Origin of the sequence: Bradyrhizobium jicamae, assembly GCF_018130695.1 — a bacterium.
GTDB classification, from domain to species: domain Bacteria; phylum Pseudomonadota; class Alphaproteobacteria; order Rhizobiales; family Xanthobacteraceae; genus Bradyrhizobium; species Bradyrhizobium jicamae_B.
Map to the genome: position 1 here is coordinate 169,625 of NZ_JAFCJX010000007.1, position 57,357 is coordinate 226,981.

A 57,357-nucleotide genomic window follows, 5' to 3' on the forward strand; every position below is an offset into this window, starting at 1 on the left:
TGCATCCCCGCCGGCTGCTCAGGCCCAGCCTGCGCCGAAGCCGGCCGCCGAGGCCGCGCCCCAGGCCGTCCCCGGCTTCTGGGATCCGCGGCGCCGGCCGGACCGGCCGGATTTGTCGCGCATCACGGTGATCCGCTTCCTGACCGAGACCGACTACCCGCCGTTCAACTTCACCGGGCCCGACGGCAACCCGGCCGGCTTCAATGTCGATCTGGCGCGCGCGCTGTGCGACGAGATCAAGGTCACCTGCACCGTGCAGATGCGCCGCTTCGAGACGCTGGTGGATGCGCTCTCGACCAATCGCGGCGACGCCATCATCGCCTCGCTGGCGGTGACGCCGCAGATGCGCGCCAAGGTCGATTTCACCGATCCCTATTACCGCGCGCCCGCCCGCTTCGTGTCGCGCCGCGACGCCGTGATGCCGGAGGTGCGCCCCGAATATCTCGAGGGCAAGAAGGTCGGCGTGATCGGCGGCACCTCGCATGAGGCGTACCTGAAGGCGATGTTCACCGACGCCGAGATCAAGTCCTACGCCAATGACGATGCGCTGCGTACAGCGCTCCGCCGCGGCGAGGTCGACTTCATCTTCGGCGACGCGATCTCGCTGGCGTTCTGGATCAACGGCACCGATTCCGGCGAATGCTGCGCCTTCTCCGGCGGTGCCTTCGTCGAGAGTCGCTATTTCGGCGAGGGCGTCGGCATCGCCGTGCGCAAGGGCAACGATCTGCTGCGGCAGTCGCTGAACTGGGCGCTGTTCCGCATCTGGGAAAAAGGCCGCTTCACCGACCTGTGGCTGCGCTATTTTTCGATCAGCCCGTTCTAGCGGCTGGCGCGAATGCGGAGTCCGTAGGGTGGGCAAAGCGAAGCGTGCCCACCATCACGAGCACGCCGGGAATGGTGGGCACGGCGCAAGGGCGCCTTAGCCCACCCTACGAATCCAGGAGTCCTCTGGCTCCGTCATTTTGCATTTCGCCACGGAAACGCTAGTTTCCGCGGCCCTGGGAAGAGAGCTAAGAACATGACTGATCCTGCCTTCAGCCCGAGCGACCTGCGTGCGCTCGCCGAACAATCCAACGCCTGGCCGTTCGAGCAGGCGAAGGCGATTGTCGCGCGGCTGAAGAAAAGCCCGAAGGACGAGGTGCTGTTCGAGACCGGCTACGGTCCGTCGGGCCTGCCGCATATCGGCACCTTCGGCGAGGTCGCGCGCACCTCGATGGTGCGGCATGCCTTCCGCGTGCTGACCGAGGACAAGATCAAGACGCGGCTGCTCGCCTTCTCCGACGACATGGACGGCCTGCGCAAGGTGCCGGACAACGTGCCCAATCGCGACATGATGGCGGCGCATCTCGGCAAGCCGCTGACGCGCGTGCCGGACCCGTTCTCGAACGAGCATCCGTCGTTCGGTGCCGCCAACAATGCGCGGCTGCGCGCGTTCCTCGATCATTTCGGCTTCGATTACGAGTTTGCGAGCTCGACCGACTACTACACCTCGGGCCGCTTCGACGCGACGCTGCTCAAGATGCTCGCCGCCTACGACAAGGTGATGGCGATCATCCTGCCGACGCTCGGGCCCGACCGGCGCGCGACCTATTCGCCCTTCCTGCCGATCAGCAAGACCACCGGCGTCGTGCTGCAGGTGCCGATGATCCGTCGCGACGTCGCGGCTGGCACCGTCACCTATGTCGATCCCGACAGCGGCGAGGAAGTCGAAACGCCGGTCACCGGCGGCAACGTCAAGTGTCAGTGGAAGGCCGACTGGGCGATGCGCTGGGTCGCGCTCGGCGTCGACTATGAAATGGCCGGCAAGGACCTGATCGACTCGGTGAAGCTGTCGGGCCAGATCGCCAAGGCGCTCGGCGGCACACCGCCGGAGGGCTTCAACTACGAGCTCTTCCTCGACGAGAAGGGCCAGAAGATCTCGAAGTCCAAGGGCAATGGCCTGACCATCGACGAGTGGCTGCGCTACGCCTCGCCGGAATCGCTGTCCCTGTTCATGTATCGCGAGCCGAAGGCGGCCAAGCGGCTGTTCTTCGACGTCATTCCGCGCAACGTCGACGACTACCAGCAATTCCTCGACGGCTTTGCACGTCAGGACGGCAAGCAGCAGCTGCAGAATCCGGTCTGGCATATCCACTCCGGCACGCCGCCGCAGGCCGACATGCCCGTCACGTTCAACCTCTTGCTGACGCTGGTGTCGTCGTCGAATGCGGAGAATGCCGAGACGCTGTGGGGCTTCATTGGCCGCTACCGTCCGGGCGTGACGCCGCAGACGCATCCGAAGCTCGACGCGATGGTCGGCTACGCCATCAACTATTATCGCGACTTCGTCGCACCGACGAAGCAGTTCCGCCAGCCGACCGAGAGCGAGCGCGTCGCACTCCAGGATCTGCGCGATGCGCTGGTGCAATTGCCCGCGAATGCAACGGCGGAAGACATCCAGAACGTCGTCTACGAGATCGGCCGCCGCGAGCCGTTCCTCGATCAGGTCAAGAAGGGCAAGGACGGCCGCCCCGGTGTCTCGCTCGACTGGTTCAACATGCTCTACCAGGTCCTGCTCGGCCAGGAGAAGGGCCCGCGCTTCGGCTCGTTCGTTGCGGTCTACGGTGTGCAGAACGCGGTCAATATGATCGACGGCGCGCTGGGAAGGTCGGCGTGATTTAGAGACTGCGTAGCCCGGATGGAGCGTAGCGAAATCCGGGGCCTTTCTCGCTCGCGGCCTCGTCTGCCCCGGATTACGCTTCGCTTCATCCGGGCTACAGGTGCTACCGCTGCGGCACTGAGCCGCAAAATCCGGATGGCTGCTCCCCGGCAATTTCAGCCAAGCTTGCGCGCAATTGCGCTACACTCGCGCCCATAACAACAAGGCGGCCCATGAGAGGCCGGTAACATTGGGAGCACGCGCATGCAGTTCAGGGTTTCGCCGAAGTCGCTGCAAGAGACCAGCAGCGCCGAGGAATGGCAGGCGCGGGTCGATCTCGCCGCCGCCCACCGGCTCGCTTTCAACCACGGCTTCTCCGAAGGCATCTTCAACCATCTCACTTTGGTGGTGCCCGGGCGTAACGATTGTTATTACCAGATCCCCTTCGGCATGCACTGGTCGGAGGTGACGGCGTCGTCCTTCATGGAGGTCGGCATCGACGACGGCAAGGTGAAGCGCGGCGAGGGGGAGGTCGAGCGCTCCTGCTATTGCATCCATGCGCCGATCCACAAGGCGCTGCCGCAGGCCAAGGCCGTGTTCCACACGCATATGCCGTTTGCGAGCGCGCTGACGCGGCTGGAAGACCCGCGCATCAAGGAGATCGGCCAGACCGAGGTCGGGCTGTCGGAAGCGATCGCCTATGACGACATCTACACCGGTCCGGCGCTCGATCCCGCTGAAGGCGCGCGTTTGGCAAAAGTGATCGGCGACAAGAAGGTGCTGTTCATGGCCAATCACGGCATCTCGACGGTCGGGGCGAGCGTCGCCGAGGCCTATGACATGCTCTATTATGTCGAGCGCGCCGCCCAGGTGCAGATCTACGCGATGTGGACGCAGCAGCCGCTGAAGCAATTGCCGGCCGCGGTGGTCGAGAAAACCAAGCGCGATTTTCGCGACGATCACCTCTACAAGGGCCCGTCACCGGCGCAGCGGCATTTCGATGCGCTGAAGCGGATGCTGGATCGCAAGGAGCCGGACTACGCGACGTAAGGTGAGGTCGCACGGCATTCTGTAGGGTGGGCAAAGGAGCGTAGCGACGTGCCCACCATTCGCGGCGTGCTCGTGATGGTGGGCACGCTTCGCTTTGCCCACCCTACGCATTGTGTTTGCACCTACTGACTCACCCACACGATCCGCGCGATCCACGCGACCTCTTCCGCATCGAGCATGCGCTCGGCATCGTCGGCATTGAGCGCGGCCAGCTCCAGCGTCTTCGCGGAGCGGCGCTTCAGCTCCTTCACCATCAGCTCGCCGGCGACCGTCTTCACCACCACTCGGTCGCCGCGGCGGATCGCGGTGGCTGGCGACACCACGATGATGTCGCCCTCGCGATAGATCGGCCGCAGCGCATCGCCCTCGATCTCCAGCGCATAGGCGTGCTCGTCATGGGTCGACGGTAGCGCAACCTCGTCCCAGCCCTTGCCGGTCGGATAGCCGCTGTCGTCGAAAGCACCGGCGGCGGCGGCGAGCGACAGGGCGAGCAGCGGCACCGACTGGGTGGTGCGGCCGCTGTCGCCGACCAGCTGCACGAAGGTGTCGATCGAGGCATTGCTGGCGGCGAGCGCTTTCGAGACCGATTCGGTGGAGGGCCAGCGCTCGCGGCCGTCGCCGGTGATGCGCTTGGACTTGTTGAAGGTGGTCGGGTCGAGCCCGGCGCGCTTGGCGAGGCCGGAGGGGGAGAGGCCGGCGCGTTCGGCCAGGCGGTCCAGCGCGATCCAGACCTGGGCGTGGGTCAGCGGGCGGGCGGCTTTGGGTGGCTTGGCCATGGCTGATATCCGCTTTCCGGATCTAGGAATTATTGCCTCAAACGGGCGTTTTGTGCAATTCAGCCGCCAAACGGCTCTAGATCACATGCGCCGCTTGAGTTGTGGCGCCGCCGCCGATACGGTCCTGCGCTGACCCGGACCAGTTCGGGAAACCCCTGGAAATCCAGAAGAAAAACCTCAAGCAAGTCAACGACAAGCAGGGACTGCCGTAACGTGCCGACGATCTACAAAATCACCCCCGCCTCGGCGTGGCGCGAGGCCGAACGGGCCGGCGTATACCGGGGTAGTGCGGACGACGCGCGCGACGGCTTCATCCACTTCTCCACGGCCTCCCAGGTCGCCGAGACCGTGCGCAAGCACTATCACGGCCAGACCGGCCTGTTCCTGATCGCTGTCGATGCCGAGGCGCTGGGTGATGCGCTGCGCTGGGAGGTCTCGCGCAACGACGAGCTGTTCCCGCATCTCTATGGCGAGCTCGACCTCGGCGCGGTGATCGAGATCCTCGATTTGCGCGCGCGCTCCGACGGCGGTCACGACGTTCCGGAGCTGAAGCCGTGATCCGTGCCTTCGACGCCTTCTCGTTGCCGCTGCTGCGCTGGTTCGATCCTGAAGACGCCCACCGGATGGCGATCCAGGGCTTGCGGCTGTTGCCGCCGGTGCGGCTGCGGCCGGACGATCCAAAGCTCGCGGTGCGCGCCTTCGGCCTCAACTTCCCGAACCCGATCGGCATGGCCGCCGGCTTCGACAAGAACGCGGAGGTGCCGGATGCGCTGCTGCGGCTCGGCTTCGGCTTCGTCGAGATCGGCTCGGTGACGCCGAAGCCGCAAGCCGGCAATCCGCGGCCGCGGCTGTTTCGCCTCGAGCGCGACGAGGGCGTGATCAACCGCCTCGGTTTCAACAATGACGGTGCGGAGGCGGTGTTGCGGCGGCTGGCCGGCCGCGCCAATCAGGGCGGCATCGTCGGCGTCAATGTCGGGGCGAACAAGGATTCGCCGGACCGTACCGCCGATTACGTCAAGCTGATCGAGACCTTCGCGCCGGTCGCGAGCTATTTCACCGTCAACGTCTCGTCGCCGAACACGCCGGGTCTGCGCAATTTGCAGCAATCGGCCGCGCTCGACGATCTGCTGGCGCGGGTCATCGACACCCGCGAGCGCGTCCGCAAGAACGCCGGCGACTCGCCGGTGCTGCTCAAGATCGCACCCGATCTCAGCCTCGAGGAGCTCGACGACGTCGTGCACATCGCGCGCTCGCGCCGCGTCGATGGCATGATCGTCGCCAACACCACGCTGGCGCGCCCCTCCACCTTGCGCGAGGAAAATCGCGCGAAGGAGCAGGGCGGCCTGTCCGGCCGGCCGCTGTTCCGCCTGTCCACGCGCATGGTGGCCGAGACCTATGTGCGCGTCGAGGGCGCCTTCCCGCTGATCGGCGTCGGCGGCATCGATAGCGGCGGCGCCGCGCTGACCAAAATCCGCGCCGGCGCCAGCCTGATCCAGCTCTATTCGTCGCTGGTCTACAAGGGCCTTGGCCTGGTCGAGGACATCAAGCGCGATCTGTCCTCGACCTTGCTGCGGACGGGACGCGAGTCGCTCTCCGAAATCGTCGGCGCCGATGCGGCGACGATCACCGCCGAGGACTGGCCGGTGCGGTAGCAAATCTCTCGTGCCCCGGATGCAGCGCAGCGCGCCGCCCTTGCGGCGTGGTGCGCTGCTGAGCCGGGGCCCATCGTCGAGATAGGTCCCGGCTCTGCGGTGCGTCGCTTCGCGCCGCACCGCGTCCGGGACACGAGGGTTTTCCTGGGCTACGCGCTTCCGAACGACTTCCTGAGCAACGCCGGATAACGCGCGCCCTGCAAGGCGCCGCGCGCGATGTAGAAGCCGATCAGGGCGATCCACAGCCCGGTATTGCCGTAGCCCTGCAGCGCCCACCAGGTGCCCAGGAAGATCGCCAGCGACAGCAGCATCAGATTGCGCATTTCGTGCGCCCAGGTGGCGCCGACATAGATGCCGTCGAAGCCGAAGGCGAACACGCCGGGCAGCGGCGCCATGATGACGAAGACGAGGAAGTCGCGCGCGGTGCGGCGGACGGCGTCGCTGGTCGTCATCAGGTCGATCAAGGCGGGGCCGAACAGCGCGAATAGCAGCGAGACGGCCAGCGCAAAGCCGATGCCCCAGGACAGCACCAGCTTGGTCGAGTCGGCAAAGCCGCGCGCATCGCGGGCGCCGAAGGCGCGGCCGCAGAGCTGTTGCGCGGCATTGGCGAAGCCGTCAAGGAAGAAGGCCGAGACCAGCAGGAAATTGTTGAGCACGGAATTCGCCGCGAGCGTCACGTCGCCGGCCCGTGCGCCCTTGGCCGTGAAGAACAGGAACACCGCGATCAGCGCCGCCGTGCGGATCATGATGTCGCGGTTGACCGAAAGCATGCGCAGCAGCTTGTCGCGATCCCACAGGATTGCGCGCGGCACCGACAGGCCGCCCGCCGCAAGGCGCCTTGCCGCGACAAGGCCGAGCACGAGCCCGGCCGCCTCGGCGAGCACAGCTGCGATCGCGGCACCCGCGATGCCGGTGTCGTAGACCAGCACCAGCAGCACGGTCGCGGCCATGTTGATCAGATTGACCACGATCTGCAGGATCAGCGCCACATTGGGACGGGCCTGTCCGACCAGCCAGCCCAGGATCACGTAGTTGGCGAGTACCAGCGGCGACGACCAGATCCGGATCATGAAATAGGTCTTGGCCGCACGCGTGACGCCTTCGCTGCCGCCCATCAGATCGAAGGTGAGGATCACCAGCGGCACCTGCAGCACGATCAGCGCAAGGCCGATCAGCGTGGCCAGGATGAAACCGCGCACCAGGATCGCGCTGAACTCGCGCGTTTCGCCGGCGCCGAGTGCCTGTGCGGTGAAGGCCAGCGTGCTCATGCGCAGGAAGCCGAACAGCCAGAACAGGCAGTCGAAGATGACGGAGGCCATTGCAACGCCGCCGAGCAGAGCAGCATCATCGAGGCGGCCGATCGCCGTGGTCGAGACGACGCCGATCATCGGCGTCGTCAAATTGGCGATCATGGCAGGGCCGGCGATGGCGAACACCTGCCGGCTGGTGATTCTGGGGTGAACGGGCGCGTGCATGGTCAGAACACGACCACCATGCCGTCTTCAGCCGGGGTGTAAGGCAGATCGTCGATCCGGCCGAGCATGTCGTCGCTCATATGCGTGAGCACGACGCGCCTGGCATTGATCTCGGGCAGATGTGCCTCGAGCGTTCTGAGGCTGAGATGGTTCTTGACGATCTTGTCGTAGTAATAGGCTTCCGCGATGAACAGGTCGGCGTCTTTCGCCGCCGGGATCAGCGTGTCCGTCCATTCGGTGTCGGCGCTGTAGGTAACGATTCGGCCTTCCGCCTCGATGCGGTAGGCGAGGAACGGTCCGCCGGATTCTCCGTGCACGACCGGGTAGGGTGTCACGCTCACCTCGCCAAAGCTGCGCGTCACTTCCGGCGCGAGCGGGATCACCGAAAGATCGAACCGTTGCTGCGTCTTCGAGGAATGCTCGAACAGCGCCTCCATCAGCGCCGGCAATTTCGTCTCGATGCCCTGCGGCCCCGCAATCGTCAGCGGCCGGGTGCGGCGTGAGAACTGGGCGTCGAGCAGGACAAACGGCAGGCCGGCAAAATGGTCGCCATGGAAATGCGTGATCAGGATCAGGTCGATCTCGTCGCGCGGAATCTCCAGACGCTTCAGCGCTGGCAGTGACGACGCGCCGCAATCGATCAGCAGATTGGTCTGCCGGCCCGTGAGGTGGAAGCAGGTGTTGGTGCGGCCACCGGAGCCGAGCGCATCGCCGCAGCCGACAAATCGCAATTGCATCGGCTGCGTGCGCTCCTCTTAAATCAGCGGCCGCGCGGCGTGCCGAACAGCCGCGACAGGAACCAGACCGGGATCACGATCACGGCGCCGAGCAGGAAGTAGCGCCAGGCCCAGTTGACCGCGTCGAAGCCGAGATCCCACAGCCGCTGGAACAGCATGCGGATGCTGTGCAGGATATTCCAGGGATCGAAGCCGATCGCCGACAGCACGACGCCGACCAGGATCGACAGCAGGATCAGCCGAAACGCCACCGCCGCCGGCGAACCGCCGAGAAAGCGGTACAGGCCGTCATTGGAGCCGGCCGGCAGGTCACGCACATCGTTTCGCATCTCAGTCTCCTGGCGGGAACGCCGCACATTATAAGTCACGGCGGGGCACATGGGGAACCGGTAAGTCGCCGTCAATGGCTGCCATGCACTGTGGGGACGTTAATTTGCCGTCACGTTCTTTAGCATCCGTTCAAGTGTCTCCAGCCTGTCAGCCTCGCGCGGTGGCTTGTCCCAGCGCAACCGGCTGATCCGCGGAAAGCGCATCGCGACGCCGGATTTGTGTCGCGGCGAGCGCTGCAACCCCTCGAAGGCGACTTCCAGCACCAGGCCCTGGTCCGGCTCGTGCACGACATGCCGGACGGGGCCGAATTTCTCGGTGGTGTTGCGGCGGACGAAGCGGTCGATCTGCAGCAGCTCCTCGTCGGTGAAGCCGAAATAGGCCTTGCCGACCGGCACCAGCTGCTCGCCGTCGTCGCCATTGGTCCAGACGCCGAACGTGTAGTCGGAGTAATAGGACGAGCGTTTGCCATGGCCGCGTTGCGCGTACATCAGCACGGCATCGATGATGTGCGGATCGCGCTTCCACTTCCACCACTGCCCCTTCGGCCGTCCCGGCAGATAGACGGCGTCGCGCCGCTTCAGCATCACGCCCTCGACGGCGTCGGCATCTTCACCGGCGCCCGCGCTTCGCGGATCGGCGCGAGCCGCGGTCAGTTGCTCCCAGCTTGTGAACGGAACCGTCGGCGACAGGTCGATGCGCGGATCGTTTAGCTTGGTGACGAATGCTTCCAGCCGCGCGCGGCGCTCGACGAACGGCAATTCGCGCAGATCGTTGTCGTCATCGCCGAGCAGGTCGTAGGCGCGCAGGTGAATCGGATAGTCCTTGATCAGCTTCGGCGAAACGATTTTTCTATTCAGCCGCTGCTGCAGCACATTAAACGTCTGCACACGGCCGTCGCGCAGCACCAGCAACTCGCCGTCAACAGCGCCGGGCAGATGCAGGGATGGCACCAGATCCGGAAAACTCCCGGTGATGTCCTCGCCGGTGCGCGAATAGAGCCGCACATGGATGTTGCCGCGGTCGTCGCGGCCGGAGACCGCCTGCACACGGATGCCGTCCCATTTCCACTCGGCGATGAAATCGGCGGCATCGAGATTGGCGAAATCCGCATCCTCGATCGCGTGCGCCAGCATCACCGGACGAAATGGCGTTGGATCGCGGTTCACCGGCTTGTGGCCGCGGCCCTCCAGCCAGGCGAACAGATCGAGATAGGGCGGCGACAGCCCCGGCCACATCAGCTCGATCTCGTGCGCGTCCTTGTCGCCGAGCGCAGCGGCCGCCGTTTTCGCCAGCCGCGCCGAAATCCCGATCCGCATCGCGCCGGTGACGAGCTTCAGCAGCGCCCAACGTCCGGTCTCGTCGAGCTCGTCCAGCCAGCGCGCGAGCTGCGCGGGGAGCTCGGTCTTGCCGAGGGTGCGGAGCGTGGTGACGACTTCGGTCAGTGTCGGAGGAGGTGGGTTGTTGTGGGTGCGTGGTCGTAGCTCCGTATCGAGACCGCCCGTGTGGTACCCCTCTCCCTGACCCTCCCCCACAAGGGGGGAGGGAACACTTCGGCTCGTGCGTCCCTCACGTTCGATATCGGTATCTCGGAGGAGCCGCGCTGCCTTGTCAGGTGAGCGCGCTGGTAGGGCTCCCTCCCCCCTTGTGGGGGAGGGTTGGGGAGAGGGGTGGCCCAGCAAAGACTCGCTGTTAGGCGCACTGACCGCCTTCGGCCACATCAGCGCGACCGTCTCGGAGAGATCGCCAACATAGTCGTAGGACAACCCAAACAGCACGGGATCGGCGCGTTCGGTGATGAGGTCGCGGATCAAACCGGGCTTCGCATGCTTGAACGACAGCGCGCCGGTCAGCGCAGCGAGTGCGTAGCCGCGATCGGGGTCGGCGGTCTCGCGGAAATAGGCGACCAGCAGCTTGATCTTGTTGTTGCGTCCGGGCTCGTAGGCGAGGCGGTCCAGCAGTTCGGCGAAGCGGTTCATGCCTCGGCCTCATCGGCGGTTTCACCGGCCGGCGCAGCTTCGCCTTCATCCTCATCGCCATAGCCGACCAAATCGAGCGGCTGCGCGGCGAGGCCCTTGGTCTTGCACCAATGCACCAGCGCATCTTCCTGGCCGTGGGTCACCCAGATCTCGCCGGCGCCGGTGGCCGCGATCGTCGCGGTCAGCCCACCCCAGTCGGCATGATCAGAAATCACCAGCGGCAGCTCGACGCCGCCCTGGCGAGCCCGAGCGCGCACCCGCATCCAGCCCGAGGCGAAGGCGGTGACGGGATCGGGAAAACGGCGAGTCCAGACGTCGGAGGTGGCGCTCGGCGGCGCCAGCGTGATGGTGCCGGCGAGCTCGGCCTTCTTCATGCCGCGTGCGGGTCGGAGCTCGCCGAGCGGAATGCCGCGCTCCTGATAGTAAGTGGTGATCTTCTCCATCGCGCCATGCAGGTAGATCGGCGCGTCGTAGCCGGCCTCGCGCAGCAGCGCGATCACGCGCTGCGCCTTGCCGAGCGAATAGGCGCCCACCAGATGCGCGCGCTCCGGAAATAGCCGCACCGATGCGAGCAGCTTCTGCACCTGGTCGGCGGCGTCGCCATGGCGAAACACGGGGAGGCCAAAGGTCGCCTCGGTGATGAAGACATCGCACGGCACCAGCTCGAACGGCGCGCAGGTCGGGTCGCGCGCGTCCTTGTAGTCGCCGGAGGCGACGATGCGCCTGTCCTTGCAGGTCACCGCGATCTGCGCCGAGCCCAGCACATGCCCTGCGGGATGGAAGGACGCGGTGACGTCGCCGAGCCTGATCTGCTCGCCATAGCCGATGACCTGCGTCGAGCGTGCGAAATCGTCGCCGTAGCGCAGCCGCATCATGTCGAGGGTCTCTTGGGTGGCCAGCACCGCGCCATGGCCGGGGCGGGCGTGGTCGGAATGGCCGTGGGTGATCAGCGCGCGCTCGACGGGCCGGACGGGGTCGATATGAAAGCCGCCGGGCCTGCAGCACAGGCCGGCGGCGACGGGCATCAGGATGTCTTGCGGGCGCATCTCAGCTATATAGGCGCCCTTGAGCTTCATTCGAGTCTGATCCCGGTTCCTCCATGCCCGCGCGCCTGTTCCTGTCCTCCGGCGATCTCGTTGCTGACCGCCGCTATGAATTCGCGCGTGACTTGCAATTGAAGGGCGACCTGCCAGCCGCGGCCGATTTGCTGGAGCAGGCGATCGAGCTGGCGCCCAAATTCGTCTCGGCCTGGTTCACGCTCGGCAAGATCCGCCAGGAGATCGGCGAACGGGATGCGGCGATTGCAGCCTTCCGTGTTGCGCGCGATCTCGATCCCGGCGACCAGCACGGCGCCAGCCTGCATCTGATGCAGCTCGGCGCCACGGAGCTTGCGGCCATGCCGTCCGCCTATGTCCAGACGCTGTTCGATCAATACGCGCCGCGCTTCGAGGCGGCGCTGGTCGGCGACCTCGACTATCGCGGCCCGGCGCTGTTGTTCAAGGCGGTGCTCTCGGTGCGGGCGGCGGCGAAGAAGCCGGCCTTCTTCAAGCGCGCGATCGATCTCGGCTGCGGCACCGGGCTTGCGGCGGGCGCGTTCGCGAAGAATGTCGACCGCTTCATCGGCATCGATTTGTCGCCGCGCATGATCGAGAAGGCCCGTGCGACCGGCCTCTATGCCGAGCTCGAGGTCGACGACGCGCTGAAGGGCCTGCAGACCAAGCCCGATGTCAGCGCCGAGCTGATCCTCGCTGCCGACGTGATGGTCTATGTCAAGGACATCGCGCCGCTGCTGCGCGAGGCGCAGCGCGTGCTGGTGCCAGGCGGCACGCTCGCCTTCACCACGGAGACCCACAGCGGCGAGGGCGTCATCATCGGCGCCGGCCTGCGCTACGCCCACAGCGCGCCGGATGTGCGGGCAGCCGTTGCAGCCGCGGGACTGAAGCTCGCGCAGCTGGAAGACCTCTGGGCCCGCAAGGAAGACAATATTCCGGCTCCCGGACTTGTGGTCGTCGCGATCAAGCCGTGACGCGTCTTGTAGGGTGGGCAAAGGCGCGCTTGCGCCGTGCCCACCTTCCACGGCGTGCTCGTGATGGTGGGCACGTCGCTACGCTCCTTTGCCCACCCTACAGGCGCCTTTCCTCTGTTGGAGAGAGTGCAGATCGACATGAAAACTTGAGTCTAGGCGCTACGCAGGCGTCGTATAGCGGCATTGCGTCGCAAAGAATTGCGATCACACTTGCCGTCAGAGGCGGAATGTTGATCATTGTTCCCACGAAGGGAGCAACAACAATGAAAAAGCACACACGACGCGAATTCGGCGCCACCGCATTGTCAGCCATTGCCGCCACCGTATTGCCCGCGCCCGCCATCTGGGCCGCCGAGAAGAAATACGATCCGGGCGCGAGCGACACCGAGATCAAGCTCGGCCAGACCGTGCCGCATTCCGGCCCCGGCTCGCTCTATGGCGTGCTCGGCCGCGTCGGCGAGGCCTATTTCCAGATGCTGAACGAGAAAGGCGGCATCAACGGGCGCAAGATCAAATTCCTCACCATGGACGACGCCTACAGCGCGCCGAAATGCGTCGAGGCGACGCGCCGGCTGGTCGAGCAGGACGAGGTGCTGGCGCTGTACGGCTCGCTCGGCACTGCGCCGCAGACCGCCGTGCACAAATATCTCAATTCCAAGGGCGTCCCTCAGTTGTTGTTGAACACCGGCGCATCGAAGTGGAATAACCCGAAGGAATTCAAATGGACCATGGCGGGCCTGCCGCTGTATCCGACGGAAGCGCGCATCCTCGCCAAGCACGTGGTCGGCGTGAAGCCGAACGCCAAGGTCGGCATCCTCTACCAGAACGACGATTTCGGCCGCGACTTCCTCGGTCCCTTCAAGAAGGTGCTGGCCGATGCCGGCGGCACCGCGCAGGTGATCATGGAGCAGACCTATGATCTCACCGACCCGACGATCGACTCGCAGCTGATCAATCTCTCGAAGTCGGGCGCCGACGTCTTCTACAACATCTCCACCGGCAAGGCCTCGTCGCAGTCGATCCGGAAAGTGGCCGAGCTCGGTTGGAAGCCGCTGCAACTCTTGTCGGCGGGCTCGACTGGCCGCTCGATCCTGAGCGCGGCCGGCTTCGAGAACGCCAAGGACATCGTCGCGATTCGCTACGCCAAGGAGGCGGGGCCGGGCCGCTGGGAAAAGGATCCCGACGCGCTGGCGTTCGAGGATTTGCGCAAGAAGTACCTGCCCAATGTCGACCCTGACAACACCATCGCCTTCGCCGGCTATGGCCAGGTGGCGACGATGGCCGAAATCCTGCGCCGCTGTGGCGACGAGCTGACCCGCGCCAACGTGCTGAAGCAGGCGTCGACCCTGGCGGGCTATCACTCGCCGTTCTTCCTCGACGGCGTCAATTACGCCTACACGCCCGACGACTACACGCCGATGAAAACGCTCTACATCTCGATCTTCAACGGCAAGGACTGGGATGTGTCGGACAAGCCGGTGACGGAGTAGGGGGCGGTCTATCGTCCCCCTCGCCCCGCTCTGCGCGGGGAGAGGGCGGGGTGAGGGGCTGTCTCCGCGCGTTGTGTGCGCAGTGAAACCTATACCCCCTCACCCGGATCGCATCTGACGATGCGATCCGACCTCTCCCCGCAAGCGGGGCGAGGTGAAGAGGTAGTGCCACCTGCCGCCACTCCCTCTCAACCCTCGACGAACCCGGCCCAACCGCTTACCTCTTGGGCGTGTCGACGCTCGATCTCTTCTCCGTTCCGCACTCGGATACGGCCGATCTGCTGCCGCGCCGGTTCCATGACTGGTTCGCCTCGCGCGGCTGGTCGCCGCGCGCGCACCAGCTCGCGCTGCTGGGCAAGGCGCGCGAGCAGCGCTCCGCGTTGCTGATCGCTCCGACCGGTGCCGGCAAGACGCTGGCGGGGTTCTTGCCGACGCTGGTGGAGCTGGCGGGGGAGATGCCCAAGGCTCCCTCGAGCGCGAAAGCGGTTGATGAACTGAGACAAAGCTTGGTCTCCACCGGCCGCTCCGTCCGCCGCACCGGCGGTCTCCACACGCTCTACATCTCGCCGCTCAAAGCCCTCGCGGTCGATATCGCGCGCAACCTCGAGACGCCGGTGGCCGAGATGGGGCTGCCGATCAGGATCGAGACCCGCACCGGCGATACGCCGGTGTCGCGGCGGCAGCGGCAGCGGCGCTATCCGCCGGATATCTTGCTGACCACGCCCGAGCAACTGGCGCTGCTGCTCGCCTCCGATGACGCGCCGTATCTGTTCGCCTCGCTGAAGCGCATCGTGCTCGACGAGTTGCATGCGCTGGTGACGTCGAAGCGCGGCGACCTGCTGTCGCTCGGGTTGGCGCGGCTGTGGCGGATCGCGCCGCAGGTTCGCGCCATCGGCCTCTCGGCGACGGTCGCCGAGCCCGAGCAGCTGGCGCGCTTCCTGGTGCCGCAGACGGATGGCAACAGCATCTCCGCCGACATCGTCACCGCCGGTGGTGCTGCGCCGCCCGTCGTCGAGATGCTCGACACCAGGGAGCGGCTGCCATGGTCCGGCCACAGCGCGCGCCACGCGCTGCCCGAGGTCTATGAGCTGATCAAACGCAACAAGACCACGCTGGTGTTCGTCAACACCCGCAGCCAGGCCGAGATGCTGTTCCAGGATCTCTGGCGCATGAACGACGATGCGCTGGCGATCGCGCTGCATCACGGCTCGCTCGATGTCGCGCAGCGCCGCAAGGTCGAGGATGCGATGGCGGCGGGAAAGTTGCGCGGCGTGGTCTGCACCTCCTCGCTCGATCTCGGTGTCGACTGGGGCGACGTCGATCTCGTCATCAATATCGGCGCGCCGAAGGGATCATCGCGCCTGATGCAAAGAATCGGCCGCGCCAATCACCGCTTTGACGAGGCCTCGCGCGCCGTGCTGGTGCCGGCCAACCGCTTCGAGGTGCTGGAGTGCCGGGTCGCGATCGACGCGATCGCCGAAAATGCCCAGGACACGCCGCCGCTGCGCACCGGCGCGCTCGACGTGCTGGCGCAGCACGTGCTCGGCTGCGCCTGCGGCGCGCCGTTTTTGTCAGACGATCTCTATGCGGAGGTGCTGACCTCGGCGCCCTATACGAATCTTGCGCGCACCGATTTCGACGATGTCGTCGACTTCGTCGCGACCGGCGGCTATGCGCTGAAAACCTACGAGCGCTTTGCGCGCATCAAGCAGGACAAGCAGGGCCGCTGGCGCGTCGCCAATCCCAAGGTCCGGCAGAGCTACCGGCTCAATGTCGGCACCATCGTCGAGGAGACCATGCTGAAGGTACGGCTGGTGCGCTCGCGCGCCGGCGGTTCCGGTTCGACCGGCGCGATCGCGCGCGGCGGCCGCATGTTAGGGGAAATCGAGGAGGCCTTCATCGAGGGCCTCGTGGTCGGCGACACCTTTGTGTTCGGCGGCGAAGTGGTGCGCTACGAGGCGCTGGTCGAAGACCAGGTCTACGTTTCCCGCGCCAACGACAAGGACGCCAAGGTGCCGTCCTATATGGGTGGCAAGTTTCCGCTCTCGACCTATCTCGCCGAGCGCGTCCGCAAATTGCTCGACAACCGCCGTGAATGGAACGCGCTGCCCGATCAGGTCCATGACTGGCTGTCGCTGCAGCGCCGCTTCTCCCTGGTGCCGGCGGTGCGCGAACTCCTCGTCGAAACCTTCCCGCGCGGTGGCAAGCACTATCTGGTCTGCTATCCCTTCGAGGGGCGGCTGGCGCACCAGACATTGGGTATGCTGATCACGCGCCGGCTCGAGCGCGCGCGTGCGCGCCCGCTCGGCTTCGTCGCCAATGAATACGCGGTGGCGATCTGGGGCGTTGGCGATCTCCCCTTGATGGTCCGTCAGGGCAAGCTCGATCTCAACGCGCTGTTCGACCCCGATATGCTTGGCGACGATCTCGAGGCGTGGCTCGCCGAATCGGCGTTGATGAAGCGCACCTTTCGGAACTGCGCCATCATCTCCGGCCTGATCGCGCGCCGCTTCACTGATGAAGAGAAGTCGCGCCGCCAGGTGCTGTTCTCGACCGACCTGATCTATGACGTCCTGCGCAAGCACCAGGCCGACCACGTGCTGCTGCGTGCCGCGCGGGCCGATGCCGCGACCGGCCTGCTCGATCTCAGGCGTCTCGGCGACATGCTGTCGCGCATCCATGGCCGAATCACCCACAAGGAACTCGACCACGTCTCGCCGCTCGCCGTCCCCGTGATGCTGGAAATCGGCCGCGAGTCAGTTTATGGCGAAGCATCCGACGAACTCCTGGCGGAAGCCGCCGAGGAGCTCGTGCGGGAGGCGACGACATAAACTTGGGAATGGGACGTGACGGCGAGCGCGCAGGCTTCGGGAGACAGTGACGACATGCGCGTGTCCAGGGTCGCGGTGGCGGATGTGCCGTTCCTGGCCGATTTCTCCGGCGCGCTGTTCTGGGAAGCGCAGCGCCTGCTCGTCGTCTCCGACCTGCATCTGGAAAAAGGTTCGAGCTTTGCCGCGCGCGGCGTGCTGCTGCCGCCTTACGACACGGTGGCGACGCTGAGCCGTCTGGCCGCGGTGATCGCGCGCCACGATCCGCGCCAGGTGATCGCGCTCGGCGACAGTTTTCATGATCGCGACGCCCATGCGCGGTTGTCGGAGGCGGACCGCGAGGCGCTCTCCGCGTTGCAGGTCCGCCGCAACTGGATCTGGATCTCGGGCAATCACGATCCGGCATTGCCGTCCGATCTCGGCGGTGTGGTCGCGAGCGAAGTCGCGATCGGCCCCCTCGTGTTCCGCCACGAGCCGACGGGGGCTGCCGGCGAGATCGCCGGTCATCTGCATCCCAAGGCCCGCGTGCCGACCCGCGGCCGCTCCATCGAACGCCGCTGCTTTGCTTCCGACGGCGAGCGCGCCGTGATGCCCGCGTTCGGCGCCTACACCGGCGGCCTCAGTGTGCGTGATGCGGCGTTTGCCAGGATTTTCGGCTCGCCCGGCTTCATGGCCCATGTGCTCGGCGACAACCGCGTGCACAGCTTCATCGCGTCGCGGTGTTATTGAGGCGAAGGCTCTCTCCTCACGTTGTCCTGGCGAAAGCCAGGACCCATTACCCCAAATGTAAATTGCAGCGCGACGTCGTGGCCACGATCCCTTCCACAACGACACTCGGTGGTAATGGATCCTGGCTTTCGCCAGGATGACGGCGGAGCTTGTGGTGCGTTTTAGGACCTACGCCGCCTTCGCCTGCACCGTATGGCAAAACTCCGCCAGCCGCTCCGCCAGCCGCAACGTCGCCGGGCTGGCATCGGGCGCGGCGACCAGCGCCACCTCCGTCTTGTCGATCGGAGCAAAACCCTCCTTCGCGGTCAGCACGCGGTGATCGGCCAGGATCGCGATCTCCGACAGGATGCTCAGGCCCATGCCGGCCGCGATCGCGGCCTGGATGCCGGAGAGGTTCGACGATGTGTAGGCCATGTGCCAGTTGCGCCCCGCGCTCTCCAGCGCATGGATCGCGCCGGCGCGGTAGAGGCAGCCCGAGGGGAAGCCGATCAGCGGCACCGAGCCGGTGGTCGTATTGCGCGGATGGGTCTTGCTGGTCACCCAGTGCACGCGCTCCGGCCACACCGCGATGCCGCCCTTCTCGCCGGCGGCGCGCTTGAACAGCGCAAGGTCGAGCTCGCCGCGCTCGAGGTCGCGCTTGAGGTTCATGCTCTGGTCGGCGCGGACGTCGAGCCGCAGATTGGGATGCGAGCGCGCGAACGCCGCGAGCAGCTTTGCCAGCCGATAGGCGGCGAAATCTTCGGGCACGCCGAGCCGGATCGCGCCCTCATTGTCCGGTCGCGAGACCACGTCGCGCGCCTCCTCGGCGAGCGACAGCAGGCGCCGCGCATAGGTCAGCAGCCGCTCGCCGGCCTCGGTCGGTATCACGTCCTTGCCGCTGCGGATCAACAGCGGCTGGCCGACGTCCTCCTCCAGCCGCTTGATCTGCTGGCTCACGGTCGATTGCGTGCGGTGGACGCGCTCGCCGGCGCGGGTGAAGCCGCCGGCATCGACCACCGAGACGAAACTGCGCAACAGCTCCAAATCGAGCATCTGCGCCTCCATTCATAAATCCACTGATGATCAGTTTATCATTTAATTTCCAAATGAGAAGCCGCAAGCCTAGATCAGAGGGCGAAGGAGACTTTCTTGCCAAGGAATCTTGCCATGTCACTTGCCCCGTCGGTCGCGATTCCCCGCAGCCGCTTCAATGCCTTACCCGTCCTGATCGGCCTGTTTTGCCTGCTCTGGAGCTACGCCTTTGTCGCCGGCAAGATCGGCGTCACCGATTGCCCGCCGCTGATCCTGCTCACCGCGCGGTTCTCGCTCGCCGGCATCCTGATCCTCGGCATTTCCGCGCTGCGCCGCGAGGCCTGGGATTTGACCTGGCGCGATGCGGCCGTATTCGCCGTGCTCGGTGTCGCCAACAACGCACTGTACCTCGGCCTCGGCTATACCGGGCTGAAGACGGTGTCCGCGGGCCTCGGCGGCCTGATCGTGTCAGCCAATCCGATCTTCACCGCGATGCTCGCCGCGCTGCTGCTCGGCGAGAGCCTGACCTGGCGCAAGGTGTCGGGCCTCGCGCTCGGCATCCTCGGCGTCGCCCTGATCGTCTGGCACCGGATGTCGGTCGGCTCCGATCACCCCGAGGGCATCCTGTTCACGCTGGCCTCGCTCGCCTCGATCGTCGCCGGCACCATCCTGTTCAAGCTGCTCGCGCCGAAGGGCTCGCTCTGGATCGGCAACGGCATCCAGAACATCGCCGGCGGTCTCGCGCTGATGCCATTCGCCTTCACCTTCTCCAGCGTGGGCGACATCGTGCCGAGCGCACGGCTTGCCGGTGCCTTCGCCTTCCTGGTGCTGGGCGGCTCGATCCTGGCCTATCTGCTGTGGTTTCATCTCCTGAAGGTGTGCGGCGCGACTGCCGCCAGCGCCTATCACTTCCTGATGCCGCCGCTCGGCATGCTGTTCGCCTATCTCGTGCTCGGCGAACACGTTGAACTGCGCGATCTCGCCGGGATCGTTCCGGTCGCGCTCGGCATCTACCTCGTGACCCGCCCGGCGCCGTCAGCGCCGCCCGCGCGGTGATCATCCCCTCGTCCCTCGATTGACATAGCGCATTGAGGGACGAGCCCGGCTCGGGCAGGTTTCACGGCAGGAACCGGAGGCCTCTCCGGTTCGTTGTCGCGACGGCTGGACCCGGGCATGACGCAGCACAAACCGATCACGCACCATCATCACGGCAAGCACGCGCAAGAGCCGCAGCGGCCGCGCGAACCGTTCAGCCTGCGCAATGTACTGAAGTCGCTCGGCCCCGGCCTGATCACCGGTGCCTCCGACGACGATCCCTCCGGGATCGGCACCTACAGCCAGGCCGGCGCGCAGCTCGGCTATGGCATCGGCTGGACCATGCTGCTGACCTTCCCGCTGATGTCGGCGATCCAGGAAATCTCGGCGCGTGTCGGCCGCGTCACCGGGCACGGCATCGCCGGCAATGTCTGCCGGAACTATCCCGCCTGGGTGCTGTCGGGCGTCGTCACGCTGCTGTTCATCGCCAACACCATCAACATCGCGGCTGATCTCGCCGCGATGGCCGATGCCGCAAAACTGCTGGTCGGCGGCCACACGATTCTCTACGTGCTGCTGTTCGGCGTCACCTCGGTCGTGGCGCAGATCTTCATGAACTACAAGCGCTATGTCGCTGTGCTGAAATGGCTGACGCTCAGCCTGTTCGCCTATGTCGCGGCGCTCGCTTTCGCAAAGGTTTCCTGGAATGAAGCGCTCGCCGGCGTGCTGGTGCCGCGCCTGACCTGGAGCGCGGATTATTTCACCACCATCGTCGCCATCCTCGGCACCACGATCTCGCCCTATCTGTTCTTCTGGCAGGCCTCGCAGGAGGCCGAGGAGCAGCGCGTCGACGTGACCAAGCGGCCGCTGATCGAGAAGCATTACGGCGCGCGGCGGGAATTTTCTCGCATCCGCGCCGACACCATCGTCGGCATGGCCTTCTCCAATCTGATCGCGCTCGCGATCATCATCACCGCGGCCGCGACGCTGCACGCGGCCGGAAAGACCGACATCCAGACCTCGGCGCAGGCCGCCGAGGCGCTGCGCCCGATCGCCGGGCCCTTTGCCGAGGTGATCTTCGCGCTCGGCATCGTCGGCACCGGCCTGCTGGCGATCCCGGTGCTGGCGGGCGCGACGGCGTATGCCGTCGGCGAGGGGCGACGATGGCCGGTTGGGCTGGCGCGCAAGCCGAAGGAGGCGGCCGCGTTCTATGCGGTGCTGGCACTGTCGGGCGGGATCGGCATCGCGCTCAACTTCACGCCGATCAATCCGATCTCGGCGCTGTACTGGAGCGCGGTCGTCAACGGCGTGCTCGCCGTTCCCGTCATGGTGCTGCTGATGCTGATGGCGCGCCATCGCGGCGTGATGGGCCGCTTCGTGGTCGGCGGCATGCTGTATTGGCTGGGCTGGCTGTCGACGGTTGCGATGGCGCTCAGCGTGGTGGCGATGGCGATTGGGTTTTTCTTCCAGACTAAATGAGAGCTCGTGTCCCGGGCGCGATGCAGCGCCCCTTGGCGGTGCATCGCAGAACCGGGACCCACGCTGCATGGGCCCCGGCTCTGCGGCGCACCACTTGCGTGCTGCGCCGCGTCCGGGGCACGGAGACCTTCTCTAATCCTTGCGGAACACGATCGACGCCATCCAGCCCGTCATCAGCGCCATGAAGGCGGTGACGAGGCCGTAGGCGAGGCCGTTGTGCCGCGCGGTGTTGGCGACGAACTGCTCGAAGCCGACCTTGACGATCTCGAACGCGGTGTCGGTCCTGGTCACCAGCGCGCCGTCGGCAAACAGCTTGATCTCGACATTGTAGGTGCCGATCGGCACCTCGGCCGGCAGCGGAATGCCGGTGCGGAACAGGGTCGGGGTCAGGAACGTCACCGCCGAGGGCGCCTCGCGGTAGAGTCCGTGCTCGGTGCGCAGGCGGACGAAGGCGCTGCGAAACGGGTCGTTCGGCACCACGTCGGCGAAATCGGGGCCGACGCGTTGCGTCAGCAGCACGTTGTTGAGCCCGAGCTGCTGGCGCCGCTGCACCTCGGGCGAGGCGATCTGGTCGAACGGGCGGTTGGCGAACAGCGCGAGATAGCCGGGCACCTGAATGAACTGCCGCGAGTCGGTGTTGATCCAGATGCCGAATCTGCGCTCCTTCCGCCGCGTCACCATGTCGGCGCGCGGGCCGGAGACGGTGACGACGAGATCGTAATTGTTGCGGCCCGCAGGCGTCTTGTCGTCCTTCTCGACCGAGCCGAACAGCACGAGCTCACCGCCCGAATAGTTCGGCGTCACCGTGACGCGATGGTTGGAGACCGAGACGATCAGCCGCTCGGCGCGCGCCGGCGCTGCCGCAAGCAGCGCGGCGAGGCCCGCGATCGCAAGCGGCAGGCCCCACCTCATGGCGTGCCTCCGGTCGCGCTCTCGCGGATGGTGAAGAGATCCTCGGGCCGGATCACGAGTTCAATCGCAAAGCGGATACCGACCGCGAGCACCAGCAGTCCGAGCAGCAGGCGCAGATGTTCGCCGCGGATCTTCTGGCCGGCACGCGCGCCGAACTGCGCGCCGGTGACGCCGCCGATCATCAGGATCAGCGCCAGCACTGCGTCGACCAGATGGTTGGTCACGGCATGCAGCAGGGTGGCGAACACCATGGTGACCAGGGTCAGCACCATCGAGGTGCCGATCACGGTCGAGGTCGGCACCCGCAGCAGATAGATCATCAGCGGCACCAGGATGAAGCCGCCGCCGATGCCCATCACAGCGCCGATGAAGCCGATCACGAGCCCGACCACCACCACCGGGATCACCGAGAGATAGATCTTCGAGCGCTTGAAGCGCAGCTTCAGCGGCAGGCCGTGGATCCAGACATGGCTGCCCGGCTTGCGCAGCGTCACCGCGCCGCCGCGGCGGACCCGCAGCATCGCGCGCAGACCTTCCCAGAACATCAGCCCGCCCACCGTGGTGAGCAGCACGACGTAGGACAGCGCGATCATCAGGTCGAGCTGGCCGAGCGTGCGCAGGAAGGTGAAGGTCCAGACGCCGAGTGCGGTGCCTATCGTGCCGCCTGTCAGCAGCACCAATGCGAGCAGCGGATCGATCGCGCGCCGTCGCCAATAGGAGATCGCGCCGGAGAAGGAGGACGCGGCGATGTGGCTCGCCACCGAGGCGACAGCGACCGCCGGCGTGATGCCCACGAAAATCAAAAGCGGCGTCATCAGGAAGCCGCCGCCAATCCCGAACATGCCGGAGACGAACCCAACCGCCGCGCCCATCGCCAGGATGAGGAAGACATTGACCGGAATGTCGGCGATCGGGAGGTAGAGTTGCACGCGCGGGTCGCTTCTTGTCGTTTTACCGCGAGGCCGGCCGATGGGCCGCATCCCGGCGTGGTGGTCGAGCCGGCAAGGCAATCCGGTTGGCGCGCGAGGTGGCTGGCGCGAACGCGGGTCGATTGCCGCGTCCCTGCATAACCGATATCGGCTGACAGAGGGACTAAAGAATCCGCATTGGCGGGCTTTTTTGCCGCACGCAGTTGTCGTGTGGTGAATGATTCAGATTAACGTGCGAGCCGGATTCTAACGCCGCCCGATCGGCGTCGTGATCAGGTTCATCGCCACGGCCTCCTTGGGAGAGAGCCAGCGGATATCAGCGGTTTGTGACATCGCTTCGACCACCGTGGAGGAAACGCCCATTTTGGTCATGTAGTGCAGCACCATGCCGGAGATCCGCTGGGCTTCTGCGATGGGGTCGGAGACCTGCGTTGTCGCGGTGAAGCGATGAACCCCGAGCAAGGAGTCCTCGACGCCGTAGCGGGTCTTGCCGCCGGCAAACACCAGCACGCAGGCGCTGGCGCAGCGGGCCGGGCTGACGCGCCCGGCGGCATCGGCGGTACCCACGGCGGTCGAGAGCCCGCGCGAGCGGATGATCTCGCCCATGATCGCGGCCTGGTTCAGCGAGCCGCCGCGCGACGACAGCAGCACGACATCACCGGGCGCAAGCTTGGCCTCGTCGAGCTTGTCGCGGAGCCAGTTGGCGCTGGCCGCACCGATCTCGCCGCTGATCGCGAGCGCCCTTCGGCCACGGCCGGTGCGCTCGATGTCGGCATCGGGAATCACCGTCGCCGTCATGCTGGCCGCGACATAGGTCTCGCGCCAGTAATCCCAGGCGCCGGGACGCGACAGGTCGCGATAGGCGCGGATGCCGACGCCGGACAGCAGCAAGGTGAAGATGACCACGGACCAGAACGACGGCTTGAACGCCCGCAGCGCCGTCAGCGGCGGATGATCCGGCGGGCGCGGTGCGTGTTGCGGTGGTGTTTGCCAGGGTGGCGCTTGCCATGGCGATGGTTGTCGCGGTGGCGCGACCCGGGGGCCCGTCGGCGACTTCAGATGAAAATTCTCATCCTGACCATCATCGACAGACAAGCGCGGTCCTCCGGCCGTTGGCGCGGTGTCTGTCTACACGGCCGGAGTGCGGAGGTACATGGCTGCGACGCCAGGTCTCTGCCCCTCTCCCGCTTGCGGGGGAGGCATAGGCGGCCTATGGCCGCCGTTGTTTAACGAACGCCGATGCGGAGCATCGGCTATTGGTGGGGGTGTCTCCGCATCGGGATTCCCTACGCGGAGAGAGCCCCCACCCGCCACGCTCTTCGAGCGCGTCGACCTCCCCCGCAAGCGGGAGAGGTGAAGCGAGCCTGCGGATCGACTGACCTAATGCTGGGCGGCAAGCACGGCGGCGCGCTTCGCGATCGGCTTGCCCTTGGCTGGGGCTGGGGTTGCCGCCGCCGGCTTCGCCGGTACGCCATCCCAGCCGCCGGCGGGGGCTGCGACATTGACGGCATCGTCGGGCTGCGGCTCGGGGGTAAAGGTCTGGATCGCGAGCTTGGCGGCCGCGAGCGACTGCGGATCGAGGCGTTTTGCCACATCGTCGCGCTTGTGGCCGGCGTCGGCGTCGCCCTGGGCGGCCGCGAGGCTGAACCACTTGAAGGATTCGGCGAGGTTCTGTTCGACGCCGATGCCGCGGGCATAGAGGATGCCGAGGTTGAACTGGCTGTCGGCGACGCCGCGATCGGCGGCCTTGCGGAACCACTGCGCCGCGCTCTTGTAGTTGGCGCCCTTGCCGCCGCCATCGGCGTCGAGCACGGCGAGGTTATGCATCGCCTTGGCATTGCCGCGCTCCGCGGCCTGCACGTAGTAGCGCCGCGCGACGTCGGCGTCGCGCTTCACGCTGAGGCCCTTCTCGTAGAAGGTGCCGAGCCGGAACACCGCCGGGATCACGCCGGCCTGCGCCGCGCGGTCATACCATTTTGCGGCTTCGTCGAGATTGGATTGAACGCCCTTGCCTTCGGCATAGCGCAGGCCGACCTCATAGGCCGCCGCCGGATCGCCTTTCAGCGCAGCTGTGCGCAGCGCCGGTCCGCCGATCGCATCAGGCAGCTTTTCGTTCGCAGGGATCTGGATCATCGAGAGCTTGCCGGGCACGCGCGGCTGGCTCGGAATCGTGCCGGTGACATCAGCGGCGGGCGCAGCCGGTGTTGCCGCGGGCGCTTCCTGCGGCGCGGGCATCGCCGCCGCAGCCTGGGGGATCGCGACCTGCGCGCTGTCGAGCGTGTTCGGCGCCGACGAGTTGTTGGACTGCTTGCCGAGCGGGGTCGGCGAGGTCATCGAGGGCGCGGGCGCAGCCGGAGGCGCGGCTGGCGCTGTTACAGCCGAGTTCTCCGCAGGGGTCTGCGGCTTCGGCGCCGGCGCGGAATTCTCCATCGGCGGCATCTGCGGCGGCTCGCCAGTGTCGAGCAGGCTCATCGCCATCTTGAAGGTGCCGAGCACGATCACAACGACGCTCGCGCCGACCAGCAGCGAACGGATCTTCGAGGTAATGGTCGAGGGCTCGCCGTCGGCCGGCGCCTTGATCGTGGCGGTTGCCTGCGCCTTGGCCTTGTCCGCCTTGTCGGCCTTGTCCTTGGCTTTCGCAGCGGCCTTGCTGGCGGCGCGCGTGGCCTTTTCGTTCACCGGCTGCGCGGCAGCGGCTTGCGCGGCGCGGCGCGCGGCGGCGATGAAGCTCGAGGTCGAGACCGGCTCCTTCTTGCCGGCGGGAATCTCGCTGATCGCATTCTCGGAGGCGGCGATCCGCTCCGAGGGCGACGCGTTGCGGCCCACGGGGCGCGTGCCCGGCTCCAGCGGATGATCCGGCGGCAGCTCGGGCGCGATCGACGCCCGCGGCGGCGGCGGCGCGGCGTGCGGCTCGAGGATTTCGCTGATCGCGCGCGGCGGCATCGGCGGCACCGGGGGCGGTGCCGGCATCGCGGGCGGCTGCGCGGCATGGAAATCGCGCGGCGCGGCGGCAAAGTGCTCCTGCGCCAGCGCCGGGTTCGGCAGTTCGGGCTTGAAAGGCTCAGGCCTGAAGGGCTCGGGCGCATAGGCCTGCGGCATCGGCGGCCGCGGCATTTCGACGTAAGCCTCGACCGGCGCATGCACGGGTGCGGGCGCGGGCGCTGCCGGCGGCGGCGCGGTGCGCACCGCGCGCAGATCGTTCTCGATCATCGCGAGGCGATCGACGACGTGACCGAGCGTGTTGTGCACCGTCTCCAGCGAATCCTGGGTGCGGCGATCGGTTTCCGACTGGGTGAAGCGCAGATCGGACAGCTCGCGCTTGACCATGTCGACGATGGTAGGATCCATCATCGGCTGCGGCGCCGGCGGGCTGTAATTGCGCGTGGCATCGGCCAGCGAGGCGATGTGGGCGTGCTGCGCCTCGAGATGGCGCATGATGTCATGCAGCCCCTCTTCGACGCGGCCGATATTCGGCGAACGCTGGTCGGACGAGGATTCGATCCGCTCGATCAGGTAGGCGACGCGCTGCTCGAGATGGGCGATCGCGGAGGCGCTGTCATTGCCGACCTGCAGGCGGTCGATCCGCTCGGACAGCGAGCGCACCGCGTTCTCGATGACTTCCGAATTGTCGTTGACGACGGGCCGTTCGCGATTTTCCACCGACGAGGCCAGCGCTGCGATGCGCTGCTCCAGCACCGCAAAAGCATCGCTGGTGGTGTCCGGGGCGCGCGACATCTGCGCCAGCTGCTCGACGCGGCCCGACAGCATCTGCACGTCGTCGGACAGCCGCACCAGCGCGTCGTTGGAGGCGACATTGGAGACGATCGCGCGCAGCGCTGAGATCGCGCCTTCGAGCTGATGCACCGTCGACGGATCGTCGTTGGCACGCAGGATCATGTCGAGCTTGGCGCCGAGATTGCGGATCGCCTCGTCGTAGCCGGTGAGCTGCTCGGCCGGGGTCAGCGAGCGCAACACCTCGCGGATCTCCGAGAGCGCGCGCTCGATGCCGTCGAGCGCCTGGCTGTCGGAGCCGGTCTGCTTGGTATCGTCGATCCGGCGGTGCAGCGAGCGGATTTCGTTCTCGATCGATTCGATCGCGCGGCGCGGCATCGCTTCCGTGATCGCCTGGCGGATCTCGGAGAGCTCGCTGCCGAACGCGGCGATCGATTGCTCGATGTGATCAGGACGCTGCAGCGCCTCGATCTGGCTGGTGATCTTGAGCAGGTGCTTTTCGAGCTGCGAGAAGTCCGGACCTGCCGGTGCCACCGGGGACGGCGGCGGAGGCGGCGGGGTGTAGGACGCCATGGGAGCAGCGGCAGGTGCCATCGGGGGCGCCATGGGCGGTGTCGGCTGGACATTGCGCAGCGGCATCCGTTGCGGCGGCGGTGCGTCGAGCTCGTTCTGGCGCGCGGCGATCTCCGCGATCGCGGAATCGAACGAGGCCGGGCTCAGTGGCGGCGAGGGACGATAGACTTGCGCTGCGGCGCGTTCAACCGCCTCGGCCTGGCGCTGCCGGTCGGGCATCGGCGGTGCCTGCATCGGCCGGTCCTGCATGGCCCGTTCCTGCATCGAGCGGTCCTGCATCGGCCGCTCTTGCGGCTGGCGCTCCTGCATTGGCCGCTCTTGGGCCGCCATCTGCGGCTCGCGAGCGGGTGCCGGCTTGGAAATCTGCGACAGCCGCGCATCGAGGCGCGAGATCGCGTCGTTGAGCTGGCGCGCCACGGTGGGCTGGCCGCGCGGCACATCGGCCCGCGGCGGCTCGAATCGCTGCGTCGGCCGGGACATCTGGTCGATCTGGCGGGTGATCGCGTCGAGCCGCTGATGGATGTCGGCGACATCACGGCTCTCGCGGCTCGGCATCGGCTGTGGCTGCGGTTGTTGCTGCGGCTGCTGTGAGGGCGCGCGGAAATCCGGCGGCGCGACGTCACCCATGGTGGACATCAACCAGTCGTTGAGCGACATGCCGGCACGACGCGCGGCTGCCTCGGCCCTTTCGCGGACGGAGGGATCGATGCCGTCAACACTCCACGATACGCGCGAATTCATGATACCGTCCGGTCCCAACTCCGGCGCCTCACCCTGCGCCTGCAGCCTCCCCGCGCGTCCCGGTTAAGAGACAAGCCAATTCTGCGCGGAGCGTCTGCCTCAGGTCCTGACTTTTTCCCGTCACGGTAAATAACGGGTTAAGGAATTTGGCCGGCAGGCCCTAAAGTTAGGGAACTCGGGAACTCGGTCTCAGCTGTTGCTTTCGCGCTTGTCGTCGAGCGGCAGCAAATTGCTGCGGCCGGAGATCGCCGACAGGGCCTCGAGCGCCTCCTCGCACCATTCCACCACCACGCGCTCATGGCGTAGCCCGATCCGCAGGCCGAGCATCTTGCCGAGATCGGCCGGCGAGGCGACGCCCTGGGGGAGGCGCTTGTTGATCAGCCGCTCGTAACGCTCGTACCGGTCGCGGTGATGCTCCAGCCGGGCCATCAGGTCGGCGCGGAGCGGTTCGATGTCGACGCTGTCGAGGGCGCAGAGCCGGACCAGGAGGTCGTCCTTGATCGACGGCGGGACGCTGGGCTTGGCCGCCCAATGCTTGAGCGCGGCGCGGCCTTCCGCTGTCAGGGTGTAGACCAGCTTGTTGGGCTTGCCGGTCTGGACCACCTCGGTCCCGACCACATGGCCCTTGTCGCGCAGGCGGGACAGCTCGCGGTAGATCTGCTGGTGGTCGGCCTTCCAGAAGAAGCCGATCGAGGCGTCGAACGTCTTGGCGAGCTCATAACCCGTCATCGGACGTTCGGTCAGGCAGGCCAGGATTGCGTCACCGAGTGCCAACGCCCACCTCCATCATCATCCGTCTCAAGTTCCCTTGACTTTATGCGTCATGGTGCATATGCGTCAATATGCATATGAGTTCCGGCGTGCCACCCGTCGTGGCCCCGGATCGGTGATCCAGGCTCTTTAACCCACCTCAGGAGACGTCCGATGACCAGACCGGGCCTCGACAAGTGGTACGCCTACATGAAGTCCCACGACACCACAGCCCTGTGGGACCTGCTGCACCCCGACGCGGTGTTCGAGAGTCCCGTGGTGCACACCCCGCAGCGCGGCCGCGACATCACCTTCAAATATCTCACCAGCGCCGCCAAGGTGCTGGGCGGTCCGACCTTCAAATATCTCGGCGAATGGACCAGCGACACCGGCGCCGTGCTCGAATTCGAGAACGTGATCGACGGCATCAAGCTCAACGGCGTCGACATCATCACCTTCGATCCTGACGGCCGCATCACGCACTTCAAGGTGATGGTGCGCCCGCTCAAGGCGATCAACCTGCTGCATCAGCTGATGGGCGAACAGCTCATGAAGCAGACTGGCGGCGCAACGTCGCAAGCACCTTCTCGATAGTCACTGCCGCGGACCTCCGGAACCGGATAAGGTCCGTCCCAACAAACCCAAGGAAAACCCAAGGATACGCTGACCGCAATCACCGCCCAACAACGGGCCGCCGTCAGCCGGGAGAACATCATGCCGACCTACAAAGCCCCCGTCGAAGACGTCAGCTTCCTGTTCAACGACGTCTTCCAGATCGACAAATACGACAACCTTCCGGGCTTCACCGATGCGTCGGCCGATGTGCGCGAAGCGATCCTCGGCGAAGCCGCCAAGCTAGCTGAGGAAGTGCTGCAGCCGCTCAATCGCGTCGGCGATCTCGAGGGCTGCAAGCGCGCCGATGACGGCAGCGTCACCACGCCGAAGGGTTTCAAGGACGCCTTCAAGCAGGTCGCCGAAGGCGGCTGGCTCGGGCTTTCCGCGCCGACGGAATATGGCGGGCAGGGCCTGCCGGTGACGCTCTCCCAAGCGGTCAACGAATTCCAGATCTCCGCCAACATGGCATTCTCGATGTATGGCGGCCTGACCATGGGCGCGACCGCGGCGCTGCTGGTGCACGGCACGCCGGAGCAGAAGAAGACCTACGTGCCCAAGATGGTGGCCGGCGAGTGGACCGGCACCATGAACCTGACCGAGCCGCATTGCGGCACCGATCTCGGTCTCTTGCGCACCAAGGCGGTGCGCCAGGCCGACGGCAGCTTCAAGATCACGGGCACCAAGATCTTCATCTCGGCCGGTGAGCATGACATGACCGAGAACATCATCCATCTCGTGCTCGCGCGCATCGAAGGCGCGCCGGCCGGCATCAAGGGCGTCTCGCTGTTCGTGGTGCCGAAGGTGCTGGTCAATGCCGACGGTTCGCTCGGGCAGCGTAACGGCGTCACCTGCGGCTCGATCGAGCACAAGATGGGCATCCACGGCAATTCCACCTGTGTGATGAACTACGACAACGCCACCGGCTGGCTGATCGGCGAAGAGAACAAGGGCATGCAGGGCATGTTCGTGATGATGAACGAGGCCCGCCTCGGCGTCGCCGTGCAGGGCCTCGCGCAGTCGGAAGTCGCCTATCAGAACGCGGTCGCCTATGCCCGCGAGCGCATCCAGGGCCGCGCGCTGACCGGGGTCAAGGCGCCGGACAAGCCGGCCGATCCGATCATCGTGCATCCCGACGTGCGCCGCACGCTGCTCACCATCCGCGCCTTCAACGAGGGTGCGCGCGCCATGGTGATCTGGACCGCGCTGAAGAGCGACGTTGCGCATCGCTCGGAAGATCCCAAGGACCGCCAGGCCGCCGACGACCACATGGGCCTGATGACACCGGTGCTGAAGGGCGTGCTGACCGATACCGGTTTCGCCAACACCGTGTCTGCCCAGCAGATGTTCGGCGGCCATGGCTACATCGCCGAGCAAGGCATGGAGCAGTTCGTGCGCGATGCCCGCATCGCGATGATCTATGAGGGCGCCAACGGCATCCAGGCGCTCGACCTGGTCGGCCGCAAGCTGCCGCGCGACGGCGGCCGCGCTGCGATGGCGTTCTTCGGCGAAGTCGGCGCCTTCGCCAAGGAGCATGGCGCAGACGAAGCGATGAAGCCGTTCATCACGCCGCTCTCGGCCGGGCTCGGTCATCTGCAGCAGGCGACCGGCTGGTTGATGCAGAACGCGCTGGCCAAGCCCGACAATGCCGGCGCCGCCGCGACCGACTACATGAAGCTGTTCGGCCTCGTCGCGCTCGCCTACATGTGGGCGAAGATGGCCAAGGTGGCGCAGGACAAGATCGCAGCCTTCGGCACGTCGCAGTATCTCTCGACCAAACTCGTCACCGGCCGCTTCTACATGGAGAAGCTCTTGCCGGAGACCGCGGTGCATCTCGCCCGCATCCAGAGCGGCAGCGCCACCACGATGGAATTGGCGGCCGAAGCGTTCTGAGGAAGCGTTCTAAAGCGTTTTCGAGCGAAGTGGATACCGGTTCGCGTGAAGAAAACGCGTCAAACAAAAGAGAGAATTCGCCGCCGCACCGCTCGCGGCGGCGCCCCGCTTAGCACTATATTATGATCCTCATATCAGGAGGGCGTCATGCCTGAGGCATATATCTACGATCACGTTCGCACCCCGCGCGGCCGCGGCAAGGCCGATGGCGCGCTGCATGAAGTCACCGCGCTGGCGCTCGCCACGGTGCCGCTGAAGGCGCTCAAGGAGCGCAACAATCTCGGCGTCGACACCGTCGATGACGTCGTGCTCGGCGTGGTCGATCCCGTCGGCGAAGCCGGTTCCGACATCGCACGCTTCGCGGCGCTGAACGCCGGCCTCGGCCAGACCGTGCCGGGCGTGCAGATCAGCCGCTTCTGCGCCTCCGGCCTCGATGCCGTGAATTTTGCGGCGGCCCAGATCATGGCCGGCCAGCACGAGCTCGTGATCGGCGGCGGCGCCGAATCGATGAGCCGCGTCGGCATCGGCGCCTCCGGTGGCGCCTGGCCGATGGATCCCTCGATGGCGGTGCCGGCCTATTTCATGCCGCAGGGCATCTCGGCCGACCTGATTGCCACCAAGTACGGCTTCTCGCGCGATGACGTCGATGCCTACGCTGTGCAGAGCCAGCAGCGCGCGGCAAAATCCTGGGAAGAGGGCCGCTTCAACAAGTCGATCGTGCCGGTGAAGGACCAGAACGGCATCACCATCCTCGCCAAGGATGAGCACATGCGCCCGACCACGACCATGCAGTCGCTGGCGCAGCTGCAGCCGTCATTCGCGGCGATGGCCGCGATGGCCGGCTTCGATGCGGTCGCGGTGCAGTCGCATCCCGAGGTCGAGAAGGTCAACTACGTGCATCACGCCGGCAATTCGTCGGGCATCGTCGATGGCGCAGGCGCCGTGCTGCTCGGCAGCAAGGAGGCGGGTGCGAAGCACGGCCTGAAGCCGCGCGCAAAGATCCGCGCGTTCGCCAATATCGGCTCGGAGCCCGCGATGATGCTGACCGGTCCGGTCGACGTCACCGAGAAGCTGTTCGAGCGCTCCGGCATGAAGAAATCGGACATCGACCTGTTCGAGCTCAACGAGGCCTTCGCCTCGGTGGTGCTGCGCTACATCCAGGCCTTCGACATCGACAACGCCAAGATCAACGTCAATGGCGGCGCGATCGCGCTCGGCCATCCGCTCGGCGCCACCGGCGCGATGATCTTAGGGACAGTGCTCGACGAGCTCGAGCGCACCAACAAGCAGACGGCGCTGGTCACGCTGTGCATCGGCGGCGGCATGGGCACCGCCACCATCATCGAGCGCGTGTAACGAACTGCCGTAGGGTGGGCAAAGGCGCGCTTGCGCCGTGCCCACCACAACTTGCTGAGCACTTGATGGTGGGCACGCTTCGCTTTGCCCACCCTACGATCCGAGACACAACCGCCGCGCCTGAGATGGCTGCCGGCACCGAGGAGCACCACATGGCCTACAAGAATTTCAAGCTCGAAACCGACGCCGACGGCATCGCGCTCGTCACCTGGGACATCCCGGGCCGTTCGATGAACGTGCTCGACGAGACCTCGATCAACGAGATCGAGGACATCGTCAAGACGACCACGGCGGATGCCGCGATCAAGGGCGTCGTGATCACCTCCAGCAAGGAGGCGTTTTGCGCCGGCGCAGACCTCTCGATGCTCGAGGGCATGAGCCGCACCTATGCGCAGCTCTTGAAGGAGAAGGGCGAGGAAGCTGCCAACACGGTGCTGTTCGAGCAGAGCCGCCGCTTCTCGCAGGTGTTCCGCTCCATCGAGACCTCCGGCAAGCCGTGGGCGGCCGCGATCAACGGTCTTGCGCTCGGCGGCGGTTTCGAGATCACGCTGTCCTGCCACTACCGCGTCGCAGCCGAGAACCCGAAGACCCGGCTCGGCCTGCCCGAGATCAAGGTCGGCCTGTTTCCCGGCGCCGGCGGCACCCAGCGCGTGCCGCGCATCGTGCCGCCGCAGGATGCGATGCAGCTGCTCTTGAAGGGCGAGGCGATCAATCTTGCCAAGGCCAAGCAACTCAACCTGATCCACGCCATCGTTCCCGCCGCCGACATGATCAAGGCCGCCAAGGACTGGATCAAGGGCGGCGGCAAGGCCGTTGCGCCCTGGGATGAGAAGGGCTTCAAGCTGCCCGGCGGCCCCGTCTTCTCCAAGATGGGCATGCAGATGTTCCCGGCCGGCAACGCGATCTACCGCCGCGAGACCTACGACAATTATCCGGCCGCGCGCGCGATCATGAGCTGCGTCTATGAGGGCCTGCAGCTGCCGATCGACGCCGCGCTCCGCGTCGAGTCGCGCTACTTCACGCAGATCCTGCGCTCGAACGAAGCGGCGGCAATGATCCGTTCGCTATTCCTGTCGATGCAGGAATTGAACAAGGGCGCGCGCCGTCCGGCCAACGTGCCGGCGACGAAGATCAAGAAGCTCGCCGTGATCGGCGCCGGCTTCATGGGCGCCAGCGTCGGTTACGTCTCGGCCCGCGCCGGCCTCGACGTCGTGCTTGTTGATCGCGACCAGGAGAGTGCCGACAAGGGCAAGGCCCACGCCAAGGGCGTGATCGACGGTCTCGTCGCCAAGGGCCGTGCCAAGCAGGCCGAGGCCGACGCGATCATGGGCCGCATCACGGCGACCGCCGACTATGCCGCGCTCGCAGAATGCGACCTCGTCATCGAGGCCGTGTTCGAGGATCGCAAGGTCAAGGCCGACACCTTCAGCAAGGCGCAGCAGTATCTGAAGCCCGGCGTGATCTTCGCCTCCAACACCTCGACCCTGCCGATCACCTCGCTGGCCGAATCCTTCCAGGATCAGGGCCGCTTCATCGGCATCCACTTCTTCTCGCCGGTCGAGAAGATGATGCTGGTCGAGATCATCATGGGCAAGCATACCGGCGATGCCGCGCTCGCGGCCGCGCTGGACTACGTGCGCACCATCGGCAAGACGCCGATCGTGGTGAACGACTCCCGAGGCTTCTACGCCAATCGCTGCGTCGGCCGCTACATCGGCGAAGGCAACGAGATGTTCCTCGAAGGCGTGCCGCCGGCGATGATCGAGAACTGCGCCAAGATGGCCGGCATGCCGGTCGGCCCGCTCTCGCTCTCGGATGAGGTCGCGCTCGATCTCGGCCTCAAGGTGATGAAGGCGACGGAAGCGGATCTCGGCCCCAACGCCGTCAATCCCGACCAGAAGAAGCTGATGGTCGAGATGGTCGAGAAGCAGGGCCGCCTCGGCCGCAAGAATTCCAAGGGCTTCTACGACTATCCCGAGAAGGGCAAGGGTCAGAAGAGCCTGTGGCCGGGTTTATCAGCGCTGCAGCCGAAGCAGCTCGACCCTGATACGCTCAGCGTCGAGGAGTTGAAGCAGCGCTTCCTGGTGGTGCAGGCGGTGGAAGCCGCGCGCACGGTCGAGGACAATGTCATCACTGACGTGCGCGAGGCTGATGTCGGCTCGATCCTCGGCTTCGGCTTCGCACCCTTCACCGGCGGCACGCTGTCCTATATCGACTTCATGGGCACGAAGAAGTTCGTTGAGCTCTGCCACAGCTTCGAGAAGAAATACGGCTCCCGCTTCACGCCGCCGAAGCTGCTGGAAGAGATGGCCGCCAAGGGCGAGACCTTCTACGGCCGCTTCCCGCCGAAGAAGCCGGTAGCGCAAGCCGCGGAGTAGTTAACCAACCTCCCCTTGTAAAGGGGAGGTCGCTTTGCTCGCGAGAGCAAAGCGGGTGGGGATCAAGTCTCTCACACGGACCGGTGGGCGTGGCTGACCCCCATCCCGACCTTCCCCCTTTCAGGGGGAAGGAGAAGAGAAAACAAAAAAGGGCCGGATCAATCGATCCGGCCCTTTCGCTATTCGCGCGGCAAAACCTCACGCGGCCTTCAGCAGGCCTTCCTTCTTCAGCGCTTCCTGCACCTTCGGCCGCGCGGCGACGCGGGCCTTGTAGGCGAGCAGGTTCGGCAGGCCGGAGAAGTCGAAGCCGAGGCGATCGGTGGCCCACATGATCATGGTGAAGAGGTAGCCGTCGGCGACGCTGAACTGCTTGCCCATCAGGTAGTCGCGGTCGCCGAGCTGGGTCTCCAGATACTTGAACTTGCCCATCGCGCGGTCCTTGAAGAACGCCTTGGCGTCGTCGGCGAGCACGGGCGCGAATTGCGGTCCGAGATTCTTGTGCAACTCGGTGGTGATGTAGTTCAGCCACTCCAGCAGCTTGTAGCGCTCGGCGGACCCGTGGGCCGGAACGAGGTTCTTGTCGGCTACCTTGTCGGCGATCATCTGCACGATCACCGGACCCTCGGTGACGAGATGACCGGGCGCGAACTCGACCGCCGGCACCTGGCCCTTCGGGTTCACTTTCAGGAAATCGTCACCATTTTCGAGCTTCTTGGCGCGCAAATCGACCTTGACGAGGTCGTAGGGCAGGCCGGCCTCGAGCAGCGCGATATGCGGCGAGAGCGAGCAGGCGCCGGGCGAGTAATACAGCTTCATGAGGGTTTTCCTTCCCTTTGTTATGGCCGGTTGACGGTATTGGCAGAAGGCGGGGGCATGACTAAATGCATCTGCATGGAATAGTCAAGATTGATGCAGCTGCATACAATGCGCTAGAACAGTCCATGGGACCTAAGAGCTAAACCATGAAACGCAAGCCATCGACCGAGGCGACCGCCGCCTGGATCCGCCTGATGCGGGTACAGAGCCGGGTGCTCGACTGTGTCGAACAGGATTTGAAGAAGGCCGGCTTTCCGCCGCTCGCCTGGTATGACGCGCTGCTCGAGCTGTCGCGCGCGCCGTCCGGCGAGCTGCGCCCGGTCGAGCTCGAGAAGCAGATGCTGATCCCGCAATATTCGACCTCGCGGCTGATCGATCGCCTGGTCGACGAGGGCCTTGCCGCGCGGCGCGAATGCAAGATCGACAAGCGCGGCCAGTTCGTCGAGATCACCGAGGCCGGCCGCGAGCTGCAGAAGCGGATGTGGAGCGCCTATTCGGCCGCGATCGAGAAGCACGTCGGTTCCAAGCTGTCGGACACCGACGCGGTCAAGCTCTGCGGCCTGCTCGACCGGCTCGGCTGCTCCTGCAGCGATGTCAAGGCGCCGCCCGCGCGAGACGGCGTGTCCGCCCGATGATATCTTTGACCCCACCAACCGCGCGCCAAAGGGTGCGCGGCTGTCCTTGCCACCACGCGCATTCGATCGAAGCGCTCTCAAGTTGGATTTCGTATGGCGCGTGACCAGATCGATATGACGCCCTTGCAATCGCGCGACGAGCTCGTCGCCTGGTTCGAGGCCGGCGTGAAGCCCGAGGCCGATTTCCGCATCGGCACCGAACACGAGAAGACGCCGTTCACGCTCGAAGGCCACAAGGCGGTGCCTTACGAGGGTGCGAAAGGCATCGGCGCACTGCTCGAAGGCATGAAGCTCCTGCTCGGCTGGGAGCCGATCATGGAGAAGGGCAACATCATCGGCCTCTATGACGTCACCGGCGGCGGCGCGATCTCGCTCGAGCCGGGCGGCCAGTTCGAATTGTCGGGCGCGCCGGTCGAGACCGTGCACCAGACCCAGAGCGAGCTGATGGCGCATCTGGCGCAGGTGCGCGAGATTGCAACGCCGCTCGGCATCGGCTTCCTCGGCCTCGGCATGACGCCATCCTTCTCGCGCGCGCAAGTGCCCGTGATGCCGAAGGGCCGCTACAAGATCATGTCGAACTACATGCCGAAGGTCGGCCAATACGGCCTCGACATGATGTTCCGCACCTGCACCGTGCAGACCAATCTCGACTTCTCTTCCGAGGCCGACATGGTCAAGAAGCTGCGTGTCTCGCTGGCGCTGCAGCCGGTCGCGACCGCTTTGTTCGCCAACTCGCCGTTCACCGAAGGCAAGCCGAACGGCTACCTGTCGTTCCGCTCCGAGATCTGGCGCGACACCGACAATGCGCGCTCCGGCATGCTGCCCTGGGCGTTCGAGGACGGCATGGGCTTCGAGCGCTATGTCGACTACGCGCTCGATGTGCCCATGTATTTCGTCAAGCGCGGCGAGGAATATATCGACGTCTCCGGCTCCTCGTTCCGCGCCTTCTTCGAGGGCCGCAACGAGCGCCTGCCCGGCGAGCGGCCGACGCTGTCGGACTGGGCCAACCATCTCTCGACCATCTTCCCCGAGGTGCGGCTGAAGCGTTATCTCGAGATGCGCGGCGCCGACGGCGTGCCGTGGGGCCGGCTGCCGGCGCTGCCGGCGTTCTGGGTCGGCCTGCTCTATGACAACGACACGCTGAGCGCCGCTTGGGACATCGTGCGCCACTGGACCGCGGCGGAGCGCCAGGCCTTACGGGACGACGTGCCGCGGTTCGGCTTCAAGGCCCGGATCAAGGACCGCTATCTGTTCGAGATCGCCAAGGAATGCCTGATCCTGGCCCATGCGGGGCTGCGGCGCCGCAACCGGATCGACCATCTCGGCCGCGACGAGAGCCGCTATCTCGAGCCGCTGCAGCACATCATCGAGACCGGCCGTTCGCCGGCCGAGGAGATGCTCGACAAGTTCAACGGCCCCTGGAAGGGCTCGGTGGAACCGGCCTATGCGGAGTATGCATTCTGATCTTTGCCTCCCCCGCTTGCGGGGGAGGCCGACGCGCATCGTAAGATGCGTGGCGGGTGGGGGTGTCTCCACGATGGGGCTCCCAATGCGGAGACACCCCCACCCCGACCCTCCCCCGCAAGCGCTGTCCAATTCACACATCTTGCGGAGGAATTTGATCGCTGATTCCGTGAGTTGAGTGATGATTCGCGGGAGAGAGCGATGTCCGGGATGGATTACGGGCTGGGTCGTTTTGGCGATCTGCGGCTGGAAAAAGGGGGGTGCATTTGCATGCGGCGCTTGTTGCGCGGCCGGGCTCATGCATCCGCCAGCTGGCGCAACGAGACCGCGCGCGTGAGATTCAGTTCACGCGCTTTCTGCGCAACGACGCGGTGACGGCAGAAGAGATAGCCGCGCACGCGGCGGAACGCACGGCGGAGTGTGCGCGGGGCCGTGACGTCGTCGTGGTGCAGGATACGAGCGAGCTTTCGCTGGGCGGGCGGCGTGCGAAAGCGAACGGCTACGGGCCGATCGGGAAAGGCGGGGCGCTGCGGGGCCTGCTGCTGCATGCGGCTCTGGCGGTTGATGCCAGCAACGGTGGCGTGATCGGTCTCGTCGATGCGAAGGTGTGGAACCGGACGGGTGGCAAGGCCAGTCATCGCCGGTTGCGGACGACGACCCAAAAGGAGTCGCAACGCTGGCTGGACAGCACGAGGCGCGCTGCAGAGGTGCTGACGGAGGCGGCGAGCGTCACGGTGGTCTCGGACCGGGAAAGCGACATCTACGCGCACCTCGCGTTCCGTCCGTCGGCGACGCATCTGATCGTGCGAGCCTGCCAGAACCGCCGGATCGAGACGGGCGAGGAAGAGCAGCAGATCGATCTGCTGTTCTCGCATATCGATAGTTTACCGGAAGACGGCCGCCTCAACGTCCGCATTCCTGCGGCTCCCGGCCGCAAGGCGCGCAGCAGCGAGCTGGCCGTCCGCTTCTCGTCTGTGGTCCTGCGCAGGCCCCTGCATGGGGCAGCCGATCTGCCCGAAACGGTCAAGCTGACCATGGTCGATATCCGCGAGACATCGACACCGGAGGGTGGCAAGCCGATCCATTGGCGGCTGCTGACGACTCATCCAGTCACGAACATCGCCGAAGCGCGGCGCATCGTTGAGCTCTACCGGATGCGCTGGGCCGTCGAGGAATACTTCCACACGCAGAAGACCGGGGGCTTCGACATCGAAGCCGCCGACATCAGCGATCCCGAGGTCATGATCAGGCTCGCCGCTGCGGTGGCCGTCGCGGCTGTATCGGTGATGCAACTGGTCAAGGCGCGCGATGGCACCACCGGCCAAAACCTGATCGAGGTCTTCGAGCCTGCCGATCAAGCCATCGTCGAGGCCATCTCGGCAAAACTGGAAGGCAAGACCGAGCGGCAAAAGAACACGCACCCAAAGGGGTCGCTGGCCTTCGCCGCCTGGGTCATTGCCCGCTTAGGCGGATGGGATGGCTACTACGGCAAGCCGGGACCAAAAACCATGCGCATCGGGCTCGAAGCCTTCCAAGCCATCAAATTTGGCGCCACTCTGGGGCTCCGCGATGTGTGAATCGAACAGCCCGCTTGCGGGGGAGGGCGGGGTGGGGGTGCTTCCACGTTGGGATTCCCTGTGTGGAGCGAGCCCCCACCCGCCGCGCTACGCGCGTCGGCCTCCCCCGCAAGCGGGAGAGGCGAAGCAAGCCCGCCTCACCGATCCGCCCGCCCGATCACATCCATCAACTCGGCGATCTTGCGCCGCTGGTCGGCTTTGTCGCCGGACGAGATCGCGTGCTCCACGCAATGCGCGACATGGTCGCGCAGGATCTCCTCCTCGACGCGGCGGAGCGCCGCGCGGGCGGCGGCGATCTGCGTCACCACGTCGATGCAATAGCGGTCTTCCTCGACCATGCCGGCGAGGCCGCGGACCTGGCCCTCGATTCGTTTGAGACGTTTCAAACAGGATGTCTTGATCTCTTCGCGCATAGGGCTCATATACCCCCCTAGGGTATATTGTTCAAGGGGCCGGGCTGCCGGCCGGGAAGAGTTTCGTGGCACATTCAGAGCACGACCATTCGCACGTCGGGCACGCTCATCATCACGGCGCGCCTGCGCATTCCTGCTGCGGCGGCAAGCACGAGCATGGCGACAAGCCGACGGAGCCGGCGCTGGCGATCGATCCGGTCTGCGGCATGAAGGTCAATCCGGCGACCGCAAAGCATCGCTTCACCTACCAAGGCGAGGAGTATCTGTTCTGCAGCGGCCGCTGCCGCGAGCGCTTCGAGGCCGAGCCCGAGAAATTCCTCAAGCCACGTGAGCCGGAACCGCCGGCGCCTGAAGGCACCATCTACACCTGTCCGATGCATCCGGAGATCCGGCAGGTCGGTCCCGGCTCGTGCCCGATCTGCGGCATGGCGCTGGAGCCGGAGCAGGTCTCGCTCGACGACGGTCCTGATCCTGAATTGATCGACATGACGCGGCGGTTCTGGATCGGCCTCGCGCTGACCTTGCCGGTGTTCGTGCTGGAGATGGGCGGCCATCTCGGCATGGGGCATTTGGTCGAGCCGAATTGGTCGAACTGGATTTCGCTCGTACTGGCGACGCCGGTGGTGCTGTGGGCCGGTGCGCCGTTCTTCGTGCGCGGCTGGCAGTCGCTTGGGCTTGATCCCGAAAAGTGGCTTTCCGGTTTTCGGACAAGATCAAGCCCCACTCAAAATCGGACGCGCAATCTCAACATGTTCACGCTGATCGCGATGGGCACCGGCGTCGCGTATCTCTACAGCGTCGTCGCGACCGTGGCGCCGCAACTGTTTCCACCAGCCTTCCGCGACATGCATGGCGCGGTCGCGGTGTATTTCGAGGCGGCGGCCGTCATCACCGTGCTGGTGCTGCTTGGCCAGGTGCTGGAGCTTCGCGCCCGTGCGCAGACCTCGGGCGCGATCCGTGCGCTGCTGGGCCTGGCGCCGAAGACCGCGCGCCGCATCACCGATCAGGGCGACGAGGATATCGACATCGACGCGATCAAGGTCGGCGATCTCTTGCGCGTGCGGCCCGGCGAGAAGATTCCGGTCGACGGCGTCGTGACCGAAGGCCGCGCCGTGCTCGATGAATCCATGGTGACGGGCGAGTCGATGCCGGTCTCCAAGGCCGAGGGCGATCGCGTGATCGGCGGCACCGTGAACCAGAGCGGCGGCCTGGTGATGCGTGCCGAGAAGATCGGCCGCGACACCATGCTGGCGCGGATCGTCGACATGGTCGCGAAGGCGCAGCGCTCGCGCGCGCCGATCCAGCGCCTGGCCGACCGCGTCGCCGGCTGGTTCGTGCCGGCGGTGATTGCGGCGGCCGTGCTGGCGTTTATCGCCTGGCTCACCTTCGGTCCGGAGCCGCGCTTCACGTTTGCACTGGTCGCCGCCGTCACCGTGCTGATCATCGCCTGTCCCTGCGCGCTTGGCCTCGCAACCCCGATGTCGATCATGGTCGGCGTCGGCCGCGGCGCGCAGTCCGGCATCCTGATCCGCGACGCGCAGGCGCTGGAGCGGATGGAGGCGATCGACACCATCGTGATCGACAAGACCGGAACCCTCACCGAGGGCAAGCCGAAGGTGACGAAAGTAATTGCGGCCGCAGGTTTTGATGAGAACTACCTGCTGCGCGTTGCCGCGAGCGTCGAGCAGGGCAGTGAACATCCGCTGGCGCATGCGATCCTCGTCGCAGCCAAGGAGCGCAGCGTTGCGCTCGTGCCGGTGAACGAGTTTGCCTCGCCCTCCGGCAAGGGCGCGACCGGCATCGTCGACGGCAAGCAGGTTGCGCTCGGCAACGCGATGCTGATGAGCGAGCTGAGGATTGCGACGGGAGCGCTCGACCAGGCTGCGGACGCCGCACGGCAGGATGGCGCCACCGCGATCTACGCGGCGGTCGATGGCCGGATCGCCGGCGTGATCGCGATCGCGGATCCGATCAAGGCTTCGGCGGCGGGCGCGCTGCAAGCCCTCCGCAGCGACGGCCTGCGCGTGGTGATGCTGACCGGCGACAACGAGACCACCGCGCGTGCGGTGGCGCACACTCTCGGAATCGACGAGGTCGAGGCCGGTGTGCTGCCTGAGCGCAAGAGCGATGTCGTGCAGCGGTTACGCGGCGAGGGCCGCAAGGTCGCGATGGTCGGTGACGGCATCAACGATGCACCGGCGCTCGCGGCCGCCGATGTCGGCATCGCCATGGGCGGCGGCACCGACGTCGCGATCGAAAGCGCAGGGGTGACGCTGCTCACCGGCGATCTGATGGGCCTGGTGCGTGCGCGCCGTCTGTCGGTCGCGACCATGCGCAACATCCGCCAGAATCTGGCGTTTGCCTTCGTCTACAACGCCGCCGGCGTCCCCATTGCTGCCGGCGTGCTGTATCCGCTGTTCGGCCTGCTCCTGTCGCCGATGGTCGGCGCTGCTGCGATGGCGCTGTCCTCGGTCAGCGTCATCGGCAATGCGTTGCGGTTGTCACGCGTGAAGCTGGATTGAGCCCTCCTTCCTTCGCCTCGCCCCGCTTGCGGGGAGAGGCCGGAACGCATCGTCAGATGCGTTCCGGGTGAGGGAACTCTCCGCGATCGAGCTGTGAGTTGTCTCGAAAGGTGCTGTCTTCCGCGAGCAGCGAACGCCTCGCTCGCGTGCCTCGCCCCTCACCCGAAATCCAAGCTGCGCTTGAATTTCGACCTCTCCCCGCTGAAGGGCGGGGAGAGGTGAAGAGACTACGCCGTTTCCAACTTCGCTGGCGTCCGTCGCTCGATCTCGTGATCGAGCCACGTCGCGAGCTCCGCGCTGACCTCGACCATCGGCAGCCGGACCTCGGCGCTGTCGATCAGGCCGTGCCGCCACAGAAAGTGCTTGGCGGGTGACGGGCTCGGCTCGGCGAACAACAGCCTGGTGAGGTTTGCGACGCTCTTCCAGCACGCCTGCGCGGCGTCGCGCTGGCCCTGCTGCAGATGCGTGCGGATCGATGCGAAGGTCTCGGTCTCCAGATGTGCCGACAACAGGATCGCGCCATCGGCGCCGTCGCTGAGCGCATCAAAAGTCTGTGCATCCTCGCCGGTCAGCACGCGGAAGCCGGCCGGGCGGCGCTCGAGGAAATCGATGGTCTGCGCGCGGTCGGCGCAGCAATCCTTCATGCCGACGATGTTGGGATGATCAGCGAGTGCGAGCAGCGTGTCGTTGGTGAGGTTGACGCCGGTGCGATAGGGGATGTTGTAGAGCACCAGCGGCCAGGCCGCGTGATCGGCGAGCGCGGTGAAATGCTGCGTGAGGCCGCGCTGTGACGGCCGTGTATAGTAGGGGCTTGCGATCAGATAGCCGTCGATCGGCCAGTCCGCGGTCTCATCCAGCGCGTCCTTCATCTTGGCTGTGCTGGCGCCGGATAGCCCAAGACACAGCGGCAGGGGGCGGCGGATTTCCCCGAACTCGGCGCGCACCACGCCCACCAGGCGCTCCAGCTCGGCCGTGCTGAGCGACATGCCCTCGCCAGAGGTGGCGCCGAGGATGAAGCCGTCGACAGGGCGGCTGGCGTAGTGACGGACGAGGCGTCTGAGTGACGGCTCGTCCAGTTCGCCATTGCGAAATGGCGTGACGAGGGGCAGCCAGAGGCCGTGCAATCGGGATCGTAGGTCAGTCATGGTTCCATCTCCTTGAGGATGTTTGCCGGAGACGGGACTCAAGAAAAAACCCCGTCCAGACGGCGGGGTTTCGGGATCGTCAAACTGCGAAGTGATCTTATCGCGCGCGACCTCGTGCCCCCGGATGGGGAGCTTTTTTCGAGAACAGAGCGGCGCACGAAATCGTGATCATGGGACAATGATGCGGGCACGCGCTTGAGTTGTCAATGCGTGCACGCATCGTGCCGCCACACAGAAAAAAAGCCGGGCCCATAAGAGCCCGGCTTAGGTATTGGCCACGTGAGGCCGACACAATCACCTTCCAAGAGGGATTACTGAACATCCGCACCACTGGAGGAGGGGGACATATGCGCAGCGCGACTGCTCAGCGTGTTGACACTATGATCCTCATCAACCGCATGCGGCAACTATGCATGCCGCATGTCAGACATGCGGAGAGTTGGGGCATAAGGGCCGCTAATCCGCGAAAGATCGGGAAAAACCGGCACCAAAGCGCGATGAGATCGCGCTTTGGCTCTTTGTTTTTGAGCATGACCTTTTCGGAAAACCGCTTCACACTTTTCCGGATCATGCTCTGGCGCTTACAAAAAATCCCGCTCTGGCGCGAGGCCGGAGCGGGATGAATGCCTTGAAAAGCGAGGCTCTTTACGAGGGCCAGCGCTGCGCCTTGCTGACGACGAAGTCGCGGAACACCTGCACGCGCGCGACCGTCTTCAATTCCTCGGGATAGACGAAGTAGGTGTCGAGCGCGATCGAGTCGGACTCGCCGAACAACTGCACCAGGCGGTTGTTCTCTTCGACCAGGTAATCCGGCAGCGCAGCAATGCCGAGGCCCTGCTGGCAGGCGCGGACGAGACCGAGGATGTTGTTGACCTTGAAGTAGGCCTCGCGCGGACCGGAGCCGTTCCGGCCGGCGTCGACCAGCCAGCTGCGATTCTGCAGATGCGAGGGCACCTGGGCATCGCCGAGCATGATGATGCGGTGCGAGTCGAGATCGTCGAGCGTCCGCGGCGTGCCGAAGCGCTTGATGTATTCCGGCGAGCAATAGGCATGGAAGCCGATCGAGAACAGCTTGCGCTGGATCAGGTCCGGCTGGGTCGGCTTGCGGGTGCGGATCGCAACGTCCGCCTCGCGCATCGACAGATCGAGATCCTCGTCGGTGACGATCAGCGAGATCCGGATGTCCGGATAGAGCGCGGTGAACTCGTCGAGCCGCGGGATCAGCCAGTTGATGCCAAGCGCGGGCGGCGTCGTGATCTTGAGATCGCCGCTCGGCCGCTCGCGGCTGTCGGTGAGTTTGGCACGCGCCGCCTGCAGCTGCATGAACACGTCATGCGCGGTGCGGAACAAGAGGTCGCCCTGCTCGGTGAGGATCAGGCCGCGGGCGTGGCGATGGAACAGCGAGACCGCCAGCTCCTGCTCCAGCGCCGAGACCTGGCGGGAGACCGCCGATTGCGAAAGTCCAAGCTGCTCGCCGGCATGCGTGAAGCTGCCCGCTTCCGCCGCTGCGTGAAACACCTTCAGCTTGTCCCAATCCATATCCGTAAATCCGTCGCGTGATCTTGGCATGACTACTCCGCCGCTGCGCGATCGCTCGCGCGAAGAGCCAGGAAACGTTCAGCCTCGAGTGCGGCCATGCAGCCGAGGCCGGCGGCCGTGACGGCCTGTCGGTAGGTTTCGTCCGCCACGTCGCCCGCGGCGAACAGCCCGGGGACCGAGGTCGCGGTCGAATTCGGCGCCACCTCGACATAGCCGGACGGTTTGAGTTTGATCTGGCCTTTGACGAGCTCCGTCGCCGGCGCATGACCGATAGCGATGAAGACGCCGTCGGTCGGCACGTCGGTCAGCGTGCCGGTCTTGACGTTCTTTAAACGAACATGAGTGACCTTGTTCGGGTTCTCGGTGCCGCAGATCTCGTCGAGCGTCGAGTCCCAAACCACTTTGATCTTCGGGTGCTTGAACAGGCGCTCCTGCAGGATGCGCTCGGCGCGGAAGTGATCGCGGCGGTGCACGATGGTGACCTGCGAAGCGTGGTTGGTGAGGTACAGCGCCTCCTCGACCGCGGTGTTGCCGCCGCCGACCACCACGACTTCCTTGTTGCGGTAGAAGAAGCCATCGCAGGTGGCGCAGGCCGAGACGCCGCCGCCCTGGAATTTGCCTTCCGACGGTATCCCGAGCCAGCGCGCCTGTGCGCCGGTGGCGAGGATCACGGTCTCGGCAATGTAGATATCTCCGCTGTCGCAGGTCAGGCGGAACGGCCGCTGGCCGAGCTCGAGCTTGTTGACGAGGTCGGAGACGATCTTGGTGCCGACATGGACCGCCTGTTTCTCCATCTGCTCCATCAGCCAGGGGCCCTGGATGACGTCGGCAAAGCCCGGATAGTTCTCGACGTCGGTGGTGATGGTGAGCTGGCCGCCCGGCTGGATGCCCTGGATCAGGATCGGCTCGAGCATCGCGCGCGCCGCGTAGATCGCTGCGGTGTAACCGGCGGGGCCGGACCCGATGATGACGACCTTGGCGTGGATAGGCGCGGGCATTAGCAGATCCCTCTCCGTTGGGGACTTTGATGATGACTTGTGCGGGAAGGCGCTCCGGAAATGCGTCGCGGCAGCGCTGAAATCGCCCCTGAAGTCTATGATATCTGGTGAGCTATGCAAGAATTGCAATCCATAGCCGCGATTTTTCCCCGGAACTGAAGTCGTATCAGCGAAATCGTGCGCTGCACGCGCAATAAAATTGCGCAAGGTGCGCTGCCTGCGCTATGAGAGTTGCCGGCAAATCGCCAAATCTGCAATTCCCCCAGGGAACTCAAGGGAACTCAAGTCGCGTGTCGAAGAACCTTGACGAGATCGACCTCAAAATCCTCGCCGAAATCCAGGCCGACGGCCGAATCACCAACGTGGAACTCGCCAAACGGGTCGGGATTTCGCCGCCGCCGTGTCTGCGGCGGGTCCGGACACTGGAGGAGGAAGGCTACATCCAGGGTTACCGCGGGCTGCTCGACCCGCGCCGGCTCGGCTTCGACGTCACGGTGTTCGCCTCGGTCCATTTGTCGAGCCAGGCTGATGCCGATTTGCGCGCGTTCGAGACCTTCGTGCGCAGCGAACCGCTGGTGCGCGAATGCTGGATGCTGTCGGGCGAGGTCGACTTCATCCTGAAATGCGTCGCGCCTGATATGGCGACGTTCCAGGATTTCGTCACGCACCTGACCGCCGCACCGAACGTGCGCAACGTCAGGACGTCGCTGGTGCTGCACAATTCGAAATATGAAGCCGCGGTGCCGCTCGATCTGAAGGCTGTGGGCTGAGGCAAATGAAAAAGCGACCCAGCGCGGATGGCCCTGGATCGCTTCTTTCAAGACGAATGGTCGCTCGAGTTACTTCTTCCGCATCTCGTCGACGCTGATCGGGCCGGGGCCCGAGGTCGCGAGATAGAGGCAGGCGAAGCAGAACAGGATCGCCGCGGTGCCGCCATTGAGCAGCGGCAGGAACACCGGCTCCTCCGGCTTCTTGAACATGTGGCCGAGGAAATAGGCGAAGGCCATTTCACCCGACAGGATGAACGCCACGATCCGCGAGAACAGGCCGATCATCAGGAGCGCACCGAGGATCAGCTCGATCGCGCCGGCGGTCGTGATCAGCGGCGGGATGTTGGCGAAGTAGGGCAGCACCGGAAACTTGAAGATCTTGGCGACGCCGTACTGAAACAGCAGCAGCCCCGTGATGAATCGGAAAAGGCTCAGCACGACCGGCTGAAATTTGGAGAACGTCTGGTCCATTGTCATTGACCCCCTGTTTGACACGCTGGAACATTGCACGAAGCGGAATACACCGTGTGTGTCTCCGCCATGATGTCAACACCGCCCCCGATGGATCATTGCGTGCGGTGAGGCACGCCGGTTTCCTTCAGGTAACTTAGTTATACTTCATAATCATATCACGCGCCTGACTAGGATAGGCGACGCGCCGCCGCCAATTCACAATCCCGTCAGGGGGACGTGAGGCGACATCGTGTCGCCTCGGCGCAACAAAAAAGCCGCGTCCAGGACGCGGCTTTTTTCACAACGAAACGTAGAACGAATCTATCGCCACTCGACCTTGGTGATCTCGTAGGCCTTGGCGCCGCCGGGCGCCACCACCTCGACGGTGGTGCCCTTCTTCTTGCCGATCAGCGCGCGCGCCAGGGGCGAGGTGATGGAGATGCGGCCCTTCTTGGCGTCGGCCTCGACCTCGCCGACGATCTGCCACACCGCCTTCTTCTCGGTGTCCTCGTCGACCAGCGTCACGGTGGCGCCGAACTTGATGGTATCGCCGGACAGTTTCGAGATGTCGATGATATCGGCGCGCGCGAGCTTGTCCTCGAGCTCGGCGATGCGGCCCTCATTGTGCGACTGTTCTTCTTTCGCCGCGTGATACTCGGCGTTTTCCGAGAGGTCGCCGTGCGAGCGCGCCTCCGCGATGTGTTCGATGATGCGCGGACGATCCTCCGACTGGCGCTTCTTGAGCTCGTCCGTCAGTGCGGCATAGCCGCCCGCTGTCATCGGAACCTTTTCCATCATTTTCGTCCTTCAGTCGTGCATTCCTTTAGATGGGTGCACGTACCAACCAGTTCAGTCTAACGCAGGATCAGGACTCGAAAAGGAGCCCGGAAGCCCAGTGATTTTCGGCCCCGCTAAGGGCCGTGACAACATCCAATCGCGCGGTGAGTTCCAGCCGTACGGCTAAGCGCTGACCGCGTCGGGGCATTTTCGCCCGGGTTGCGGTCAGCTTTCGGAAAAGTAGCTCTGAAGCGTGCGGACCTCAAGGTCCCCGTCCCGATAGGCCCGGACCCCCTGCGCTGCCGCCACCGCACCGGAAAGAGTGGTGTAATACGGCACTTTATGCAAGAGGGCAGCCCGCCGCAGCGATCGGCTGTCGGCCAGCGCCTGCGGGCCTTCAGTGGTATTGAAGACCAGCTGAACATCACCATTGGTGATCGCGTCGACGATGTGCGGCCGGCCCTCCAGCACCTTGTTCACCTTTTCTGTCGGCACGCCATTGTCCGCGAGGAAGCGCTGGGTGCCCGATGTCGCCATCACCTTGAAGCCTAATCCGTGCAGCAGGCGCACGGCATCGGCAATGCGGGTCTTGTCATCCTCGCGCACCGAGACGAACACGGTGCCCTGCCGCGGCACGCGCGTACCGCCGCCGAGCTGGCTCTTGGCGAACGCGACCTCGAACGAGCGGTCGATGCCCATCACCTCGCCGGTCGAGCGCATCTCCGGCCCGAGCACGGTGTCGACACCCGGGAAGCGCGCGAACGGGAAGACCGATTCCTTGACGCCGACGTGATCGAGCTTCTTCTTCTTCAGCTTGAAGTCGGCGAGCTTCTCGCCGGCCATGATGCGCGCGGCGATCTTGGCGACCGGCGTGCCGATCACCTTGGCGACGAACGGCACCGTGCGCGAGGCGCGCGGATTGACCTCGAGCACGTAGATCTCGCCGTCCTTGATGGCGTATTGCACGTTCATCAGGCCGACCACGTCGAGGCCGAGCGCGAGCTCGCGGGTCTGCCGCTCCAGCTCCTCGATCATCCCGTTGTCGAGCGAATGCGGCGGCAGCGAGCAGGCCGAGTCGCCGGAATGGATGCCGGCTTCCTCGATGTGCTCCATGATGCCGACGATGAAGGTGTCCTTGCCGTCGGAGAGGCAGTCGACGTCGACTTCGGTCGCGTCCGACAGGTAGCGGTCGAACAGCAGCGGGTTCTTGCCGAGCACGGTGTTGATCTGCCCGGTCTTGTCGTTCGGGTAGCGCGCCTTGACGTCGGCCGGCACCAACTCGGGCAGCGTGCCGAGCAGATAATCGTTGAGCTGGTTCTCCTCGCGGATGATCTGCATCGCGCGGCCGCCGAGCACGTAGGACGGGCGCACCACCAGCGGCAGGCCGAGGTCGGCGGAGACGAGGCGGGCCTGCTCGACCGAGTAGGCGATGCCGTTCTTCGGCTGCTTCAGACGCAGCTTGTCGAGCACGCGCTTGAAGCGGTCGCGGTCTTCCGCAAGGTCGATCGCGTCGGGCGAGGTGCCGAGGATCGGCACGTCGGCCGCTTCCAGCGCACGCGCCAGCTTCAGCGGGGTCTGGCCGCCGAACTGCACGATGACGCCGTGCAGCGTGCCGTTGCTGCGCTCCCGGTCGATGATCTCCAGCACGTCCTCGGCGGTGAGCGGCTCGAAATAGAGCCGGTCGGCGGTGTCGTAGTCGGTCGACACCGTTTCCGGGTTGCAGTTGACCATGATGGATTCGTAGCCGGCGTCATGCAGCGCGAAGCAGGCATGACAGCAGCAATAGTCGAACTCGATACCCTGGCCGATACGGTTCGGACCGCCGCCGAGGATGATGACCTTCTTCTTGTCCGACGGCATGCTCTCGTCCGCCGGCGCGCCCGCGAACGGCGCCTCGTAGGACGAATACATGTAGGCGGTCGGCGAGGCGAACTCGGCCGCGCAGGTGTCGATGCGCTTGTAGACCGGGCGGACGCCCAGCGCATGACGCTTTGCGGTCACCTCGGCTTCCGTCGACGCCACCAGCACCGCGAGCCGCGCATCCGAGAAGCCCATGGTCTTGAGCGTGCGCATGCCGAAGGCGTTGCCCGGCAGGCCGTGCTTGCGGACCTTCTCCTCCATGTCGACGATGCCGCGCATCTCGCTGAGGAACCAGGGATCGATCTTGCAGGAGTTGAAGATCTCCTCGTTGGTCCAGCCGAGCCGCATCGCCTGCGCGACCTGCAGGATGCGGTTCGGCGTCGGCGTGCCGAGCGCTGCGCGGATCGCGTTCTTGTCGTCGTCGCGGCCGAGGCCCTCGATCTCGATCTCGTCGAGGCCGGTGAGGCCGGTCTCGAGCCCGCGCAACGCCTTCTGCAGGCTTTCCTGGAAGGTGCGGCCGATCGCCATGACTTCGCCGACCGACTTCATCGAGGTCGTCAGCGTGTGCGAGGCGCCGGGGAATTTCTCGAACGCAAAGCGCGGCACCTTGGTCACAACGTAGTCAATCGTCGGCTCGAATGAGGCCGGCGTCGCGCCGCCGGTGATATCGTTGGCGATCTCATCGAGCGTGTAGCCGATCGCGAGCTTGGCGGCGACCTTGGCGATCGGGAAGCCGGTGGCCTTCGATGCCAACGCCGAAGAACGAGAAACACGCGGATTCATCTCGATCACGACCATGCGGCCGTCGGCCGGATTGAGGCCGAACTGCACGTTGGAGCCGCCGGTCTCCACGCCGATCTCGCGCAGCACCGCCAGCGAGGCGTCGCGCATGATCTGGTATTCCTTGTCGGTCAGCGTCAGCGCCGGCGCCACCGTGATGGAATCGCCGGTGTGCACGCCCATCGGATCGAGGTTCTCGATCGAGCAGACGATGATGCAATTGTCGTTCTTGTCGCGCACCACCTCCATCTCGTACTCTTTCCAGCCGAGCACGGATTCCTCGATCAGCACTTCGTTGGTCGGAGACGCATCGAGGCCGCGCTCGATGATGTCGAGGAACTCTTCCTTGTTGTAGGCGATGCCGCCGCCGGTGCCGCCCATGGTGAAGGAGGGACGGATGATCGCGGGCAGGCCGATCTCGGACAGCGCCATCATCGCCTGGCCCAGCGCATATTCCTGGTAGCGCTTGCGGCGGTCGCTCTCGCCGAGCGTCCATTGCCGCTCGCACTCTTCGCGCGCGGCGCCCGTCAGCGTCTCGCGCTCGGCGAGGTATTTGTCGCGGAAGGATTTCTTCAGCGCCGAGGCATTGGCGAGCCGCGACTTCGGCGTCTCGAGCCCGATCTTGGTCATGGCCTCGCGGAACAGCTGGCGATCCTCGGCCTTGTCGATGGCGTCGGCGGTGGCGCCGATCATCTCGACGTCGAACTTCTCCAGCGTGCCCTGGCGGCGCAGCGAGAGCGCGCAGTTCAGCGCGGTCTGGCCGCCCATGGTCGGCAGCAGCGCGAAGCCGCCCGGGGTGACGTGGCGCTCCTTCTCGATGATCTTGGCAACGATTTCCGGGGTGATCGGCTCGATATAGGTCGCATCCGCCAGCTCCGGGTCGGTCATGATCGTCGCCGGGTTGGAATTGACCAGGACGATCCGATAGCCCTCTTCCTTCAGCGTCTTGACCGCCTGGGTGCCCGAATAGTCGAATTCGCAGGCCTGGCCGATCACGATGGGGCCGGCGCCGATGATCAGGATCGTGGAGATGTCGGTTCTTTTGGGCATCAGCTCTCGCGGACTGGATTTTGGGCACAAAAAAAGGGCGCGCTGGTCGCGCGTCCCTCGGGCCTAGGAGCGCGATCCCTCGCGCGCGGGTGGGTCTTAGACCAGTTTTCGGGGTGGCGAAACCCCGAAAAACGCCCATCAACCGGCAATTTTCGCGGGTTTCGGCAGCGCCCGCCAGCCACGGAGGAGATGCACCAGAAGTGCTGCCGCGACGCTCGATCCGCCGACCCAGCCGAGGTCGGCCGGCGACAGGGTCGCGAGCACCGTGCCACCGAGCGCCCCGCCGATGGCGAAGCCGAGATACATCGACGAGGCGTTGAGCGAGAGCGCGATCATCGAGGCCTGCGGCTCGATCCGGATGATGCTGGCGACCTGCGCGGGATAGAACGCCCAGCCCGAGATGCCCCAGAGGAAGATCGTGCCGAGCACCGCATAATGCGCCTGCCCCGGCATCAGCTTCAGGATCAGCGAATGCAGGATCAGCGAACTTGCCATGCCGGCAAGCCCCAATGCCGCGGTGGTGAGCGTACCGAGCCGATCGGCCATGATGCCGCCGAGCATGTTCCCGATCGCGGCGGCGGCTCCGAAGACCAGCAGCGCCAGGCTGATCTGGGAGGCATCGAAGCCGAGACCATGCAACGGCACGGCAAAATAGGTGAAAACCGTAAAGCCGCCGAGTGCCCATAAAACCGTGATCAGAAGTGCAATCAGAACGTTGTTGTGACGCGCCACAGCGAGCCGCTCGGCGAGCGAGGCCGTGTTGCGCGGCAGGCCACGGGGCAGGCCGAACAGCAGGCCGGCGAGCGCGACAGCACCGATCGCGGCGACCATGGCAAAGGTCGCACGCCAGCCGAGCAGGCTGCCGACGAGATTGCCGAGGGGGACGCCGACGACGGTTGCGATGGTGAGGCCGGAGGTGACCAGCGCCACCGCGCGGCCGCGGCGTTCGGGTGCTGCGACCGCCACCGACACCGCGAGCGCGGTCGGCATGCACAGTCCGGCGCCCATCGCCATCAGCATTCGCGAGGCCAGCAGCAGGAAATAGCCCGAGGCCACCACGGCGAAGAGGTTTCCGGCGATGAAGGTCGATAGCGCCAGCGCCAGCACGGTGCGGCGGTCGATGTTGTTCAGCGCCACCGCGAGAATCGGCGAGCCCACGGCATAGGTGAGGGCATAGGCGGTGACCAACTGGCCGGCGGCCGGGACCGAAATTGCGAGGTCGTTGGCGATCGCGGGCAAAAGCCCTGCAATGACAAAGCTTTCCGTGCCGATCGCAAAGGCCGCCAGGGCCAGCCAGAACACGCTCATTGGAAATACCTCGATGTTCAACGTTTATTGAACTATCAAACGCGGTGGCTCTGGTGTCAATTAGTTCAAGAACTATTGAACATTGTAGCGAGATCGCTATGATTCCCGACCATGAGCCGCACACCCCACCATCCCGCCCGCGAGCAGATCGAGCTGCCGCTGGTTCTGGATTGCCTGAGCGATCCGATCCGTCTGGCAATCGTCTACCAGCTCGCTCAGCAGGAACGTGTCAGCAGCGAACTCCGCTGCGGCGACTTCAATGGGCTCGCCGGCAAATCCAACCTTGCGTATCACTTCGCCAAGCTGCGCGAATCCGGCCTGATGCTAACCCGCGTCGTCGGCACCAACCGCTTCATGCGGCTGCGCCGCGAGGATCTCGAGGCGCGTTTTCCGGGCCTGCTCGATGCGGTGCTCTGTTCCGCGGCCAAGGACGCCGATCGGCTGCAGCTTTCTGTCGAGTGCGAGGTGGTTGAGGCGGATTGAAAGTGAGAGGCTGAGCGGCTTGCCTTAGCCCGGCTTCGCCCTGCGGGCTACGCCGCGGCAGCCTTCGCTACCAGAAGGCTTGCCGAGCCGAAGCTGCGATAGCAGCGAAGGCTGGAGGCCCGGCCTGGATTTGAACCAGGATAAACAGTGATGCATCACTGCCGCGTCGACGCTTCCATTCCGCCACCGGGCCGAGAGCATCTTTGCCCATTCCGGCAGGGCCAGCCACGCTTACCTTTGATTAACCCTAACTGTCGCGCCCGAGCGTTTCAGGCGAGGTGGACGCCGGTTCGCGTGAAGACAACGCGTCAAAACAAGTCAGATCGGATGGCGCGCGACGAAGGTCATACGCCACGGATTGTGACCGATGTTGCGCGGGGCGCGCGTCGCGGACAGGCCGGCGGCGGTGAGCTTGGCGATCATCTCGTCCTCGCGATAGCGCTGCAGGCCGATCTTGTTGCGCAGTTGCCGGTAGTCCGACAGCGCCGTGCTGACGAGGCCGATCAGGGCATCGCGCAGGAAGCCGTGGCGGGCGGCGAAGCGCAGCAGCGCCAGCACGTCCTTGGCCATGCCGACTTCGGGCCGCAGGATGTCGCCGAGTACGAAGCGACCGGAGGGTTTGAGGATGCGGTGGATGACGTCGAAGGCCGAGTCCAGCTCGTTCGGCGTCATGTATTGCGCGACCGAATTCATCACGACGAGATCGACGGAATCGTCGGCCATCTTGCGAAGGTCATCGAGCGAGCGGACGCGGATTTTCGTATTGGGCGCGAAGCGCGCGATCAGCCGGCCGCGCACGCCCGGTGCGGGTTCGGCGAGATAGAGCATGGCGCAGGCATCCGCCACGCGCGACGCCGAGAGCGCCTCGCCACAGGCGTAGTCGAGCACCACCGCGTCCGGCGAGGAGATGTAGCCGATGATGTCGCGCGCGATCTCATCGAAATGCAGGTCGCGATGCCGCTTGCTGACATAAATCGTATGCGTGGAATCGTAATAATCGATCCAGTCGTCCATAGCGGCATTCGTCCGGCGAGGAGGCTCTTCAAGCAGTTCCTGGGCCAGGAACATGCGGGTGGGTGATGCGTTAGGACGTTCGCAGGCCGTTGTCCAATACGGCGTCCAATGCGCCCGAACCCGTCCTTGAAACGCCCCGCTAGGTAACAGGAAGGTCCACCGTGAGCAAAGCCAAGTCCGACAAAATTTCACCCGATCTGGATACGCCAAGCGACCTGCCGCCGGCGGCGGTCGAGAAGATCTCGGCCGCGCTGAACACGCTGCTGGCCGATGCCTTCGCGCTTTACCTGAAGACCAAGAACTTCCACTGGCACGTCAGCGGCCGGCATTTCAACGACTACCATCTGATGCTGGACCAGCAGTCGGAAGCGATCTTCGGCACCACCGACCAGCTTGCCGAGCGCGTCCGCAAGCTCGGCGGTTCGACCTTGAAGTCGATCGGTCAGATCGCCAAGCTGCAGACCATTCAGGACAACAACGAGTCCTACGTGCCGCCGCGCGAAATGCTGCGCGAGCTGATGGAGGACAACAAGCAGATGGCGGCGGCGATGCGCAAGGCGCACAAGCTTTGCGACGAGCATGAGGATTCCGGCAGCGCAAGCCTGCTCGAAGTCTTCATCGACGAAACCGAGCGCCGCACCTGGTTCCTGTTCGAAGCCAGCCGCCAGGAAGGCAGCAACGCGGCGTAGACTCCGCTACGGCCCCAACGGACCGAAGCGGTAGTTGACGCCGAACATCGCGGTGTCGATCCGGCGGGTCAGCTGGATCGGCGTCGTGAAGCCGGCCGCCGCTCCGTTGCCTTGCAGCGTGGGCGTCGTCGATCCGAAATCCAGATAGTTATACTCGGCGAACAGCGACCAGTTTGGCGCAAGCAGATATTCGACACCGCCTCCCGCTGTCCAGCCGGTGTGCGATCCGGCCCCCGCATAGGGACTGGTGATGCCCATCCCGGTCACGGCATAGTCGACGGTCGATTGCGTCCAGGCCGCGCCGCCTTTGGCATAGATCAGGATTTGCGGCTGGATGGCGTAGCCGACGCGAGCGGTCGCCGTTGCGAACCACGACATTCGCGAACTGAGATCGTAGATGTTGGGGAATCGCGGATCGGCCGGTCCGGGGACGAGCTGATGGCTGCCCTTGAGGTCACTGGCGTCGTAGAGGCCCTGAACGCCGAACACCCAGCCGCCCGCCTGATAATCGCAACCGACCTGGCCGCCGCCGAGCGCGCCGCTGGTGCGCTCGCTGCCGAGGTCGAGCGGTGATGCAAGCATCGGCCTCACGTCGGTGAAGCTCGTCCGGCCGGAGCCGCCGCCGACATTGGCGCCGACATAGCAACCGGTCCAGCGGTAGGCGACACTGGCTGGCGCCTTGGTCACCAGCGTCCCCGGCGGCAGATCGGCGGAAAATGCCTCCGCCTGAACGCCAACGATGCCGGCCAGAACCAGCGCTACGACCATTCGATTTGCAATCATGCCCACCCCTTTCATCCGCAAATGGATGCAGGTCCGACATTTAGGGGCGGGAGGGCTGCACCGCTTGGACTGTGCGGCCCTGCCGATCCGGACCACACGGCAACCAGAGGATTGTTCGAACCGAATTCGATCGTCTGTCGACCCAATTGGAACGACCATCGATCGCAGGAGAGGATATTTGAATCCGGCGCCGTTCCGCCCCGTCCACATTTCGACGCTGGCCTTTCCTCAAGACAAGCGCCTCGCGATGTGGCGCGAGATCTACGGGCGCAATATCGGCAATTTCGACATCGAGCCGATCGGCAATATGCCGTTCCATGCCGACGTGACGTTTCATGCGCTGCCCGGCGTCGGTATAGCCGTCGGCTCTCGCTCGGCGGCGCATTACCGGGTCACCCGGGCGCTGGCGAGCAGGAGCCGGGACACGATCGTTCTCTCGATGCTGCGCAGCGGATCGGCAACCGTCACGCAGTTCGGCAAGGAGACCGCCATCGGCGTCGGCAGCGCCTGCCTCCTGACGTCAACCGATGCGTCGACGAGCACGCTGCATACCCGCGGCAGCTTCATCACACTGGCGCTGCCGCGGACGCTGATCGCGGCGATCGTTCCGGATTTTTCGTCGAGGTTGGGCCAGTCAATTCCGGCCGGCAATCGTGCGCTTCGTCTGCTAGGCAGATATGTCGAGCTTTTGCAGTCCAGCGGCGACCTGGTGTCGCCGCGACTTGCCGACAGTGTGTCTGCCCATATCATGGACCTCGCCGCGCTGGCGGTCGGCGCGCGGGGAGACCGCGCGGACGCCGCAAGGCGGCGCAGCGAGGAGGACGTCCGCTTGAGCGCGATCAGGTCGGATATCATTTTGGCGCTCGGCCGCCACGACCTGTCGGCCGGCACGATCGCTGCAAACCACGGAATCTCGCAGCGTCAGTTGCGCCGGTTGTTCGAGCAGGCCGGCAGCTCGTTCTCGGCCTTCGTCCTCGCGCAGCGATTGGCGAAGGCGCTTCGCATGTTGACTGATCGGAGGTATGATCGCCTGAGTATCACGCAGATCGCTTATGAGGCGGGCTTCAGCGACCTGTCATATTTCAATCGGACGTTTCGCCGCGTCAACGGCGCGACGCCGTCCGATGTCCGCAAGGCCGCGATGTCGGCCTCGGATATCGAGAGGTAGCGATC

The 57,357-nt window shown here is 65.4% G+C and carries 48 protein-coding genes and 1 tRNA gene (1 of these 49 running past the window's edge); 25 read left to right on the plus strand and 24 right to left on the minus strand.

Translation table 11 applies throughout. The features are described 5' to 3' along the window. The 3 genes from JQ604_RS12230 to JQ604_RS12240 all read left to right on the plus strand — a co-directional run. Nucleotides 1-823, plus strand: the 3' portion of a protein-coding gene (locus JQ604_RS12230) for a transporter substrate-binding domain-containing protein (RefSeq protein ID WP_249158209.1). The gene continues 206 nt to the left of window position 1, outside the view; 823 of the gene's 1,029 nt are visible here — the last part of the coding sequence; the start codon falls outside the window, past its left edge; the stop codon is at nt 821-823. Between the two features lie 195 nt (nt 824-1,018). Further along, a complete protein-coding gene (locus tag JQ604_RS12235) occupies nt 1,019-2,656 on the plus strand; it encodes a lysine--tRNA ligase (protein WP_212357475.1) in 1,638 nt (545 codons plus the stop codon). A gap of 246 nt (nt 2,657-2,902) precedes the next feature. Beyond that, the gene (locus tag JQ604_RS12240) at nt 2,903-3,688 is read left to right on the plus strand and encodes a class II aldolase/adducin family protein (protein ID WP_212357478.1); all 786 of its coding nucleotides are present in this window, start codon (nt 2,903-2,905) and stop codon (nt 3,686-3,688) included. A 122-nt stretch (nt 3,689-3,810) separates the two neighbouring features. On the opposite strand, the gene JQ604_RS12245 is transcribed toward JQ604_RS12240, so the two are convergent. After that, nucleotides 3,811-4,464: a S24 family peptidase gene (locus JQ604_RS12245; protein ID WP_212357482.1), complete on the minus strand. Its 654-nt coding sequence runs from the start codon at nt 4,462-4,464 to the stop codon at nt 3,811-3,813. On the opposite strand from JQ604_RS12245, the gene JQ604_RS41855 reads away from it, so the two are divergent. The 3 genes from JQ604_RS41855 (at nt 4,463) to JQ604_RS12255 (ending at nt 6,116) form a co-directional block, all read left to right on the plus strand. Next, nucleotides 4,463-4,597, plus strand: coding sequence for a hypothetical protein (locus JQ604_RS41855; RefSeq protein ID WP_283817979.1), 135 nt, complete (start codon nt 4,463-4,465; stop codon nt 4,595-4,597). The genes JQ604_RS12245 and JQ604_RS41855 overlap by 2 nt on opposite strands. An 80-nt stretch (nt 4,598-4,677) precedes the next feature. Then, nucleotides 4,678-5,022, plus strand: a complete 345-nt coding sequence (locus JQ604_RS12250; protein WP_212357485.1) for a DUF952 domain-containing protein — start codon at nt 4,678-4,680, stop codon at nt 5,020-5,022. After that, on the plus strand, nt 5,019-6,116 hold the full coding sequence (locus JQ604_RS12255; RefSeq protein ID WP_212357488.1) for a quinone-dependent dihydroorotate dehydrogenase: 1,098 nt from the start codon (nt 5,019-5,021) through the stop codon (nt 6,114-6,116). Before JQ604_RS12250 ends, JQ604_RS12255 begins: the two co-directional genes overlap by 4 nt. Before the next feature lie 149 nt (nt 6,117-6,265). Here the strand turns inward: JQ604_RS12255 and JQ604_RS12260 are convergent, their stop codons facing one another. The 5 genes from JQ604_RS12260 to JQ604_RS12280 form a co-directional block, all read right to left on the minus strand. After that, nucleotides 6,266-7,591: an MATE family efflux transporter gene (locus JQ604_RS12260; protein ID WP_212357491.1), complete on the minus strand. Its 1,326-nt coding sequence runs from the start codon at nt 7,589-7,591 to the stop codon at nt 6,266-6,268. Nucleotides 7,592-7,593: 2 nt separating this feature from the next. Then, nucleotides 7,594-8,328 (minus strand): MBL fold metallo-hydrolase, encoded by a 735-nt coding sequence (locus tag JQ604_RS12265; protein ID WP_212357493.1) that lies wholly within the window; start codon nt 8,326-8,328, stop codon nt 7,594-7,596. 23 nt (nt 8,329-8,351) lie between these two features. Next, entirely contained in the window at nt 8,352-8,657 is a 306-nt protein-coding gene (locus JQ604_RS12270) for a DUF6460 domain-containing protein (protein ID WP_212357496.1), read from the minus strand. 99 nt (nt 8,658-8,756) lie between these two features. Continuing rightward, nucleotides 8,757-10,634: a cisplatin damage response ATP-dependent DNA ligase gene (locus tag JQ604_RS12275; RefSeq protein ID WP_212357499.1), complete on the minus strand. Its 1,878-nt coding sequence runs from the start codon at nt 10,632-10,634 to the stop codon at nt 8,757-8,759. Further along, nucleotides 10,631-11,680, minus strand: coding sequence for a ligase-associated DNA damage response exonuclease (locus tag JQ604_RS12280; RefSeq protein ID WP_212357777.1), 1,050 nt, complete (start codon nt 11,678-11,680; stop codon nt 10,631-10,633). Before JQ604_RS12280 ends, JQ604_RS12275 begins: the two co-directional genes overlap by 4 nt. Before the next feature lie 53 nt (nt 11,681-11,733). Here JQ604_RS12280 and JQ604_RS12285 point away from each other — a divergent pair, with 53 nt between their 5' ends. From JQ604_RS12285 to pdeM, 4 genes are all read left to right on the plus strand, one after another. After that, nucleotides 11,734-12,660, plus strand: coding sequence for a class I SAM-dependent DNA methyltransferase (locus tag JQ604_RS12285; RefSeq protein ID WP_212357502.1), 927 nt, complete (start codon nt 11,734-11,736; stop codon nt 12,658-12,660). Nucleotides 12,661-12,923: 263 nt separating this feature from the next. Then, complete coding sequence (locus tag JQ604_RS12290) at nt 12,924-14,150, plus strand: ABC transporter substrate-binding protein (RefSeq protein WP_212357505.1); 1,227 nt, start codon at nt 12,924-12,926, stop codon at nt 14,148-14,150. A 224-nt stretch (nt 14,151-14,374) separates the two neighbouring features. Then, complete coding sequence (locus JQ604_RS12295) at nt 14,375-16,981, plus strand: ligase-associated DNA damage response DEXH box helicase (RefSeq protein ID WP_249158210.1); 2,607 nt, start codon at nt 14,375-14,377, stop codon at nt 16,979-16,981. A gap of 54 nt (nt 16,982-17,035) precedes the next feature. Continuing rightward, entirely contained in the window at nt 17,036-17,707 is a 672-nt protein-coding gene (pdeM, locus tag JQ604_RS12300) for a ligase-associated DNA damage response endonuclease PdeM (RefSeq protein WP_212357508.1), read from the plus strand. 168 nt (nt 17,708-17,875) lie between these two features. On the opposite strand, the gene JQ604_RS12305 is transcribed toward pdeM, so the two are convergent. After that, complete coding sequence (locus tag JQ604_RS12305) at nt 17,876-18,739, minus strand: LysR family transcriptional regulator (protein ID WP_212357511.1); 864 nt, start codon at nt 18,737-18,739, stop codon at nt 17,876-17,878. Nucleotides 18,740-18,853: 114 nt separating this feature from the next. Here JQ604_RS12305 and JQ604_RS12310 point away from each other — a divergent pair, with 114 nt between their 5' ends. After that, nucleotides 18,854-19,774 carry a DMT family transporter gene (locus tag JQ604_RS12310; RefSeq protein ID WP_212357513.1) on the plus strand — a complete coding sequence of 307 codons (921 nt, stop codon included), beginning with the start codon at nt 18,854-18,856 and terminating at the stop codon, nt 19,772-19,774. A gap of 117 nt (nt 19,775-19,891) precedes the next feature. Next, a complete protein-coding gene (locus JQ604_RS12315; protein ID WP_212357516.1) occupies nt 19,892-21,232 on the plus strand; it encodes an NRAMP family divalent metal transporter in 1,341 nt (446 codons plus the stop codon). Nucleotides 21,233-21,364: 132 nt separating this feature from the next. Here JQ604_RS12315 and JQ604_RS12320 read toward each other — a convergent pair whose 3' ends face one another. The 5 genes from JQ604_RS12320 to JQ604_RS12340 form a co-directional block, all read right to left on the minus strand. Next, complete coding sequence (locus JQ604_RS12320; RefSeq protein WP_212357519.1) at nt 21,365-22,144, minus strand: TIGR02186 family protein; 780 nt, start codon at nt 22,142-22,144, stop codon at nt 21,365-21,367. Continuing rightward, on the minus strand, nt 22,141-23,073 hold the full coding sequence (locus JQ604_RS12325; RefSeq protein ID WP_212357522.1) for a sulfite exporter TauE/SafE family protein: 933 nt from the start codon (nt 23,071-23,073) through the stop codon (nt 22,141-22,143). Before JQ604_RS12325 ends, JQ604_RS12320 begins: the two co-directional genes overlap by 4 nt. Nucleotides 23,074-23,319: 246 nt before the next feature. Then, the gene (locus JQ604_RS12330; protein WP_212357524.1) at nt 23,320-24,168 is read right to left on the minus strand and encodes a hypothetical protein; all 849 of its coding nucleotides are present in this window, start codon (nt 24,166-24,168) and stop codon (nt 23,320-23,322) included. Nucleotides 24,169-24,453: 285 nt separating this feature from the next. After that, entirely contained in the window at nt 24,454-28,119 is a 3,666-nt protein-coding gene (locus tag JQ604_RS12335) for a tetratricopeptide repeat protein (protein WP_212357527.1), read from the minus strand. Between the two features lie 189 nt (nt 28,120-28,308). After that, nucleotides 28,309-28,893, minus strand: coding sequence for a PadR family transcriptional regulator (locus JQ604_RS12340; RefSeq protein WP_212357530.1), 585 nt, complete (start codon nt 28,891-28,893; stop codon nt 28,309-28,311). Between the two features lie 150 nt (nt 28,894-29,043). Here JQ604_RS12340 and JQ604_RS12345 point away from each other — a divergent pair, with 150 nt between their 5' ends. From JQ604_RS12345 to JQ604_RS12360, 4 genes are all read left to right on the plus strand, one after another. Continuing rightward, nucleotides 29,044-29,463 carry a nuclear transport factor 2 family protein gene (locus JQ604_RS12345; RefSeq protein ID WP_212357533.1) on the plus strand — a complete coding sequence of 140 codons (420 nt, stop codon included), beginning with the start codon at nt 29,044-29,046 and terminating at the stop codon, nt 29,461-29,463. A 120-nt stretch (nt 29,464-29,583) separates the two neighbouring features. Next, entirely contained in the window at nt 29,584-31,374 is a 1,791-nt protein-coding gene (locus JQ604_RS12350) for an acyl-CoA dehydrogenase C-terminal domain-containing protein (RefSeq protein ID WP_212357536.1), read from the plus strand. Nucleotides 31,375-31,521: 147 nt separating this feature from the next. Further along, nucleotides 31,522-32,730: an acetyl-CoA C-acetyltransferase gene (locus JQ604_RS12355; protein WP_212357539.1), complete on the plus strand. Its 1,209-nt coding sequence runs from the start codon at nt 31,522-31,524 to the stop codon at nt 32,728-32,730. 152 nt (nt 32,731-32,882) lie between these two features. Next, on the plus strand, nt 32,883-35,108 hold the full coding sequence (locus JQ604_RS12360; RefSeq protein ID WP_212357542.1) for an FAD-dependent oxidoreductase: 2,226 nt from the start codon (nt 32,883-32,885) through the stop codon (nt 35,106-35,108). Between the two features lie 198 nt (nt 35,109-35,306). Here JQ604_RS12360 and gstA read toward each other — a convergent pair whose 3' ends face one another. Next, complete coding sequence (gene gstA, locus JQ604_RS12365; RefSeq protein ID WP_212357545.1) at nt 35,307-35,924, minus strand: glutathione transferase GstA; 618 nt, start codon at nt 35,922-35,924, stop codon at nt 35,307-35,309. A gap of 146 nt (nt 35,925-36,070) precedes the next feature. Here gstA and JQ604_RS12370 point away from each other — a divergent pair, with 146 nt between their 5' ends. The 3 genes from JQ604_RS12370 (at nt 36,071) to JQ604_RS12380 (ending at nt 39,600) form a co-directional block, all read left to right on the plus strand. After that, a complete protein-coding gene (locus tag JQ604_RS12370; RefSeq protein WP_212357548.1) occupies nt 36,071-36,559 on the plus strand; it encodes a MarR family winged helix-turn-helix transcriptional regulator in 489 nt (162 codons plus the stop codon). 93 nt (nt 36,560-36,652) lie between these two features. Next, a complete protein-coding gene (locus JQ604_RS12375; RefSeq protein WP_212357551.1) occupies nt 36,653-38,023 on the plus strand; it encodes a glutamate--cysteine ligase in 1,371 nt (456 codons plus the stop codon). 260 nt (nt 38,024-38,283) lie between these two features. Beyond that, nucleotides 38,284-39,600, plus strand: a complete 1,317-nt coding sequence (locus tag JQ604_RS12380) for an IS4 family transposase (protein WP_349631092.1) — start codon at nt 38,284-38,286, stop codon at nt 39,598-39,600. 137 nt (nt 39,601-39,737) lie between these two features. On the opposite strand, the gene JQ604_RS12385 is transcribed toward JQ604_RS12380, so the two are convergent. Then, nucleotides 39,738-40,013 (minus strand): metal-sensitive transcriptional regulator, encoded by a 276-nt coding sequence (locus JQ604_RS12385; RefSeq protein ID WP_212357780.1) that lies wholly within the window; start codon nt 40,011-40,013, stop codon nt 39,738-39,740. A gap of 65 nt (nt 40,014-40,078) precedes the next feature. On the opposite strand from JQ604_RS12385, the gene JQ604_RS12390 reads away from it, so the two are divergent. After that, complete coding sequence (locus tag JQ604_RS12390; protein WP_212357554.1) at nt 40,079-42,535, plus strand: heavy metal translocating P-type ATPase; 2,457 nt, start codon at nt 40,079-40,081, stop codon at nt 42,533-42,535. Nucleotides 42,536-42,762: 227 nt separating this feature from the next. On the opposite strand, the gene JQ604_RS12395 is transcribed toward JQ604_RS12390, so the two are convergent. Next, nucleotides 42,763-43,680, minus strand: a complete 918-nt coding sequence (locus JQ604_RS12395; protein ID WP_212357557.1) for a 4-hydroxy-tetrahydrodipicolinate synthase family protein — start codon at nt 43,678-43,680, stop codon at nt 42,763-42,765. A gap of 347 nt (nt 43,681-44,027) precedes the next feature. On the opposite strand from JQ604_RS12395, the gene JQ604_RS12400 reads away from it, so the two are divergent. After that, a complete protein-coding gene (locus tag JQ604_RS12400; RefSeq protein ID WP_212357560.1) occupies nt 44,028-44,303 on the plus strand; it encodes a hypothetical protein in 276 nt (91 codons plus the stop codon). 22 nt (nt 44,304-44,325) lie between these two features. Here JQ604_RS12400 and JQ604_RS12405 read toward each other — a convergent pair whose 3' ends face one another. After that, the gene (locus JQ604_RS12405; RefSeq protein WP_212357563.1) at nt 44,326-45,249 is read right to left on the minus strand and encodes a LysR family transcriptional regulator; all 924 of its coding nucleotides are present in this window, start codon (nt 45,247-45,249) and stop codon (nt 44,326-44,328) included. Nucleotides 45,250-45,251: 2 nt separating this feature from the next. Beyond that, entirely contained in the window at nt 45,252-46,217 is a 966-nt protein-coding gene (trxB, locus tag JQ604_RS12410) for a thioredoxin-disulfide reductase (protein ID WP_212357578.1), read from the minus strand. Between the two features lie 290 nt (nt 46,218-46,507). On the opposite strand from trxB, the gene JQ604_RS12415 reads away from it, so the two are divergent. Continuing rightward, nucleotides 46,508-46,987 (plus strand): Lrp/AsnC family transcriptional regulator, encoded by a 480-nt coding sequence (locus JQ604_RS12415; protein ID WP_212357583.1) that lies wholly within the window; start codon nt 46,508-46,510, stop codon nt 46,985-46,987. Nucleotides 46,988-47,056: 69 nt separating this feature from the next. On the opposite strand, the gene JQ604_RS12420 is transcribed toward JQ604_RS12415, so the two are convergent. The 4 genes from JQ604_RS12420 to JQ604_RS12435 all read right to left on the minus strand — a co-directional run bounded on the left by JQ604_RS12420 (nt 47,057) and on the right by JQ604_RS12435 (nt 53,215). Continuing rightward, on the minus strand, nt 47,057-47,458 hold the full coding sequence (locus JQ604_RS12420; RefSeq protein WP_212357585.1) for a DoxX family protein: 402 nt from the start codon (nt 47,456-47,458) through the stop codon (nt 47,057-47,059). A 303-nt stretch (nt 47,459-47,761) separates the two neighbouring features. Continuing rightward, complete coding sequence (greA, locus tag JQ604_RS12425; RefSeq protein ID WP_212357587.1) at nt 47,762-48,235, minus strand: transcription elongation factor GreA; 474 nt, start codon at nt 48,233-48,235, stop codon at nt 47,762-47,764. A gap of 207 nt (nt 48,236-48,442) precedes the next feature. After that, nucleotides 48,443-51,907: a carbamoyl-phosphate synthase large subunit gene (gene carB, locus JQ604_RS12430; RefSeq protein WP_212357589.1), complete on the minus strand. Its 3,465-nt coding sequence runs from the start codon at nt 51,905-51,907 to the stop codon at nt 48,443-48,445. A gap of 138 nt (nt 51,908-52,045) precedes the next feature. Next, nucleotides 52,046-53,215: an MFS transporter gene (locus JQ604_RS12435; RefSeq protein WP_212357591.1), complete on the minus strand. Its 1,170-nt coding sequence runs from the start codon at nt 53,213-53,215 to the stop codon at nt 52,046-52,048. A 111-nt stretch (nt 53,216-53,326) separates the two neighbouring features. Here JQ604_RS12435 and JQ604_RS12440 point away from each other — a divergent pair, with 111 nt between their 5' ends. Beyond that, a complete protein-coding gene (locus JQ604_RS12440) occupies nt 53,327-53,698 on the plus strand; it encodes an ArsR/SmtB family transcription factor (RefSeq protein ID WP_212357593.1) in 372 nt (123 codons plus the stop codon). 112 nt (nt 53,699-53,810) lie between these two features. Here JQ604_RS12440 and JQ604_RS12445 read toward each other — a convergent pair. Beyond that, a tRNA-OTHER gene (locus JQ604_RS12445) sits at nt 53,811-53,891 on the minus strand. A gap of 125 nt (nt 53,892-54,016) precedes the next feature. Further along, the gene (locus JQ604_RS12450) at nt 54,017-54,712 is read right to left on the minus strand and encodes a class I SAM-dependent methyltransferase (protein ID WP_212357595.1); all 696 of its coding nucleotides are present in this window, start codon (nt 54,710-54,712) and stop codon (nt 54,017-54,019) included. A gap of 161 nt (nt 54,713-54,873) precedes the next feature. On the opposite strand from JQ604_RS12450, the gene JQ604_RS12455 reads away from it, so the two are divergent. Further along, complete coding sequence (locus JQ604_RS12455) at nt 54,874-55,401, plus strand: Dps family protein (RefSeq protein WP_212357597.1); 528 nt, start codon at nt 54,874-54,876, stop codon at nt 55,399-55,401. A 6-nt stretch (nt 55,402-55,407) separates the two neighbouring features. On the opposite strand, the gene JQ604_RS12460 is transcribed toward JQ604_RS12455, so the two are convergent. Beyond that, nucleotides 55,408-56,184, minus strand: a complete 777-nt coding sequence (locus tag JQ604_RS12460; protein ID WP_212357599.1) for an outer membrane protein — start codon at nt 56,182-56,184, stop codon at nt 55,408-55,410. Between JQ604_RS12460 and JQ604_RS12465 the strand changes: the two genes are divergently transcribed. Then, on the plus strand, nt 56,141-57,352 hold the full coding sequence (locus JQ604_RS12465; RefSeq protein WP_212357601.1) for a helix-turn-helix domain-containing protein: 1,212 nt from the start codon (nt 56,141-56,143) through the stop codon (nt 57,350-57,352). The two genes, JQ604_RS12460 and JQ604_RS12465, sit on opposite strands and share 44 nt — an antisense overlap. Nucleotides 57,353-57,357 lie beyond the last annotated feature (5 nt).

Bases quoted from the DNA above. Each gene is read 5' to 3' on its own strand.
- JQ604_RS12305 (WP_212357511.1), bottom strand. From the start codon at position 18,739: ATGCTCGATTTGGAGCTGTTGCGCAGTTTCGTCTCGGTGGTCGATGCC.
- pdeM (WP_212357508.1), top strand. From the start codon at position 17,036: ATGCGCGTGTCCAGGGTCGCGGTGGCGGATGTGCCGTTCCTGGCCGAT.
- JQ604_RS12260 (WP_212357491.1), bottom strand. From the start codon at position 7,591: ATGCACGCGCCCGTTCACCCCAGAATCACCAGCCGGCAGGTGTTCGCC.
- carB (WP_212357589.1), bottom strand. From the start codon at position 51,907: ATGCCCAAAAGAACCGACATCTCCACGATCCTGATCATCGGCGCCGGC.
- JQ604_RS12355 (WP_212357539.1), top strand. From the start codon at position 31,522: ATGCCTGAGGCATATATCTACGATCACGTTCGCACCCCGCGCGGCCGC.
- JQ604_RS12420 (WP_212357585.1), bottom strand. From the start codon at position 47,458: ATGGACCAGACGTTCTCCAAATTTCAGCCGGTCGTGCTGAGCCTTTTC.
- gstA (WP_212357545.1), bottom strand. From the start codon at position 35,924: ATGAAGCTGTATTACTCGCCCGGCGCCTGCTCGCTCTCGCCGCATATC.
- trxB (WP_212357578.1), bottom strand. From the start codon at position 46,217: ATGCCCGCGCCTATCCACGCCAAGGTCGTCATCATCGGGTCCGGCCCC.
- JQ604_RS12235 (WP_212357475.1), top strand. From the start codon at position 1,019: ATGACTGATCCTGCCTTCAGCCCGAGCGACCTGCGTGCGCTCGCCGAA.
- JQ604_RS12360 (WP_212357542.1), top strand. From the start codon at position 32,883: ATGGCCTACAAGAATTTCAAGCTCGAAACCGACGCCGACGGCATCGCG.
- JQ604_RS12345 (WP_212357533.1), top strand. From the start codon at position 29,044: ATGACCAGACCGGGCCTCGACAAGTGGTACGCCTACATGAAGTCCCAC.
- JQ604_RS12450 (WP_212357595.1), bottom strand. From the start codon at position 54,712: ATGGACGACTGGATCGATTATTACGATTCCACGCATACGATTTATGTC.
- JQ604_RS12280 (WP_212357777.1), bottom strand. From the start codon at position 11,680: ATGCGCCCGCAAGACATCCTGATGCCCGTCGCCGCCGGCCTGTGCTGC.
- greA (WP_212357587.1), bottom strand. From the start codon at position 48,235: ATGGAAAAGGTTCCGATGACAGCGGGCGGCTATGCCGCACTGACGGAC.
- JQ604_RS12270 (WP_212357496.1), bottom strand. From the start codon at position 8,657: ATGCGAAACGATGTGCGTGACCTGCCGGCCGGCTCCAATGACGGCCTG.
- JQ604_RS12405 (WP_212357563.1), bottom strand. From the start codon at position 45,249: ATGCCAAGATCACGCGACGGATTTACGGATATGGATTGGGACAAGCTG.
- JQ604_RS12375 (WP_212357551.1), top strand. From the start codon at position 36,653: ATGGCGCGTGACCAGATCGATATGACGCCCTTGCAATCGCGCGACGAG.
- JQ604_RS12465 (WP_212357601.1), top strand. From the start codon at position 56,141: ATGCCGGCCAGAACCAGCGCTACGACCATTCGATTTGCAATCATGCCC.
- JQ604_RS12320 (WP_212357519.1), bottom strand. From the start codon at position 22,144: ATGAGGTGGGGCCTGCCGCTTGCGATCGCGGGCCTCGCCGCGCTGCTT.
- JQ604_RS41855 (WP_283817979.1), top strand. From the start codon at position 4,463: ATGGCTGATATCCGCTTTCCGGATCTAGGAATTATTGCCTCAAACGGG.
- JQ604_RS12265 (WP_212357493.1), bottom strand. From the start codon at position 8,328: ATGCAATTGCGATTTGTCGGCTGCGGCGATGCGCTCGGCTCCGGTGGC.
- JQ604_RS12335 (WP_212357527.1), bottom strand. From the start codon at position 28,119: ATGAATTCGCGCGTATCGTGGAGTGTTGACGGCATCGATCCCTCCGTC.
- JQ604_RS12315 (WP_212357516.1), top strand. From the start codon at position 19,892: ATGACGCAGCACAAACCGATCACGCACCATCATCACGGCAAGCACGCG.
- JQ604_RS12310 (WP_212357513.1), top strand. From the start codon at position 18,854: ATGTCACTTGCCCCGTCGGTCGCGATTCCCCGCAGCCGCTTCAATGCC.
- JQ604_RS12395 (WP_212357557.1), bottom strand. From the start codon at position 43,680: ATGACTGACCTACGATCCCGATTGCACGGCCTCTGGCTGCCCCTCGTC.
- JQ604_RS12370 (WP_212357548.1), top strand. From the start codon at position 36,071: ATGAAACGCAAGCCATCGACCGAGGCGACCGCCGCCTGGATCCGCCTG.
- JQ604_RS12275 (WP_212357499.1), bottom strand. From the start codon at position 10,634: ATGAACCGCTTCGCCGAACTGCTGGACCGCCTCGCCTACGAGCCCGGA.
- JQ604_RS12435 (WP_212357591.1), bottom strand. From the start codon at position 53,215: ATGAGCGTGTTCTGGCTGGCCCTGGCGGCCTTTGCGATCGGCACGGAA.
- JQ604_RS12240 (WP_212357478.1), top strand. From the start codon at position 2,903: ATGCAGTTCAGGGTTTCGCCGAAGTCGCTGCAAGAGACCAGCAGCGCC.
- JQ604_RS12350 (WP_212357536.1), top strand. From the start codon at position 29,584: ATGCCGACCTACAAAGCCCCCGTCGAAGACGTCAGCTTCCTGTTCAAC.
- JQ604_RS12385 (WP_212357780.1), bottom strand. From the start codon at position 40,013: ATGCGCGAAGAGATCAAGACATCCTGTTTGAAACGTCTCAAACGAATC.
- JQ604_RS12285 (WP_212357502.1), top strand. From the start codon at position 11,734: ATGCCCGCGCGCCTGTTCCTGTCCTCCGGCGATCTCGTTGCTGACCGC.
- JQ604_RS12400 (WP_212357560.1), top strand. From the start codon at position 44,028: ATGCGCAGCGCGACTGCTCAGCGTGTTGACACTATGATCCTCATCAAC.
- JQ604_RS12245 (WP_212357482.1), bottom strand. From the start codon at position 4,464: ATGGCCAAGCCACCCAAAGCCGCCCGCCCGCTGACCCACGCCCAGGTC.
- JQ604_RS12290 (WP_212357505.1), top strand. From the start codon at position 12,924: ATGAAAAAGCACACACGACGCGAATTCGGCGCCACCGCATTGTCAGCC.
- JQ604_RS12460 (WP_212357599.1), bottom strand. From the start codon at position 56,184: ATGATTGCAAATCGAATGGTCGTAGCGCTGGTTCTGGCCGGCATCGTT.
- JQ604_RS12440 (WP_212357593.1), top strand. From the start codon at position 53,327: ATGAGCCGCACACCCCACCATCCCGCCCGCGAGCAGATCGAGCTGCCG.